Consider the following 57171-nt stretch of genomic DNA (forward strand, 5'->3'; position numbering starts at 1 on the left):
GATCACTCCAGGGGCGTTCTCGTCGTCGTGGGGACCCGCGTCAGTTGCGCGTGTCGGAGAGGAGCCGGCTCGACTCGTCGTGCCAGCTGTGGGCGATCTGCGAGAGCTTCTCCTCGTGCTTGCGGCCGTGGTGGGCGCAGAAGAGGAGTTCGCCGCTCGCGACGACCACTCGGATGTAGGCCTGTGCGCCGCAGGCGTCGCAGCGATCGAGCGCGGTCAGCTCGTGCGGGGTGTCGACTTCGTCGACCGCACCGGCGGTGTCGGTGGTCTGGTTCATGGCGCCTCCTCCGTAGATCACGAGCCGTTTCCGTCTCTCAATGAAAACACGACTCCGGCTGCGAACGTCCCGTACGACCGTGCATTTCGCTCAGCGCGAAGCGTCGGGTCCGGGAACGGGGGTGGCCGTCACTAGGCTTGTGCGACGTGAGCTCCGACTATTCCGCCCGCCATCTCTCCGTCCTCGAGGGCCTCGAAGCGGTCCGCAAGCGGCCGGGCATGTACATCGGTTCGACCGACTCGCGGGGCCTCATGCACTGCCTCTGGGAGATCATCGACAACTCCGTCGACGAGGCGCTGGCCGGCCACGGCACCGAGATCGACGTGGTACTGCACGCCGACCACAGCGTCGAGGTCCGCGACCGCGCCCGCGGGATCCCGGTCGACGTCGAGCCCAAGACGGGGCTCACCGGTGTCGAGGTCGTGTTCACGAAGCTCCACGCGGGCGGCAAGTTCGGGTCCGGCTCCTACTCCGCCTCGGGTGGCCTGCACGGCGTCGGCGCATCAGTGGTCAATGCGCTGTCGGAGCGCCTCGACGTCGAGGTCGACCGCGGCGGCGCGACGTGGGCCATGTCGTTCCACCGCGGCGAGCCGGGCATCTTCGACGACGACGGCACGCGATCGCCGTCGGCATCGTTCCGCCCGTTCGAGCAGTCGAGCGAACTGCGCAAGGTCGGGCGTGTCGCGAAGGCCGTGACCGGCACCCGGGTCCGGTACTGGGCCGACCCGCAGATCTTCACGCGCGGGGCGAGCTTCCAGCTCGAGGACCTCCTGAATCGCGCACGGCAGACCGCGTTCCTCGTTCCCGGCCTCGCGATCACCGTCTCCGACGAGCGCGGTGAGGCGCCCGAGACCCACCGCTTCCACTTCGAGGGGGGCATCTCGGAATTCGCCGAGCACCTCAGCGTCGACGGCCCGGTGACCGACATCTGGCGGCTGACGGGCGACGGGCGCTTCACCGAGACGGTGCCCGTGCTGAACGACCACGGTGCGATGATCCCGACCGACGTCGAGCGGCACTGCCACGTCGACATCGCGCTGCGCTGGGGCACGGGGTACGACACCGTGATGCGGAGCTTCGTCAACATCATCGCGACGCCGAAGGGCGGCACGCACCAGTCCGGCTTCGAACAGGGACTGCTGAAGTTCATCCGCCAGCAGGTCGAGCAGAACGCCCGACGACTGAAGGTCGGCAACGACAAGCTCGACAAGGACGACGTGCTCGCGGGCCTCACGGCGGTGCTCACGGTCCGACTGCCCGAGCCGCAGTTCGAGGGGCAGACGAAGGAGGTGCTCGGCACGCCCGCGGTGCGGTCGATCGTCGCATCGGTCGTGCAGAAGGCGCTCGGCGAGCGCTTCGCGTCGACCAAGCGCGACGACAAGGCGCAGAGCTCGATGCTGCTCGAGAAGGTGGTCTCGGAGATGAAGGCGCGCATCTCGGCGCGCACGCACAAGGAGACCCAGCGCCGCAAGAACGCGCTCGAGACCTCCTCGCTGCCGGCGAAGCTGGTCGACTGCCGGTCGACGGATGTCGCGCAGAGCGAGCTGTTCATCGTCGAGGGCGACTCGGCCCTCGGCACGGCCAAGCTCGCGCGCGACAGCGAGCACCAGGCGCTGCTGCCGATCCGCGGCAAGATCCTCAACGTGCAGAAGGCGTCGATCGCCGACATGCTCGGCAACGCGGAGTGCGCGTCGATCATCCAGGTCATCGGCGCCGGCTCCGGGAGGAGCTTCGACCTCTCGGCGGCCCGCTACGGCAAGGTCATCATCATGAGCGACGCCGACGTCGACGGCGCGCACATCCGCACGCTGCTGCTGACGCTCTTCTTCCGGTACATGCGGCCCATGATCGAGGACGGCCGCGTGTTCGCCGCCGTGCCGCCCCTGCACCGCGTCGTGGTGATGAATCCCGGTTCGAAGCCCAACGACGTGATCTACACCTACTCAGAGAAGGAGCTCGCGGGCGTGCTCGCGACGCTGCGGAAGCAGGGCAAGCGGTACCAGGACCCGATCCAGCGCTACAAGGGCCTCGGCGAGATGGATGCCGACCAGCTCGCGTCGACGACGATGGACCGCCGGCACCGCACGCTCCGCCGCGTCGGCGTGGCCGACGCCGAGAACGCGGGTCGCGTGTTCGAGCTGCTCATGGGCAACGAAGTCGCGCCGCGAAAGGAGTTCATCGTCGACAGCGCCGCGGCGCTCACGCGGGATCGCATCGACGCCTGAGCGCTGACGCCTCGGGCGAAGCACGCCCAGGACGCAAGACCGACGTCGACGGGCCCGTCGCACCGATGGTGCGGCGGGCCCGTCGTCGTGAAGGCCGTGCGGCGGAACGTCAGCGGATGGCCCGGCCGATCACCTGCACGACGGCGTCGAGCGTCTGGCCCGAGCCGTCGCGCTTCGCACCCCCCTCGGGGAGGACGCGCAGCGAGCCGTCGGTGCCCAGCGCACGCGCGGGACCGGGACCGACCCAGGCGACCGAGAGTGCGTCCTGGCCCTTGAGGAAGCGATGCGCGCGGACGCCGCCCGTCGCCCGCCCCTTCCCGGGGAACTCGGCGAAGTCCGAGACCTTCGCCGCACCTGGGTCGGCGCCGAGCAGCGTGTCGGCCGACGCGGCCACGGTCACGACGACGGTCGACTCGACGTCGGCGCGCGGGATCACCGTGAACGAGATCACGCGCGCCCCGGCGTCGAGCTTCACGCCGGCCATGCCGCCGGCCGGGCAGCCCTGCGGGCGGACGGTCGAGGCCGGGAAGTGCAGCAGCTGCGCGTCGCTCGTGACGAAGACGAGTTCGTCGTCGTCGCCGCCCTGCGAGGCGCCGACCACGCGGTCGCCCGGCTTCAGCGCGATCACCTCGAACTCGGGCCGGTTCGGGTAGTTGCCGGGCGCGACGCGCTTGACGACGCCCTGCTCGGTGCCGAGCACGATCGGCTGCTGCGGGTCGAGGGAGACGACGGCGAGCACCTGCTCGGCGCGGTCGGGGAGCGCGAGGTAGTCGGCGACCCGCACGCCGGCGCCGAGCTGCACCGAATTCGGAGGCAGCGCAGGCAGGTCCATCGGCGAGAACCGGATGAGGCGGCCCTTGGACGTGACCGCCCCGATCTCCGTCCGACTCGTTGTGGCGACCTCGGAACGCACCGCGTCGTGCTTGGAGCGGCGGCTCGGGGGAGTGAGCGTGACGGATGCCTCACCCTCGGGCGCGTCGACGCGGGCGATCCGCCCCGTCGAGCCGAGGATGACGCGGCACGGCACGTCGGCGTGCTCGAGGGTCGCGGGGTCGACCGCCTTGCGCGTCTTCGGCTGCACCCTGGCCTCGGTCAGCATCGTGCGGCGCGGGGTGCCGAACAGCTCGGCTGCGCGGTCCAGCTCCTCGGCGACCTGCGCGCGGATGCGCGCGTCGCTCGCGAGGAGCTCCTCGAGCGCGGCGATCTCCGCGAGCAACTGGTCGCGCTCCGCCTCGAGCTCGATCCGCGAGAACTTCGTGAGCCGACGCAGGCGGAGCTCGAGGATGTACTCGGCCTGCAGCCGGCTGAGGTCGAAGACGTCCTCCAGCCTGGACCTCGCGGCCTCGGCGTCGTCGCTCGAGCGGATGACCTGGATCACCTCGTCGATGTCCAGGATCGCGATGAGGAGGCCCTCGACCAGGTGGAGGCGTTCGCGGCGACGCGCGAGCCGGAACTCCGAGCGCCGGGTGATCACGCGGATCCGATGGGCGAGGTAGACGTCGAGCAGCTCGCGGAGGCCGAGGGTCTGCGGCTGTCCGTCGACGAGGGCGACGTTGTTGATGTTGAAGGAGTCCTCGAGCGGCGTCATCCGGTAGAGCTGCTCGAGTACCGCCTGGGGGTTGAAGCCGGTCTTCACGCCGATGACGAGGCGGAGCCCCTTGGTGCGGTCGGTGAGGTCGGCGACATCCGAGATGCCGGTGATCTTCTTGGCGTTGACGCCGTCCTTGATCTTCTCGATGACCTTCTCGGGGCCGACGAGGTAGGGCAGTTCGGTGACGACCAGGCCGGCCTTCCGCGGCGTGAGCTGCTCGACGGACACCTTCGCCCGCGTCTTGAACGACCCGCGGCCGGTCGCGTACGCGTCGCGTACCCCGGAGAGGCCGACGATGGTCCCGCCCGACGGGAAGTCGGGCCCCGGCACGAACTCCATGAGCTCGTCGAGCGTCGCCTCGGGGTTCAGCAGGAGGTGCCGGGCCGCGGCGACGACCTCGACGAGGTTGTGCGGCGCCATGTTCGTCGCCATGCCGACCGCGATGCCGCTCGCGCCGTTGACGAGCAGGTTGGGGATCGCCGCGGGCAGCACCTCCGGCTGCTGGTGCGAGTTGTCGTAGTTGGGGACGAAGTCGACGACGTCCTCGTCGAGGTGCTCGGTCATCGACACGGCGGCGGGCGCCATGCGCGCCTCGGTGTAGCGCGCGGCGGCGGGGCCGTCGTCGAGCGAGCCGAAGTTGCCGTGGCCGTCGACGAGGGGAACGCGGAGTGTGAACGCCTGCGCCAGGCGCACGAGCGCGTCGTAGATCGCGCTGTCGCCGTGCGGGTGGAGCTTGCCCATGACCTCGCCGACGACGCGCGCCGACTTGACGTGCCCCCGATCGGGGCGCAGCCCCATGTCGCTCATCATGTAGAGGATGCGGCGTTGCACGGGCTTCAGGCCGTCGCGCGCGTCGGGGAGCGCGCGCGAGTAGATGACGGAGTAGGCGTACTCGAGGAAGGACCCCTGCATCTCCTCTGCGACGTCGATCTCGTCGATCCGCTCGGCGATCGGTGATGAGGAGGGTTCGCTCTTGGCTGGGGTCATTCGTCGTCTCTGCGCAGGGCGCGCACGGGGCACGCGCGGGGAACGGGGCCGCGCCCGGCCTGTGCCAGACTGGGCGCGATGCCAGCAATGCTACCGGTGCCCGCCGACGGAGCCCCGCGGCTCACCGGGGTGCTGCCCGCCGCCCTCGCCTCGATCGGCGGGGGAGCCGGCCCGTTCGACCTCCCGGCCGTCGACTCGGCCGTGGTCGTCCTCGTCGACGGGCTCGGAGCCGGCAACCTGCGCGGTCGCTCGGGCCACGCCCGCTTCCTCGCGGGCGCGATGGCCAAGCGGGATGTGATCCGGACGGTGTTCCCCTCCACGACCGCGGCGGCGATCGCGAGCTTCGCCACCGGGCTCATGCCCGGTGCGCACGGGCTCATGGGCTACCGAGTCCCGGATCGCGCGAACGACCGCGTCGTGAACCAGCTGAGCGGCTGGGATGACCGGATGGTCCCGGAGGCCTGGCAGCCGCACGACACCGTCTTCGACCGAGCGGAAGAGCGGGGCGTGCGCGCGGTCGCGATCGGCGGCACCCGCTACGCGACGTCGGGCTTCACGCGCGCGGTGCTCCGCGGGGCGGAGTACCGCGCGGGCGCGAAGATCCCCGACCGGTTCGCCGAGGCGCTCAGCGTCCTCCGAGAGGGTCCGGCGCTCGTCTACGTCTACGTCTCGGAGCTCGACCAGATCGCGCACGCCCACGGATGGGAATCCGATCGCTGGCTCGCCGCGCTCGAGACCCTCGACGCCGAGGTCGCCGAGTTCGAACGACGGATGCCCCGAGGCACGGGCCTCCTCGTCACCGCAGACCACGGCGTGCTCGACGTGCCACCGCATCGGCACGTGTTCGTCGACGCGACGCCGGGACTCGTCGAGGGCGTCCGCCATGTCGCGGGCGAGCCGCGCTGCCTCGGCCTCGTCCTCGAGCCCGACCTCGACGAGTCCGCGCGCGCCGCGCTCCTGGATCGCTGGCGGGATGCCGAGGGCGATCGGGCCTGGGTCGTCTCGCGCGACGAGGCGATCGCAAGCGGGCTCTACGGCGACGTCGAACCGCGGAACCTCGGCCGCATCGCCGACGTCCTCGTCGCGGCGCGCTCGGGCGTCGCCTACTACGACCGGCGCGAGGCCGATCGTCGCGGCGAGGAGATGGTCGGCCAGCACGGCTCCCTGACCGACGAGGAGACGCGCATCCCGCTCATCCGGCTCGGTGCGTACCGTCGCGACTGACGCGACGCGCCCGACGGCGATGGCGGATGCCGCGGCGCGAGGCCGCGGCATCCGTCCTCGTCCTCGTCCTCGTCCTCGTCCTCGTCCTCGTCAGGAGGGGTACTGGCCTCGCTTGACCTGCGGCTTCGGCAGGCGGAGCGGGCGCAGCTGCAGTGCGCGCATCGCCGCGTACCAGCGGAAGCGCTCGACCTTCGCCGCACCGAACTTCGCCGCGAGCTTCCGCTGCAGCGTGAAGCCGAGGATGATCACGTCGACCACGGAGACCAGGAAGAATCCCCACAGGGCGAAGATGCCGATGGTCTGGACCTCGTAGCTCGGGACGAACGTGAGCACGATCACGGCGAACATGACCGGGATCAGGATCTCGCCGATGCTGAAGCGCGCGTCGACGTAGTCGCGCACGTACTTCTTCTGCGGGCCGCGGTCGCGGGCGGGGAGGTACCGCTCGTCGCCGGCGGCCATGCCGAGCCGCGCGCGCTCCCGCGACTCGGCGGCCTTGGCGCGCGCCTGCCGCGCGGCCTCCTTGCGGTCGTTCGGGACGAGCGGGCGCTTGTTGGCGGCCTCGCGCTCGGCACGCGTCGGAGTGGGTGCGCCCTTGCCGACCTTGGGCGTCGCGGGTGCGGCGTCGTCGGGTGCGGAGGCGGGCGTCTCGGTCTTGGGGTGCTTGGCCACGGGGGAGTCCTCGTCGAATCGGTTCCTCTTAAGATTAGCCGCATGAGCCAGACCCGACCCATCCCCTCCTCCGGCCCGCACCGCGACGACGACGTCGCTCCCGTGGTCGATCGCCTCCGTGCCGCGGTCGAGGCGGGCTTCCCGTCGACCGTCGCCGACCTCACGGACCTCGTCCGGATCCCGTCCGTGTCGTGGGAGGCCTTCGACCCCGAGCACGTCGCCCGGAGCGCGGAGGCGGTGGCGGAGCTCGTCCGGGGGCTCGGGGTGTTCGACGAGGTCGACATCAGGCAGGCGCCGATCGGCGACGGGGCAGAGCTGGGGCAGCCCGCAGTCGTCGCGCGTCGCGCCGCGCGGAACGGACGCCCCACGGTGCTGCTGTACGCCCACCACGACGTCCAGCCGCCCGGCCGCGACGAGGACTGGGACTCGACGCCGTTCGAGCCGACCCTCCGCGGCGACCGGCTCTACGGCCGCGGCGCGGCCGACGACAAGGCCGGCGTCATGGCCCACATCGCCGCGATCCGAGCCCTCGTCGACGTCGTCGGCACCGACCTCGATCTCGGCATCGCGCTCTTCATCGAGGGCGAGGAGGAGTTCGGGTCCCGGTCCTTCTCGGCGTTCCTGCGCGAGAACCGGGATCTGCTCGAGGCGGATGCGATCGTCGTGGCGGACTCGAACAACTGGGACGTCGACACCCCGGCGCTCACGGTCGCGCTCCGCGGCAACGTGACCTTCCGACTGACGGTCTCCACGCTCGCGCACGCGTCGCACTCGGGGATGTTCGGCGGTGCGGTGCCCGACGCGATGCTCGCCGCCATCCGGCTCCTCGCGACGCTGCACGATGAGGACGGCGCGGTCGCCGTCGCCGGACTCACGTCCGCCCACCTGGACACGCCGCCGTACGACGAGGCGCAGCTCCGCGCCGAGACCGGGCTGCTCGACGGCGTGACGCCGATCGGACGCGGCACGATCCTCTCCCGCATCTGGGCCCAGCCGTCGATCACCGTCACCGGCATCGACGCGCCGACGGTGGCGAACGCCTCGAACACGCTCATCCCGCGGGTGGCGGTCCGGGTGAGCGCGCGCATCGCGCCCGGACAGGACGCGGAGGCGGCGTTCGAGGCGCTTCGCACGCACCTGCTCGGGAACGCGCCGTTCGGCGCGCACGTCGAGCTCGACGACATCGACACCGGGCAGCCGTTCCTCGTGGACACCTCCGGCTGGGCCGTCGCGGAGGCGAAGGCCGCGATGGCCGAGGCGTGGGGCGTCGAGCCCGTCGACATCGGAGTGGGCGGGTCGATCCCGTTCATCGCGGAGCTCGTCGAGGAGTTCCCGCAGGCGCAGATCCTGGTGACCGGCGTGGAGGACCCCGACTCCCGTGCGCACAGCCCGAACGAGTCGCTGCACCTCGGCGTCTTCCGTCGCGCGGTGCTCACCGAGGCGGCACTTCTCGCCCGCCTCCAGGCGCGCGCGGGGGAGTAGCGGCCCCGCGCGATCGGCCGTTCAGGGAGAACGCGCATCCTGCACGGGTACAATCGGTGCCGACCGACCTTCTTCGAGGAGCGATATGAGCGACACGATCACCGACGCCGTCCACGGCGTGAAGCTGAGCGATCCGGCTGCCGACAAGGTGCGCAGCCTCCTGTCGCAGGAGGGGCGTGACGACCTGCGTCTTCGCGTCGCCGTCCAGCCCGGCGGATGCTCCGGCCTCATCTACCAGCTCTACTTCGACGAGCGACTGCTCGACGGCGATGCGGTCGTGGACTTCGAGGGCGTCGAGGTCGTGGTCGACAAGATGAGCGTCCCGTACCTCGACGGCTCGACGATCGACTTCGAGGACACGATCCAGAAGCAGGGCTTCACGATCGACAACCCGAACGCGCAGGGCAGCTGCGCCTGCGGCGACTCGTTCCACTGAGCCGCCTCGAATCACGCGATGAGGGAGACCGCCACGGCGGTCTCCCTCATCGCGTTTCCGGCCGTCGGGCGGGAGATTCGATGCACATCGGGCTGAACGCGCGCTGATGGTGCACGAGCGGGCCGTCGACTCGGAGTAGGCTAGGGCTGATCAATGCGCTTCGCTGAGAAGCGCCTTCGAATCTCCCGAAAGGTCACCGGTGCGCCACAATCGCCGTCTCCGATGGGCTGCTGTTCCGATCGCAGCGACGCTCAGCCTCGTCCTCGCCGGATGCACGCAGGCTCAGCTGAACGGATTCCTCCCCGGCTTCATCGAGGGCGAGGCGCCCGCGACGAACCACACCGAGCGGGTCTCGGGCCTGTGGGTGACGTCGTGGATCGTGCTGCTCGTGGTCGGTGTGGTGACGTGGGGCCTCACCATCTGGGCCGTGGTGGCCTACCGCCGCCGCAAGGGCCAGACCGGCCTTCCGGTGCAGCTGCGCTACAACATGCCGATCGAGGTGTTCTACACCGTCATCCCCCTGATCCTGGTGCTCGGCTTCTTCGCCTTCACGGCCCGCGACCAGCAGGCGATCGAGGCCCGCTTCGCCGAGGACGAGATCGACGTGAAGATCGAGGCGATCGCCAAGCAGTGGGCGTGGGACTTCAACTACGTCAACGAGGACGTCTACTCCGCCGGCATCCAGGCGCAGCTCGACGACGAGGGACCGGCCGGATCGGTCAAGCAGGACGAACTGCCGACGCTGGTGCTGCCGGTCGGTGCGAACGTCGAGATCGCACTCGAGTCCCGCGACGTGATCCACTCCTTCTGGGTCGTCGACTTCCTCTACAAGAAGGACATGTTCCCCGGCAAGACGAACTACATGTCGTTCGTCCCCGAGCGCGAGGGCACGTACGCCGGCAAGTGCGCCGAACTCTGCGGCGAGTACCACTCGCTCATGCTGTTCAACGTGGAAGTCGTCTCGCAGGGCGAGTACGACGACTACATCGAGGAACTGCGCGACTCGGGCAACGAGGGCCAGCTCTCCACCGAGTACGACCGCAACCAGAACCTGCCCGGCACGGGCGCGCCCGAACTGATTGAGGAGCACGAAGGCGAATGAGCACCACCACCGCACCGGCTCGGCCCGCGGGGTCGTCGCAGCCGTTCGGCGCCGCGAAGGTCGAGCGCAAGGGCAACGTCCTCGTCAAGTGGATCACCTCCACCGACCACAAGGTCATCGGGTACCTCTACCTGATCACCTCCTTCATCTACTTCTGCATCGGCGGCGTGATGGCCCTCATCATCCGCGCGCAGCTGTTCGAGCCTGGTCTCGAGGTCATCCAGACCCGTGAGCAGTACAACCAGCTGTTCACCATGCACGGCACGATCATGCTGCTGATGTTCGCGACGCCGCTCTTCGCGGGCTTCGCGAACGTCCTGATGCCGCTGCAGATCGGTGCACCCGACGTCGCGTTCCCACGACTGAACGCGTTCGCCTACTGGGCGTTCAACTTCGGGTCGCTGATGGCGGTCGCCGGCTTCTTCACCCCTCAGGGCGCCGCATCGTTCGGCTGGTTCGCCTACCAACCACTCGCATCGACGACGTTCTCACCGGGCATCGGCGGCAATCTCTGGATGCTGGGCCTCGGCCTCTCGGGCTTCGGCACGATCCTCGGTGCCGTGAACTTCATCACCACGATCATCACGATGCGCGCGCCGGGCATGACCATGTTCCGGATGCCGATCTTCACGTGGAACACCCTCGTGACCTCGATCCTCGTGCTGATGGCCTTCCCGGTCCTCGCCGCCGCGATCCTGGCCGCCGCCGCCGACCGCGTGTTCAACGCTCACATCTACGACCCCGAGAACGGAGGAGTGATCCTCTGGCAGCACCTCTTCTGGTTCTTCGGCCATCCCGAGGTGTACATCATCGCCCTGCCGTTCTTCGGCATCGTGTCCGAGATCTTCCCCGTGTTCAGCCGGAAGCCGATCTTCGGCTACAAGACGCTGATCTACGCGACGATCGCGATCGCGGCCCTCTCGGTCACGGTCTGGGCGCACCACATGTACGTCACGGGTTCCGTGCTGCTGCCGTGGTTCGCGCTCATGACGATGCTGATCGCCGTCCCGACCGGTGTGAAGATCTTCAACTGGATCGGCACGATGTGGCGCGGCTCGATCACGTTCGAGACCCCGCTGATCTGGTCGCTCGGCTTCCTGATCACGTTCGTCTTCGGCGGCCTCACCGGCGTCATCCTCGCCTCCCCGCCGCTCGACTTCCACGTGTCCGACACGTACTTCGTCGTCGCCCACTTCCACTACGTGGTCTTCGGAACCGTCGTCTTCGCGATGTTCGCCGGCTTCTACTTCTGGTGGCCGAAGTGGACCGGCAAGATGCTGAACGAGACGCTCGGCAAGTGGCACTTCTGGCTGCTGTTCATCGGCTTCCACACGACGTTCCTCATCCAGCACTGGCTGGGCGTCGTCGCCATGCCGCGCCGGTACTACTCGTACCTGCCGGAGGACAACATCACCTGGATGAACCAGCTGTCCACCATCGGCGCGTTCATCCTCGCGGTCTCGCTCATCCCGTTCTTCCTGAACGTGTACATCACGGCGCGTCGCGCACCCAAGGTCACCGTCAATGACCCGTGGGGCTACGGCGGATCGCTCGAGTGGGCCACGAGCTGCCCGCCGCCGCGGCACAACTTCACGTCGATCCCGCGTATCCGGTCGGAGCGCCCGGCGTTCGACCTGAACCACCCCGAGGCGGGCATCCCGGTCGGCATCGGTCCGGCGAAGGACGCACCGCACGCCCCCGTCATCGACGCAGAGACCAAGGAAGTCAAGTAGATGCGCGCCAATGTCGTCCTGTTCTGGGTCCTGACCGGCTTCTTCGCCCTCTCGGCCGCGGTCTACATCTTCTGGACGTGGATCGACGAGCGTGAGCCGGGGGTCGAGTGGGTCGGGCTCGTGGCCATCTCGCTCAGCGGTGTGCTCAGCGCGTTCATCGCGTTCTACCTGGGCCGCGTCCACAGGGAACAGGGCGGCGAGCTCCCCGAGGACCGACTCGACGCGAACATCGATGACGGCGACGCCGAACTCGGGTTCTTCAGCCCGTGGAGCTGGTGGCCGATCATGCTCGCGGGTTCGGCGGCGCTCGCCTTCCTCGGCCTCGCCGTCGGGTTCTGGATCTCGTTCCTCGCGATCGGTCCTGCCCTGGTCAGCCTCGTCGGCTGGGTCTACGAGTACTACCGCGGGAACTTCGCGCGCTGATCGCGTCCTCGTTCCTCGACGCCCCCGGTGCTTCAGCACCGGGGGCGTCGTCGTTCTTCACGCCCGGTGCGCGGTCGCGATGCGCCACGGACCTGCCCGAACGATGTCCTCCAGTGCGAAGCCCGCCAACCGCAACGTGTCGTACATCACCTCGGGGGAGTGCAGGTAGCCGCGGTACTCCTTTCCGCGCAGTCGCATCATGAGGTTCGCGGCACCGACGAGTGCGCGCCTCGGCCATGTCCGCGTCGGGTGGCTGAACACGACGGTCCGACGCGCATGCGACGCTGACGCGGCGAGCAGCGCAACGGCGTCCGGGTAGCAGCACACCACCCGGTGCAGCACGACGTGATCGACGGCCCCCACGCGTGCGCCCTCCACGGCGAGGTCGATGCCGATGAACCGGCGGGCGCGGGAGGACAGACCCGCCTCGTCCAGGAGTGCTCGCGCGACCGCCTCGTACGCGCCGGACATCTCGAGGTTCGTCGAGCTCGAGGCACCGTCACGGAGCAGTTCGAGCTGGATGGCGCCGATGCCGCCGCCGACCTCGAGCACTGTCGTTCCCTCGACGCCCTCGGACTCGAGACGTTCGACGATACGACGCTCGGGTCCGGTGAGGCCCTTCCGCCGGTAGCGTCGATCGAGCTGGCGCGCGAATCGGACGTCGAAGGCCTCGAAGTACCGAGACCGAGCTGGACTGCAGCACTCGTCCATGCGCCCAGTATGCACCCGCGCGACCGGGGCATCCTCCCTCGCGGGACTGCGGTCAGGATGCTGTGACGACGAAGGCGAGCACGTCGACGGACACGGTGACCTCCTGCATTCCGTCGGCGTCGACCGACGCGAGGGCCGCACCGTGGTGAGCTGACGGCCCCATTCCCGTGATGAGCGTGCGGAGGGCGGCATCCGCCTCGATCCGGTACTCGACGCTCCGGACCGACGCCGGCGCGAACCCTGCGGATTGGAGCTGGTCGGACACCGTCGTCGCCTTCTCCGCAGGGATGTCGATCAGTCCGCCCGACTCACGCAGCTCCGAGAGATGCGACGAGGTGGGGACGACGACGACGATCCGCCCACCTGGACGGAGGATCCTGGCGAACTCGGCCGGGTTGCGCGGTGCGAACACGTCGAGGATCACGTCCGCTGCGGCGTCTCGGATCGGCAGCGGGCGCCAGATGTCCAAGACGACCCCGGTCGCCGCCGGGACGGCCCGGAGCGCCATCCTGACGGCGTCGGGTGACCGGTCGGCGAGCAGTACCTCGGCGCCGGGGAGCGCGGCGTGGATGCGTTCGGAGTAGTAGCCCGTGCCGCAGCCGAGATCGGCGACGCGCAGGACACCGGGAGGAGCGGCCGAGGCGCCAGCACCGATCGCGGCGTCGACGAGCGCCTCGGCGATCGGAGCGTACGATCCGCCATCCAGCAGCCGGGCGCGAGCCGTCAACATCTCCCGGTCATCGCCTACCGTGCGCGGCGCCTTCGGCGGCAGCAGCGTCAGGTATCCGTGCTTCGCCCGGTCGAACCGGTGCCCCTTCGCGCAGCCGAAGACCCGGTCCGAGACCGCTTCGAGTTCGGAGGAGCAGTTCGGGCACCGAAGCCACGTCGAGTCGATCGACATGGTCCGGTGCCCGAACTCAGCTGCTGGGTTGATCAGTGGTGCTCGTGGTGAGCAGCCTCGAGCTCGCCCTTGGTGACCGGAGCGATCCGGTCCTCGAAGAACCAGCGCGACATGCCGGCACGCAGACGCTGGCCGACGGTGATCTTACCCCGAGCGTTCGGGCGGATCATCAGCGGCTCGTACGAGTCGTAGCTCACGAGCTTCCAACGGTCGTACTCGTCGAGGGGCTGGTGCACCTCGATGAACTCGCCGCCCGGCAGCTTCACGATGCGACCCGACTCGTAGCCGTGGAGGACGATCTCGCGGTCCTTCTTCTGCAGCGCGATGGACACGCGCTTCGCGACGAAGTACGCGACGATCGGGCCGAGGAAGAGCAGCGCCTGGAGGGAGTGGATCACGCCCTCCATCGTCAGCTTGAAGTGCGTGGCGATGATGTCCGAGCTCGCGGCCGCCCAGAGCACCGCGTAGAACGTCACGCCGGCGGCACCGATGGCGGTGCGGGTGGGGTTGTTGCGAGGACGGTCGACGATGTGGTGCTCGCGCTTGTCGCCCGTGACCCACGCCTCGATGAACGGGTAGATCAGCACCGTCGCGATGAACAGGCCGAGTCCGACCAGCGGGACGAGGATGTTGAACGACCAGGTGCGGTCGAAGAGCACGAACTCCCAGCCCGGCGGGATGAGCCGCAGCGCGCCGTCCGCGAAGCCGATGTACCAGTCGGGCTGGGTACCTGCGGAGACGGGCGACGGGTCGTACGGGCCGTAGTTCCAGATCGGGTTGATCGTGAACAGCGAGGCGATGAGCGCGAGCACGCCGAACACGAGGAAGAAGAACCCGCCGGCCTTCGCAGCGTAGATCGGGAGGATGGGCGGACCGACTGCGTTCTGCTGGGTGCGGCCGGGAGCGGCATACTGCGTGTGCTTGTGCACGACCACGAACATCAGGTGCAACGCGATCAGCGCCAGGAGGATCACCGGAAGCAGCAGGATGTGCAGGGAGTACAGACGGCCGACGATCGCGGTGCCCGGGAACTCGCCGCCGAAGAGCAGGAACGAGGTCCACGTCCCGATGAGCGGGATGCCCTTGATCATTCCGTCGATGATCCGGAGGCCGTTGCCGGAGAGCAGGTCGTCGGGGAGCGAGTAGCCGGTGAAGCCCTCGCCCATCGCGAGGATGAACATCACGAAGCCGATGACCCAGTTGAGCTCGCGCGGCTTGCGGAACGCACCCGTGAAGAAGATGCGCAGCATGTGCAGGCCGATGGCGGCCACGAACATCAGCGCGGCCCAGTGGTGCATCTGCCGGACGAACAGGCCGCCGCGGATGTCGAACGAGATGTCGAGCGTGGAGGCCATGGCCACCGACATCTCGACGCCCTTGAGCGGCACGTACGACCCGTCGTACTCGACCTCGGCCATCGAGGCCTGGAAGAAGAACGTCAGGAACGTGCCGGTGATCAGGATGACGAGGAAGCTGAAGAGCGCGACCTCGCCCAGGAGGAAGGACCAGTGGTCGGGGAAGGCCTTGCGGCCGAGTTCCTTGACGAACGTCGAGACGCTCGTCCGCTCATCGATGTAGTTCGAGGCGGCCGCCGTGAAGGTACGACGCTGCGGCTCACGTGTGGTTGCGGTGCTCAATGACGCTCCCAGAAGCTCGGGCCCACGGGTTCGGTGAAATCGCTCTGCGCGACGAGGTAGCCCTCATCGTCGACCATGATCGGCAGCTGCGGCAGCGGCCGCGCGGCCGGGCCGAAGATGACCTCGCAGTGGTTGGCCACGTCGAACTGCGACTGGTGGCACGGACAGAGCAGGTGGTGCGTGTGCTGCTCGTAGAGGGCCACGGGGCAGCCGACGTGCGTGCAGATCTTCGAGTAGGCGACGATGCCGTCGTACGACCACGACGCACGGTCCGGGAGCTCGTTGAGCTCGTCGGGGTTGAGGCGCATGAGCAGGACCGCGGCCTTGGCCTTCTCCTCGAGCTTGCCGTGGTGCAGTTCGCTGAGCCCCTCGGGGATCACGTGGAAGGCGCTGCCGATCGTGACGTCGGCGGCCTTGATCGGCACGCCCGAGGGGTCGAGCGTGAGCCGCGTGCCCGCCTTCCACATGGTGTGGCTGAGGAGTTCGACCGGGTTCTCGTCCTGCGGCGCGAGCCCGCGGAACAGGACGACCGCGGGAAGCGGGAAGACGAGGAGCGCACCGATGAGGCTGTTGCGGATGACCGCGCGGCGCGAGAAGCCCGACTCCCGGTCGGCGTCTTGGAAGACCTTGACCGCGCCTTCGCGGGCGACCTGGTTGCCGCCGATCTTGTGGCGCTCGTCGGCGATCTCCACGTCGGTCATGACCGCCTTCGCCCAGTGCACGGCACCGAAGCCGATCCCGAGGAGCGCGAGGGCCGCACCGAGGCCGATGAAGAGGTTGTTCAGACGCACGTCGCCGACGTCGTTGCCCTCCATCGGGAAGAGCATGTACGCCGCGATCGCCCAGATGCTGCCGAGGATCGACAGGTAGAAGAGCGTGTACACCGTGCGCTGTGCACGCTTCTCCTTCTTCGGGTCCTCATCGGTGACGCGCGGACGGTGCGGCGGGAAGCCGGGGTTCTCGAACGCGTCGGACTGGATGAGGGCGGTGCCCGTCTTGACGGCGGGGACGGTCTCGGCGTGCGACGAGTCGGCAGCGGCGAGTTCGGTGCCGCTGTGGTCGTCCTGTGCCATGGTTCTCCTTCTTCGCTTCTTCGGTGCGGGCCCTAGTTGGACTTCGCCGTGATCCACACGGTGATCGCGACGATGGCGCCGAGACCGAAGATCCAGATGAACAGACCCTCCGCGACCGGGCCGAGCGAGCCGAGCTCGAAGCCACCGGGCGAACGGTTGTCCTGCACGTACTGCAGGTAGGTGATGATGTCGCGCTTGTCTTCCGGCGAGATGTTCAGGTCGTTGAAGACCGGCATGTTCTGCGGGCCGGTGACCATGGCCTCGTAGATGTGCACGCCCGAGACATCCGTCAGCGGGGGAGCGAACTTGCCCTCGGTGAGCGCGCCACCGGCGCCGGCCACGTTGTGGCACATCGCGCAGTTGATGCGGAAGAGCTCCGCGCCGTTCGCCGCATCGCCGCCGCCGTTGACGAGGCTGTCGGCGGGGATGTCGGGGCCGGGGCCGAGCGAGCCGACGTAGTAGGCGAGCTGCTTGACCTGCTCGTCGGTGAACTGCACGGGCTTCTGCTCGGCCTGCGGGCCCTGCATCTGCATCGGCATGCGACCCGTGCCGACCTGGAAGTCGACCGCCGCTGCGCCGACGCCGATGAGGCTCGGGCCGTCGTTCGTGCCCTGTGCCTCGAGGCCGTGGCACGTGGCGCAGTTGGCCTGGAAGAGCTTCCCACCCTCCTCGATCGTCTCCTGCGACGTGGGGGAGGGCTCAGCCTGCGCGGTCGTGGTGCTGAAGGCGGCGTAGGCGCCTCCGGTGAACACGAGGCCGAGCGCGAGCAGCGCGGCGGTGGCGAGCGGATGCCGGCGACCGGTGCGTCGCTTCGAGCGGTTCATTGATCTCTTCCTGTTCGCGGGCATTGCGGGGTTGGCGCTCCTGGCTCTGGCTACTTGAGGACGTAGATGACGAGGAAGAGGCCGATCCAGACCACGTCGACGAAGTGCCAGTAGTACGACACGACGATCGCGCTGGTGGCCTCCTTGTGGCCGAAGTTCTTGACGGCGAACACTCGGCCGATCACGAGCAGGAAGGCGATCAGGCCGCCGGTGACGTGCAGCGCGTGGAAGCCGGTCGTGAGGTAGAAGGCCGAGCCATACGCGTTCGAGTCGAGCGCGATGCCCTCCGAGACGAGCTGGGCGTACTCGAGCGACTGACCCGCGACGAAGATGGCGCCCATGACGTAGGTGACGAAGAACCACTCGACCATGCCCCAGTCGCGCAGCTTCCAGCTGGTGCGGTAGGGCTGCATGCGCTCGGCGGCGAAGACGCCGAACTGGCAGGTGAACGAGGACGCCACGAGGATGAGCGTGTTGACGAGGGCGAACGGGACGTTCAATCGGCCCGCTTCGAAGTCCCACAGTTCCGGCGACGTCGAACGCAGCGTGAAGTAGATCGCGAACAGGCCCGCGAAGAACATGACCTCGCTGCCAAGCCACACGATGGTACCGACCGCGACGGTGTTCGGCCGCTTGATCGCAGGCGCACTCGTCTGAAACGTCATTGAGGTGCTCGTCACGTTCACCATTATGGCTGATCCTCGGACGTGTTTTCGGACGGGGCGGGTCCGGATGTCCGACATCTTCCCCTTCGAATCGCGGATTCCGCTGGTCGGACGCCGTGAAAACGCCCCGAATCCCGCGGATAGGATCGTCTGCATGCCCTCCATGCAGACCTGGCCCGACGTCCTGAACTCGCTCCTCGCGGGCGAGGACCTCAGTGTCTCGGATGCCGCGTGGTGCATGGAACAGGTCATGACGGGCACCGCGACCGACGCGCAGCTCGCCGCCTTCCTCATCGCGCTCCGCGTGAAGGGGGAGACGGTCGACGAGATCGTGGGCTTCCGCGATGCGATCCTCGAGCACGCGGTGGAGCTGCCCGTCGACGCGATGGCGCTCGACATCGTCGGCACGGGAGGCGATCGGTTCGGCACGGTCAACGTCTCGACGATGGCCTCCGTGGTGTGCGCGGCGGCTGGCGTGCCGATCGTCAAGCACGGCAACAAGGCAGCGAGCTCCGCATCCGGCTCGTCCGACGTCCTCGGCGCGCTCGGCATCGACCTCACGCTCCCGGCCCACCGGGTCGCGGAGGTGCTCGACGAGACGGGGATCACGTTCGCGTTCGCCGCGGCGTTCCACCCCGGCTTCAAGCACGCGGGCCCGGTCCGCGCCCAGCTCGGCGTGCCGACCGTCTTCAACTTCCTCGGCCCCCTCTGCAACCCGGCCCGCCCCGAGGCATCCGCGGTCGGTGTCGCGCACCTCGACCGGGTGCCTCTGATCGTCGGCGTCTTCCAGACGCGCGGGGCGACCGCGCTCGTGTTCCGCGGGGACGACGGCCTCGACGAGCTCACCACGACGGGCCACAGCCACATCTGGGAGGTGTCGCGCGGCACGGTGAAGGAGCACGACCTCGACCCGCGCGAACTCGGGATCCCGCGAGCGACGATCGACCAGCTCCAGGGCGGCGATGCCCAGCACAATGCCGGAATCGTGCACGAGGTGTTCGCCGGAGCGCGCGGGCCGATCCGCGACATCGTCGTGCTGAACGCCGCCGCCGGTCTCGTCGCATTCGAACTCGCAAACGACCCGAGCCAGTTCCAGCGGACGATCCTCGAGCGGTTCCACGAGAAGATGGCGGTCGCCGAGGGCGCGATCGACAGCGGCGCGGCCGCGCGCAAGCTCGAGGAGTGGGTCGCGGCCACCCGACGCTGACATGCCCGACGGGGCCCCGCCGAAGCGGGACCCCGTCGTGGATCGTCCGGCGTCAGTTCACGTCCTCGTCGACCCAGTCGAAGGTCTTCGTGACGGCCTTCTTCCAGAGCCGGAGCTGCCGGTCGCGCTCATCGGCCTCCATCTTCGGCTCCCAGCGACGGTCCTCCTGCCAGTTGGAGCGCAGGTCGTCGAGGCTCGACCAGAACCCGGTCGCGAGACCCGCGGCGTACGCCGCGCCGAGCGCGGTCGTCTCGGCGACGACCGGCCGGACGACGGGCACGCCGAGGATGTCGGCCTGGAACTGCATCAGCGTGTTGTTGGCGATCATGCCGCCGTCGACCTTGAGCTCCGTGAGCTCGACGCCGGAGTCGGCGTTGACGGCGTCGAGCACCTCGCGCGTCTGGAAGGCGGTGGCCTCGAGTGCCGCACGGGCGATGTGTCCCTTGTTCACGTAGCGGGTCAGGCCCACGAGCGCGCCGCGCGCATCCGGACGCCAGTACGGCGCGAAGAGCCCCGAGAACGCGGGCACGAAGTACGCACCGCCGTTGTCGTCGACGGACTTCGCGAGCTCCTCGACCTCGGGGGCCGAGGAGATGATGCCGAGGTTGTCGCGCAGCCACTGCACGAGCGACCCGGTCACCGCGATCGCACCCTCGAGGGCGTAGTGCGCGGGTTGGTCGCCGAGCTTGTAGCCGAGGGTGGTCAGCAGCCCGTTCTTCGAGTGGACGATCTCGGTGTCCGTGTTGAAGATGAGGAAGTTGCCCGTACCGTAGGTGTTCTTCGACTCGCCGGCGTCGAACGCCGCCTGGCCGAACGTCGCCGCCTGTTGGTCGCCGAGGATGCCGGCCACCGGAACCTCGCGCAGGAGGCTCGAGGATTCGACCGTGCCGTAGACCTCGGAGGAGGACTTGATCTCGGGCATCATCGAGCGCGGAACGCCGAAGGTCTCGAGGATGTCGTCGCGCCAGGACAGCGACTCGAGGTCCATGAACATCGTGCGGCTCGCGTTGGTGACATCCGTCGCGTGCACCCCGCCGTCGACGCCGCCCGTCAGGTTCCAGAGCACCCAGCAGTCCGTGGTGCCGAAGATGAGGTCGCCGGCCTCGGCCTTGGCGCGCGCGCCGTCGACGTTCTCGAGGATCCACACGATCTTGGTGCCCGAGAAGTAGGTCGCGAGCGGCAACCCGACGTCCTGCTTGAACCGCTCGACGCCGCCGTCGGCTGCGAGGCGGTCGACGATCGGCTGCGTGCGGGTGTCCTGCCACACGATCGCGTTGTAGACGGGCTCGCCCGTGTTCTTGTCCCAGACCACCGCGGTCTCGCGCTGGTTGGTGATGCCCACGGCGGCGATGTCGTGGCGGGTCAGGTCGGCCTTGCCGAGCGCCTGCCCGATCACCTCGCGGGTGTTCTTCCAGATCTCCATGGGGTCGTGTTCGACCCATCCGGCCTTGGGGAAGATCTGCTCGTGCTCGAGCTGCCCGCTCGAGACGATCGACCCCTTGTGGTCGAAGATGATCGCTCGAGTGCTGGTGGTTCCCTGGTCGATCGCCAGGATGTAGTCGGCCATGTCCGATGCGTCCTCTCTGTCGCAGTGGTGGAATGTGCCAGTCCGCCGGCGATGGTTCGCATCGCTGCGCGCGAACGGACGAGGGGCCGGTCGTTCCGACGACCGGCCCCTCGGTGATCAGCCCAGAAGGGGGAGCGCGACGATCGCGGTCCAACCCGCGAGCACGCCGCCGATGATGGGTCCCACGACCGGGACCCAGGAGTAGGACCAGTCGCTGCTGCCCTTGCCCTGGATGGGAAGGATGGCGTGGGCGATGCGCGGACCGAGGTCACGGGCCGGGTTGATCGCGTATCCGGTCGGGCCACCGAGGGAGGCGCCGATACCGATCACCAGGAGGGCGACGGGCAGCGCACCGAGCGCCGCGAGTCCCGAGGCGTCGCCGTTCCGGCCGAAGCCGATCACGACGAACACCAGGACGAACGTGCCGATGATCTCGGTCACGAGGTTCCACGCGTAGGAGCGGATGGCGGGACCGGTCGAGAACACGCCGAGCTTGTTCGCCGCCTGCGGCTCGTCGTCGAAGTGCTGCTTGTACGCCAGCCAGCAGACGATGGCGCCGAGGATGGCACCGATCAACTGCGCACCGATGTACGTGAGCACCGACAGGGCGTCCACCGGAACGGTGGTGCCGAGGGCCGCGTTGCCGAACTCGGTCGCGCCGTTGGCGACGAGCCCGAGGGTGACGGCGGGGTTGATGTGCGCGCCCGAGGCGTACGCGACGATGACGCCGGCGAAGACCGCGAAGCCCCAGCCGATGGTGACCATCAGGAACCCGCCGTTGTAGCCCTTCGTCTTGACGAGGGCGACGTTCGCCACGACTCCGCAACCGAGCAGCACGAGCATCGCCGTGCCGACGAGTTCGGAGAGGAACAGCACTCCGAGATTGTCCACGTTGACCTTCCATCCTTTCGCCGTGCCCGAGGGGCCGCGCCCCAGGGCGGATCAGCGCCCACCCTACTCGCGTGGTCGAGATGCGCGGAAGGGCGCGCGGGAATCGTCGGATAGCCCTTTCATCGCCGGGCCTCGCCGGAGTAGTTTTGCGGGGGAGTGCCGCGTCAACGTCGACAGGCGACGGGCCGGGCGGGTGCGGTCGAGGGGAAGGGACGTTTTCGTGAAGAAGATCATCAACGATCCCAAGCACGTGGTCGACGAGTCAGTCGCAGGCTTCGGCCTCGCGCACGCCGACCTCGTGAGGGTCGAGACGGATCCCATCCACGTCGTGCGCGCCGACGCGCCGGTGGCGGGCAAGGTCGGCCTCGTGTCCGGCGGTGGCAGCGGGCACGAGCCGTTGCACGCCGGCTTCGTCGGACCCGGCATGCTCGACGCCGCCGTGCCCGGTGCGGTGTTCACCTCGCCGACGCCCGACCCGATCCTGGCGGCCACCAAGGCCGTCGACGGCGGCAAGGGCGTCCTGCACATCGTGAAGAACTACACGGGCGACGTGCTCAACTTCGAGACCGCGGCCGATCTCGCGGCCGCCGACGGCATCGAGGTCCGAGCCGTCGTCACGAACGACGACGTCGCCGTCAAGGACTCGCTCTACACGGCCGGCCGTCGCGGTGTCGGCGGCACCGTGCTCGTCGAGAAGATCGCCGGCGCCGCCGCGGATCGCGGCGACGGCCTCGACCAGGTGGCGGAGATCGCCGAGCGCGTCAACGCGAACGCGCGCTCGATGGGCATGGCGCTGACGCCGTGCATCGTCCCGCACGCGGGGGAGCCCAGCTTCACACTGGCCGAGGACGAGGTCGAGATCGGCATCGGCATCCACGGCGAGCCGGGGCGCGAGCGGATCAAGCTCGAGCCTGCGGACGCGATCGTCGATCGGCTGATCACGCCGATCATCGAGGACCTTCCGTATGCGTCGGGCGACCGGGTGCTGCTGTTCGTCAACGGGATGGGCGGAACCCCGCAGATCGAGCTCTACATCGCCTACCGACGCGCCGCCGAGGTGCTCGCCGGGAAGGGCATCACGATCGAGCGCTCGCTCGTCGGCAACTACATCACGTCGCTCGAGATGCAGGGCTTCTCGATCACGCTCCTGAAGCTGGACGACGAGATGGTCGGGCTCTGGGACGCCCCCGTGCACACGGCGGCGCTCCGGTGGGGCCGATAGGGGCGGCCGCGGTGGGATTGGACATCACATGGGCGGTGGACTGGGTCAGGCGCGGGGCTGAGTCGCTCGCGGAGCACCGGGTCGAGTTGATCACGCTCGACCGGGAGATCGGCGACGGCGACCACGGAGAGAACATGGATCGCGGATTCCAGGCGGTCCTGCCGAAGCTCGACGACCTGCCCGCCGGATCGACGCCGGCCGACGTGCTGAAGCTCGTCGCGACGACCCTGATCTCGACCGTCGGCGGCGCAGCCGGACCGCTGTACGGCACCGCGTTCCTCAAGGGGTCCGGCGCCATCGCGGGGGAGTCGTCGATCGATGCTGCCGGCGTCGTGTCGCTGCTCGAGGCCTCTCGCGACGGCATCGTGTCGAGGGGGAAGGCCGAGGCGGGCGACAAGACGATGGTCGACGCGTGGACGCCGGCGGTCGACGCCGCGCGGATCGCGGCGGACGGCGGCGCGAGTGCCGCCGAGACGCTTCGGGCCGCGGCGGATGCCGCCGCGTCGGGGGCGGTCGCGACCGAGCCGCTGGTCGCCCGCAAGGGCCGCGCCAGTTACCTCGGCGAACGCTCGGCGGGCCATCGGGACCCCGGGGCGCAGTCGACGGCCTACCTCCTCGAGGCGGCGGCCGCGGCGGCGTCCAACGGGACCAGTGCCTGAGATGGCGGACGGGGAGCGCATCGGGATCGTCGTCGTCTCGCACTCCGAGCAGCTGGCCGCAGGAGTCGTGGAGCTCGCGCACCAGATGGCACCGAACGTCCGCATCGAGCCCGCCGGCGGGACCGACGACGGTCGGATCGGGACGAGCTTCGAGCGCGTGACCACCGCCATCGGTGCGGCGGATGGCGGCGCAGGCGTGGTCGTCCTGTGCGACCTCGGGTCCGCCATCCTCACGGCGGAAACCGCCATGGACTTCCTGGAGGACGAGCAGCGGGATCGGGTCCGCATCGCGGACGCGCCGCTCGTCGAAGGCGCGGTCGCGGCATCCGTCGCCGCGGAGTCGGGCGACCCGCTCGAGACGGTCGTCCGCGCCGCGGAATCGGCGGGCGGCGTCGTGGCCGATCACGGGGCCGCGAGCCCTCAGGAAGCCTCGCCGGCCGGCGGCTCGAGCGGCGGAATCAGCCGGAGGGTCACCCTCACCAACTCGGACGGTCTGCACGCGCGCCCCGCCGCCGAGCTCGTCAAGCTCGCGAGCACGTTCTCGCAGCGCGTCACCGTGAACGGCATCGACGCGAAGAGCCTGCTCGCGATCATGGCGCTCGGACTCGTGAAGGGCGACGAGGTCGAGATCGCGACGGACGACCCCGGGGGCGTCGGAGCGGTGGAGGCGCTCGCCGCGCTCGCGTCGAGCGGGTTCGGCGAGCACTGACGAGCCGACCTCGGATCCGGGCGACGTGACTCGCCCGGATCCGGGTGGGGCATCACCTCCGCGGCGCATTGGATAGTTCAACTATCCGATAGGGCCTCGCGCCGACGGTGGTGCCGGGAGTAGCATCAGCGCCATGGCACGCGAAGAGGCGGGCCACGGCGAAGGGAACGCATTCACCCGATTCTTCGACCGGGTGGATCGGGTCATGACCCCAGCGTTCGAATCGCCGCGGATGGCCCCGGAAGAGCCCGACGACCGCAGTCAGTCGGGGGAGAAGCCGTGTCCGCTCTGCGGACACCCGATGTTCGAGCATCGCATCGACGAGTCGACGTCGAACGTCCTGCTCGAATGCCCGACCGACGTCAGGCTGCCGGAGCCCGCGATGAGCGGGCCGCTCAACGAGTTCGGCATGCCGGCGAGTGACGAGCGCATGGAGAAGCTCAGGCGTCACGACCGCGCCTGATCGACGCCGCACCAGGGGAGTGATCGCCACGGCGATCACCGATGTCGCCGTCCGGTCACGATGAATGGGCCGGATCGTGAAGTCACTTCACGATAGGTCGATGTCTCCCTAATTCGGACATAATGCACATTATCGGCCTATCGGATGAATCAGGCGCGTGCGAGCGCAGGGCCCCGCGGGCGCGCGGTCGGACGCCGGCGAATGCGATTCGCGTTCAGCCGACCGCCCGAGTCACGAGCTCGACGATGCGCTGCTCCGCCGCCGGCGTCAGCTCGGTCAGCGCGTACGACGTCGGCCACAACTCGGCGTCGTCGAGCGCCGCGTTGTCGTTGAACCCGAAGGTGGCGTATCGGGTCTTGAACTTGAGCGCCGGCTGGAAGAAGCACAGCACCTTGCCGTCCTTCGCCCAGGCGGGCATGCCGTAGTACGTGCGCGGCGCGAGCTCCGGCGCATGCTCGGTGATGAGCTCGTGGAGCCGCTGGGCCATCGCTCGATCGGCACCCTCCAGTTCGGCGATCTTCTCGAGCAGGTCGGCGGTGCCGTCCTTCTTCTTGCCGCGGCGCACCTCCTTGGCGCGATCCTTCATCGCAGCGCGTTCCTCGTCGGTGAAGCCCTCCGGCTCCTCGTCGCGTGCGGCCGTTCGCTTCGCCTCAGCCATGATCGGTTCCCTTCGGTTCGGTCGATGCGGGTTCGGTCGATGAGGTCGCTCCGCCGGAGCGCACCGCGGTCGCGAGGTCGCGCGCATAGACCACTCCCCCGGCTTCGTACGCCGAATGCAGGCACATGTCGGTCTCCTCTCGACAGGAATACGGGTGGGGGTATCAGGCGCCCACGTACTCGGCGAGGTGCTCCCCCGTGAGCGTCGCACGCTGCGCGACGAGCTCGACGGGCGTCCCCTCGAACACGATGCGCCCACCGTCGTGGCCGGCGCCGGGCCCGAGGTCGATGATCCAATCGGCGTGGGCCATGACCGCCTGGTGGTGCTCGATCACGATCACGGTCTTGCCGGAATCGACGAGCCGGTCGAGCAGCCGCAGCAGGTTGTCGACGTCGGCGAGGTGCAGCCCCGTCGTCGGCTCGTCGAGCACGTACACGTCGCCCGACTCCCCCATCGCGATCGCGAGCTTGATACGCTGCCGCTCGCCGCCCGACAGCGTCGACAGCGGCTGGCCGAGGCTCAGGTAGCCGAGCCCGACGTCCTCGAGCCGCCCCAGGATCGCCGCCGCCGCGGGGATCCTCGCCTCGCCAGCGGAGAAGAACTCGCGGGCCCGCGAGATGGGCAGGTCGAGCACCTCGGTGATGTCGAGCCCACCGAGCGTGTACTGCAGCACGCCGGCTTGGAAGCGCTTCCCGCCGCAGTCCTCGCACGGCGTCTCGATGGTGTCCATGAACCCGAGCTCGGTGATGATGACCCCCGCGCCCTTGCACGTCGGGCACGCGCCCTCGGAGTTGGCGCTGAAGAACGCGGGCTTGACCCCGTTCGCCTTCGCGAACGCCTTGCGGATCGGTTCGAGGAGCCCGGTGTAGGTCGCCGGACTGCTCCGACGCGACCCCTTGATGGCGCCCTGGTCGATCGACACGATGCCGTCACGTGGTGCGACCGAACCGTGGATGAGCGAGCTCTTGCCCGAGCCGGCCACCCCCGTGACGACGGTCAGGACCCCGAGCGGGATGTCGACGTCGACGTCGGCGAGGTTGTTCTCGTCGGCGCCGCGCACCTCGATGGCGCCTGAGCCTCGCCGCACCTCGGGCTTGATCGAGGCCCGGTCGCCGAGGTGGCGGCCCGTGACCGTATCGCTCGACTTCAGCTCCTCGACCGAGCCCTCGAACCCGATCTCGCCGCCGTTCCGCCCCGCTCCGGGACCGAGGTCGACGACGTGGTCGGCGATGGCGATCGTCTCGGGCTTGTGCTCGACCACGAGCACCGTGTTGCCCTTGTCGCGCAGCTGCAGGAGGAGCGTGTTCATGCGCTGGATGTCGTGCGGGTGCAACCCGATCGTCGGCTCGTCGAAGACATACGTGACATCCGTCAGCGACGACCCGAGGTGCCGCAGCATCTTGATGCGCTGGGCCTCGCCACCGGACAGCGTGCCGGACGGCCGCTCGAGGCTCAGGTAGCCGAGCCCCAGCGTGACGAAGGCATCCAGGTTCGCGCCGAGCGCGTCGAGCAGCGGGCCGGCGTCGGGTCGGTCGAGGGCGCGGATCCACTCGGCCAGGTCGGTGACCTGCATGCGGCACGCATCGGCGATGCTGATGCCGTCGATCCTGGACGAGCGGGCCGCTTCGGTCAGTCGCGTGCCGTCGCACTCGGGACAGCGAGTGAAGGTCGCCACGCGTTCGACGAACGCCCGGATGTGGGGCTGGAGCGCGTCGAGGTCCTTCGAGAGCATCGACTTGGTGATCTTCGGGATCAGCCCCTCGTAAGTCATGTTGATGTTCTGGATCCGGACCTTCCTCTGCTCGCTGTAGAGCAACGCGTGCCGTTCCTTCTCGGTGAACTCGGAGATCGGCCTGTCGGGGTCGTAGAAGCCCGACTCGGCGAACCCGCGGACCATCCACCCGTCTGCGGTGTATCCGGGCACCATGATGGCGCCCTCGTTCAGCGATCGCGTTTCGTCGATGACCTGCGAGAGGTCGAGGTCGGACACCGAGCCGCGCCCCTCACACCTCGGGCACATGCCGCCGAGGTACACGACGTCGCGCACGATCGTCTTGTCGCCGGTCGCCGACGTCATGACCCCGCTGGCCTTCTGCGTGGGGATGTTGAAGGAGAAGGCCGTCGGTCCGCCGATGTGCGGTTCGCCCAAGCGGCTGAAGAGGATCCGCAGCATGGCGTTCGCGTCGGTGACGGTTCCCACGGTCGATCTGGGGTTCGCCCCGAGCCGCTCCTGGTCGACGATGATCGCGGTCGTGAGGCCCTCGAGCACGTCGACGTCGGGGCGGGGCACGGACGGCATGAACCCCTGCACGAAGGCGCTGTACGTCTCGTCGATGAGCCGACGCGACTCGGCGGCGATGGTGTCGAACACGAGCGAGCTCTTGCCCGATCCGGAGACGCCCGTGAACACGGTCAGGCGGCGCTTCGGCAGCTCGACCGAGACGTCCTTCAGGTTGTTCTCCCGGGCGCCCTGCACCCGGATGCGGTCGTGGGCGTCCGCGGCAGGCAGGGCGGATGCCGCGGGCGCGATGTTCGGGGTCGTGGTCATCGTTCCTCCATCGGGGTCGGTTCCGATCCAAGCACTGCCGCGCCATCGACGTCGGAACCCGTCGCGGGTGCGGCGTGCGCTTCAGCCGACCTGCTGGATCCGGATCATGTTGCCCGCCGGGTCGCGGAACGCGCAGTCGCGCAGCCCATACGGCTGGTCGACCGGCTCCTGCACGACCTCGGCGCCGGCCGTCTCGAGGGTCGCGAACGTCGCGTCGAGGTCGGTCGCCGCGAGGTTCACGCCGAAGTAGCTGCCCTTCGCGATGATCTCCACGAGCGCCTGGCGGTCGTCATCGGTCATGCCCGGGCCGACGCCCGGAGGGTGCAGCACGATCGCGGTGTCGGGCTGGTCGACGGGGCCGACGGTGATCCAGCGCATGCCCTCGTACCCGACGTCGTTGCGGACCTCGAACCCGAGCACGTCGCGGTAGAAGGCCAGCGAGGCCTCGGGGTCGAGGTGCGGGAGGAAGCTGGAGTGGATGGTGAGGCTCATGAAGGTCACGCTATCCGCGGCCGCCCACGACGGCTTCTCGATTCCTGACCGGTTTCGTCACCTGCTTCGCCACGCACGGCAGCATCCCGAGCGTCTCGCCCGCGTACCGCTCGCGGTACACGCTCGGCGGCACCCCGACGAGTTCGGTGAAACGCGTGCTGAACGTGCCGAGCGACGAGCACCCGACCTCGAAGCACACCTCGGTCACGGTGAGGTCGCCCCGGCGGAGCAGCGCCATGGCCCGCTCGATCCGACGTGTCATGAGGTAGGAGTACGGCGACTCGCCGAACGTCGCGCGGAACCGCCGGCTCAGGTGCCCCGACGACATGTTCGCCCCCCGCGCGAGCGCCTCCACGTCGAGCGGCTGCGCGTACTCGCGATCGATGCGGTCGCGCACCCGTCGCAGGACCACGAGGTCGCGGAGGGCATCCGGGTCGGCGAATCCGCTGCTCACGAGCGCGATGCTCCCACCTCGTGCCGGGGAAGTCCAGCGAACCGCCGACGAGGGGGCCTTCGTTCCCTCGCACGCCATGGCGCCGGTGCCAGAATGGCGCCATGGACACCGGCAGGGTCGCGTTCGTCCTCGGGGGCGGAGGGGTGCTCGGCGCCGTGCAGGTCGGCATGCTGCGCGCCGTGCTCGAGCGCGGCATCCGCCCCGACCTCGTGGTCGGCACCTCGATCGGCGCGATCAACGGGGCGATCATCGCCGCCGACGTCGATCGCAGCCTCGAGCGCCTCGAGGAGGCGTGGAGTTCGAGGGAGGCCCGCGCGATCACGAGCGGCGTCGGCCTCAGGCTCGGGCGTGCGCACGTGATGTCGACCGAGCCGTTGCGTCGCATGCTCGCGCACGGCCTCGCCGGGGCCGTCGACTTCGAGGACCTCGACGTCGAGTTCCGATGCTGTGCCGCGAGCGTCGAGCGCGCGGCCGAGCACTGGTTCGACACGGGCCCGCTCGTGCCGGCCGTGCTCGCATCCGCGGCACTGCCGGGCCTCTTCCCCGCGGTGCGGATCGGCGACGAGCACTTCGTCGACGGCGGGATCGTCAACTCGATCCCGATCGGACAGGCCGCCGATGCGGGCGCCACCGACATCTACGTGATGCAGGTCGGGCGGATCGAGCACGCGCTGACGGCGCCACGGAACCAGTTCGACAACGCCCGCGTCGCCTTCGAGATCTCACGTCGGCACCGCTTCGCCCGCGACAGCGCCGCACTCGCGGAGGGGACCCGCCTGCACGTGCTGCCGACCGGGACGTCGTCCGCGAAGGAGAACCGGATCACGCGCAACCTCTCCCCCACAGCCCTCCGCCGGCGCATGGCGACCGCGCACGGCGCGGCATCCGCCTACCTCGACCGTGAGGACGAACGCCTCCGCGGCGCCGCAGACCGGACGGACGACTGATGCGGCTGCCGCCGAGGTGGGTGCGCCGCGGCATCCTCGCGCCGCTCGTCGTCGTGCTCGCGCTCCTCGTCACGGCCCTGATGCCCGCGTGGCTGACGATCGCGTTGATCGTGTCGATCTTCGTGGAACCGCGGATCCGGACCCCGCGACTGCTCGTCATGGTCGCCGTCTACCTCCTGTGGGATGCCGCGGCGATCGTCGTGCTCTTCGTGTTGTGGATCGCCTCCGGGTTCGGATGGCGCATCCACGCGCCCGGCTTCCAGCACGCGCACTACCGCTTCGTCGCGCGCATGCTCGACTTCCTGTTCTGGAACGCGCACTGGGTGCTCCGCCTCGACATCGACGTCCGCGTCCCGGAGGGATTCCACGACGACGACGAACCCCGGGTCATCGCGAGCAGGCACGCCGGCCCGGGCGACTCCTTCATCCTGATCCACGCCGTGCTCAACTGGTTCGACCGGTCGCCGCGCATCGTGCTGAAGGACACCATGCAATGGGATCCGGCGGTCGACGTCGTCCTCAACCGCCTGCCGAACCGCTTCATCGCGCCGCCGCCCGTCGCAGGCCGCGCCGGGCGGGCCGCTCGGGGTGACCGAGGCAGGGGGCCCGGTGCGGGCGGACCACGCGCCGTTCCGGCCGTTCCCCTGACGGAGCGCATCAGCGAGCTCGCGAGCGACATGGGCGAGCGCGACGCGCTCGTCATCTTCCCGGAGGGCGGGAACTTCACCCCGGAACGCCGCGCACGGGCGATCGACCGGCTGCGGGCCGCCGGGCTCACCGCCGCGGCCGAGCGGGCCGCGCGGCTCATGAACGTCATGGCGCCACGGCCCGCCGGCCTGTTCGCCGCCCTCGACGCGGCACCCCACGCCGACGTCTTCCTGGTCGCGCACACCGGCCTGGACCGCATCCGCACGGTCGGCGACGTCTGGCGCGAACTGCCGACCGACAAGACGATCACCATGCAGGTCTGGAACGTCCCACGGGCCGACATCCCCGACGATCACGACGCGCGCACCGACTGGCTCATGGGCCAGTGGGAGCGGATCGACGGATGGATCGCGGCGCGGAACGCCTGAGACGGGCGCCAGCTTCCGCGACACGCCGACCGCAGGACCAACGGCTCCACCGCCGCGCCTCGCGCTGGGAATAGCCTGAACGCGAGCGCGCCGCTCCGGGTGCGCCGGAAGGAGTCGCAATGTCCTCCCCGCAGTCCAACAGCATGTTCGCGGCGTTCGCGTTCGATTCGGCCGAGCTCACGAAGTCGGCGGTGAACTCGATCCGCATCGCCCTCGGCGTGTCGGGGGTCATCGCGTTGATCATCGGCGTCTTCATCACGTTCTGGCCGAAGAACTCGGCCGTCGTGCTGACCGTGATGCTCGCGATCTACTTCCTGGTCGCCGGCCTCGCGTACATCGGCATCGGCATCTTCTCGAGGTCGATCTCGGGCGGCGCGAGGGCCCTCGACATCATCCTCGGAGTGCTGTTCCTCTTCGGCGCGGTCGTCATGTTCGCCAACCCGACCGACAGCGCCGTCGTCATCGGCATCTTCCTCGGCATCCTCGTCGGCGTCCTCTGGATCGTCGAGGGCGTGGTCGCGCTCGCCCAGTCCGGCAACTCGTCCTCGCGGGGATGGAGCATCTTCTTCGGCCTCCTGAGCATCGTCGCGGGCATCGTCCTGCTGTTCTCGCCGCTCTGGGGCGTGGTGATCCTGTTCGTCGTGACGGGCATCGCGCTCATCGTGCTCGGCATCGTGCAGATCGTGCGCGCGTTCACGTTCGGACGCGGCATGCAGCTGTCGTCGTGATCGGCTGAGGGCGGAGACGCCGCGAGGGCGGGACCGGTTCGACCGGTCCCGCCCTCGTCGTGCGCGTCAGCGGTTCGCGGACCCGCCGGTTCGCGGGCCCGCCGCGGATCAGCCCTCGGGCGCGAAGCCCGAGACGTCGCCGACGTAGCGCGTGTGCTCGGCGGGGATCGGGTCGACGGCGGCCGACGCGACCTCGGCGGCGAACTCGGCGACGTTGTAGAGCTTGCCCGCGTCCTCCTTGCGGGCGGCGATCGCACCGGGGTTCGCCCGCTCGAGCAGCGTGGCCGTGATGGTGCCCTCGATCATGTCGCCCGACACGACGACGAACTCGACGCCCTTCGCGTCGAACTCCGGCAGCTTCGCCCGGAGCGCGTCCTCGCCGGCGCGCTTCGAGAGGGCGACGGGCTCGTACTCCGGCATGGTCGGCGTGGTGCGGATGAAGTGCGCCTGGTGACTCGTCACGAACACGATGCGGGCGCCGTCGGCGAGGTGCGGGAGCGCGTTGTCGACCACGTTGACCTGGGCGTCGCGGTTCAGGCGCATCGCGTAGTCCTCGCCCATGCCGCTCTCCATGCCGCCGGAGGCGTTGAGCACGAGCAGGTCGACGGGACCGAGCTCGGCGACGGCCCGCTCGAACATGGCCCGCACCGAGGCGGCATCCGTCAGGTCGGCGCCGACGGCGATGGCACGACCTCCGGCCGCCGTGATCTCGTTCACGATCTTCTCCGCGCGGGGGGCCTTGCTGCGGTAGTTGACGACGACCGCCGCGCCGGCCTCGGCGAGGTAGCGGGCGGTGTCCGCGCCGATGCCGCGGGACGAGCCCGTGACGAGGGCGACGCGGCCGTCGAGCGATCCGGGGGCGAGCGGGTTGGTCACGTTGGGCTCCTCGAGTGGTGCGGATGTCGCGGGCGCGCGCCGCGCGCCGCACCGAGACTACCAACTCCCCCACCGCCGACCCATGCGCTGCTAGGTTGACAAGCGGGGGCCCGAAGGAGACCAAGTTGGATGTTCTGACCCAGTACGCGTGGATCGCCTGGCTCGTCCTGATCCTCGTGTTCGCCACCATCGAGGTGTTCACCCTCGAGATGACGTTCCTGATGCTCGCCCTCGGAAGCGTCGCGGGCCTGCTCTCGGGCCTCACCGGCATCCCATGGTGGGCGCAGTTCATCGTGGCGGCAGTCGTGGCGGTCGCACTCATCCTGACGCTGCGGCCATCGCTGCTGCGGATGCTCCGGCGGGGCGCCGATCCCGCGCGCAGCAACGTCGACGCATTGATCGGCGCCGCCGGCACCGTGGTCCGGACAGTCGGGCCGGCCGGCGGCCAGGTCCGGTTGCAGAACGGGGACGTCTGGACGGCACGGCTCTCGCCGGTGACCGAGCAGGCGGATGTCGCCGTGGGCGAGCATGTGCTCGTCACCGGCATCGACGGGGCGACGGCGGTCGTCGTCCCGATGGAGAGGAGCACCCAGGAGTGAACGACCTCGGCCCCATCATCGCCGTGATCGTCGTCGTCGCGATCGCGATCTTCGCGATCGTGGTGATCGCGAAGTCGATCCGGATCATCCCGCAGGCCTACGCCGGCGTCGTCGAACGGCTCGGTCGCTACCACAAGACCCTCACGCCGGGCCTGAACATCCTGATCCCGTTCATCGACCGCCTGCTCCCACTCGTCGACATGCGCGAGCAGGTCGTGTCGTTCCCGCCGCAGCCCGTGATCACCGAGGACAACCTCGTCGTCTCGATCGACACGGTCGTCTACTTCCAGGTGACCGATGCGCGAGCGGCGACCTACGAGATCAACAACTACCTCGGCGCGGTCGAGCAGCTGACGACGACGACGTTGAGGAACGTCGTCGGCGGGCTGAACCTCGAAGAGGCGCTCACGAGCCGCGACAACATCAACGGCCAGCTCCGCATCGTGCTCGACGAGGCCACCGGCAAGTGGGGCATCCGCGTCTCCCGCGTCGAGCTCAAGGCGATCGACCCGCCCCTCTCGATCCAGGACTCGATGGAGAAGCAGATGCGCGCCGAGCGCGACCGTCGCGCCGCCATCCTCACCGCCGAGGGCACGAAGCAGTCGGCGATCCTCGAGGCGGAGGGCTCCCGGCAGGCCGCCATCCTCAAGGCGGAGGGTGACGCGAAGGCCGCCGTGCTCCGCGCGCAGGGTGAGGCCGAGGCGATCCTCACGGTCTTCGACGCCATCCACAAGGGCGATCCCGACCCCAAGCTGCTCGGCTACCAGTACCTCCAGATGCTCCCGCAGCTCGCGGAGGGCGCCTCGAACAAGCTCTGGATCGTCCCGAGCGAGCTCACCGAGGCGCTGAAGGGCATCGGGCGCGCGTTCACGCCGAACGGCGCGGCCGACGGCGGCGACGGAGCGGGTTCCCGCCCCGGCTTCCCCGGCTGAGCCGAGTTGGCCGGCGGCTGGTTCGAACCGCCCGCACCGCGCGTGCTGGCGCACCGCGGGCTCGCGCTCGAGGCGCCAGAGAACACGCTCGCCGCGTTCGAGGCCGCCGTCCGCGCGGGCGCGCACTACCTGGAGACCGATATCCACCCGAGCGCCGACGGCGCGGCGGTGCTGGCCCACGACCCGACGCTGCGGCGCGTCGCCGGGCGCCCCGAGTCGGTGTCCGACCTCTCGCTCGAAGCGCTCCGCGGCGTCGACCTGGGGGGCGGTCACGGGTTCGGCACGCTCGACGAGCTGCTCCACGCGTTCCCGGACGCCAGGCTCAACATCGACGTGAAGACGGATGCCGCGGCCGCGCCCACCCTCGAGGCCGTCCGTCGTGCCGCGGCGGCCGATCGGGTCCTGCTCACCGCGTTCTCCGACGCGCGGCGGCGACGGCTCGCGGCCGCGATGCCCGACTCGGTCACGTCGGCCGGCCGGGCGTCCGTGCTGCGCGCCCTCGCGGCATCCCGCCGTCGCAGCTCGGCCGCGATGCGTCGCGGAGTCGCGGGAGCGCGGGCCCTGCAGGTCCCCGAACGCGTGGGTCGGCTCCGGCTCCTCTCCCCCGCGCTCGTCGAGACGGCGCACGCCGCGGGCCTCGAGGTGCACGTGTGGACGGTGAACGACGAGGCCGACATGCGACGTCTCCTCGCCCTCGGCGTCGACGGGCTGGTGACCGATCGCGCCGACCTGGCGCTCCGGGTCGTCGCTGGAATCTGAGAGTTCCCCGGCAAAACCTCAGGCTCCGGGAAGAAGATGCCCAGCTTGATCGTCTATACCTGATTGACGATCGAGAGGAGTACGCCATGGCGGACCGGAGCCTTCGAGGCATGCGTATCGGCGCCCAGAGCCTGCAGAGCGAGGACGGCGTGATCTTCGCCGACCGCGCGGACTACACGTACCGCTGCGAGACGTGCGGTCGCGACACCGTGATGACCTTCTCGACCGAGGCCGAGCTTCCGGAGGAGTGGGAGTGCCGTCATTGCGGCAACTCCGCCGTGCTCCTCGTCGACTCCAAGCCCGTCGAGATCGACCGCTCGGGCGAGAAGGTCGCCCGCACCCACTGGGACATGCTGCTCGAGCGCCGCACGCGCGCCGAGCTCGAGGAGATCCTCGAGGAGCGTCTGCAGTACCTGCGGGCCCGCCGCGGTCAGCAGAAGATCGGCGCCTAGGCGCCCGTCGCACCCTCGCGCCCGGCCCCGGACCTCGTCCGGTGCCGGGCGTTTCGCTGTGCGGCGATCCCGGCCCAGGCCAATCCCGCGAGTGACCCGATCGCGATGACGAGCGCCACGACGCCGCCGAGCACGACGGAGGGCGTGAGCCCCGTGCGCAGCTCGACATCGGTGACCATCGCGCCGGCCGCGTACGCCGGCAGCGCATCGACGGTCCGGCCGGCGGGATCGATCACCTGGCTCGTCCCGACCGTCGAGATGTTCACGACCGAGCGGCCGGTCTCGATCGCGCGCAGGCGCGCGATCGCGAGTTGCTGCTGGTTCTCGTCGGTGCCGCGGAAGTCCGCGTTGTTCGTCTGGAGCATGTAGAGCTCCGCGCCGTCGCGGGCGCCCTCCCAGATCAGGTCGTCGTAGATGACGTCGAAGCAGATCGCCAGCCCCGTGATCGTGTCGCCGACGTCGAACACCGGCGCTTCGGTCCCGGGCGAGTACCCGCGCTGGATGAGGCCCGTGAGCTCGGGGACCAGCGCGTCGTAGAACCACCGGTCGGGGATGTACTCGCCGAAGGGCACCGGGTTGCGCTTGGCGAACCGGTCGACTGCACCCTCTCCCGCCTCCCACAGCAGCGAGGTGTTGTAGAAGCGCTCGTCGCCCTCCTCGCCCTCCACGGTGACCGTGTTGAGGATCACGGGCGCGCCCAGGTCCTCGGACAGCCTGTCGAAGATGCGCGCCACGGACGGGCTGCGCGTCGGATCGATGTCCGACCCGCCCTCCGGCCAGAGGAGCACGTCGACGTCCTCGCCGAGCACGGGCTCGGTCGCCTCCAGCTGCGAACGGAGCACGTCGCCCTGCTCGCGCGCGTCGAAGTAGCCGGCAGGCCCGTCACCCTGCACGCTCGCCACGCGGAGCTCCCCGGACGGCGTCGTCGGGAACGCCGGGAGCGCGATCGCCACGACGAGGACGCTCACCACCGGGATCGCGGTGCGGAGGTCGCGCCATCCGCGCACCCGCACCCACTCGATGAGCCCGGCCGTCAGCGCGACCATCACGAACCCGAGGCCCGACGACCCGATCCACGCCACGACCGGGGCGAACGGACTCTCCGACTGGCTGAGCGCGGCCCGCCCCCAGGGGAATCCGCCATACGGGAAGGTCCCCGTGACGGTCTCGCGGAGGACCCAGAGGCCGGCCACGAGGGCCGGGAGCGCGATGAGGCGCAGCCACCGGGACCGGCCCGCCTGCGGAAGCCATCGATACGCCAGCGTGATGAGCATCGCACCGCCGGCGACGAAGAGCGCTTCGAGGATGGACAGCGCGAGCCACGGGATCGGCCCGAGGTAGAGCGACGTCCACGAGACGTGCGAGAGGTAGAACGCGAGGCCGAACGCGAGCCCCACGTGGAACGAGGAGAGCAGGGAACGCCCGACCAGCGGCACGAGCGCCATCGCGATGCCGACGAACGCGAGCGGCCAGACGGCCGCGCCCGGGAAGCCGAGGTCGTAGACGAACCCGCCGAGTGCGGAGACGATGAGGGCGGCCCACAACGGCAGGATCGGGCGCGGGCCGCGGCGCTCCGGGGAGGCCCCCGGTTCGGGCGCCCGGTCGGGCAGGACGTCCACGGCCTCGGCGGCCGCACGGCCCTGCGCCGTGGTGGCGGCGGGGTCCGGGCTCATGCCGCCGCCCCATACGCGACGACGCCGCGCCGAACGGCGTCGATCGCCGCGCGCGCCGTCGCACCGAGCTCGGCGTCCGCCACGATGGAGACCTGGTCGAGCAGGTCGACGACCTGCTTCGACAGCCGCACGAAGTCGCCGGCGGCGAGTTCGGTGTCGGCCAGCACCTGGGCGAGTCCCGCACCGCGCGCCCAGGCGTGCATCGCCGTCGCGAGCGCGGGCGAGGGCTGCTCGCTGCCGGGAAGCCGGTGGTCGCGTTCGACGTCGTCGAGCTCGCTCCACGCGTCGAGCGTCCGATCGAACGCCTCGCGGAATCCGCCCTTCGGCAGTCGGTACTGCACGCCGCGGTCGTCGCGACGCGGTTCGTACACGAGCGCGGCCGCCATCGCGGCCACCGACGGCACGTCGAGTCCGTCCCACAGTCCGCGCCGGAGCGCCTCCGCGACGAGCAGGTCGCGTTCGCCGTAGATGCGCTTGAGCGTGCGACCCGCCGCCGTGGAGGCCAGGCCGCCCGCGCCGTCGCGCTTGAGGTAGCCGAGCTCCTCGAGCACCTCGGCGACGCGGTCGAACCGCTTCGCAACCTGCCCGGTGCGGGAACGGATCTGCCGGGAGAGGTCGTCGTGGTCGCGCTTCAGTCGCCACCACCGCTCGGCCCACCGCGCGTGCTGCTCGCGCTCCGCGCACCCGTGGCACGGGTGCGCGCGAAGGCGCTTGCGTTCGGCTCCGAGCTCGCGCTGCATCCGCTCCCGCTGCGCGTGCGTCGGGTTGCCCTTCGATGTCTGCCGCTCGAGGTCGCCGATCCGTCGCCGGATGGCGGCGTACTCGGCGAAGTCGCCGAGGTGGCAGCGCATCGCCTCCTCGTATCCGGCCATCGACTCCTCCTGCTTCCGGAGGGTGCGGGCGAGGTCGACCACGGCGCGGTCGGCCTGGAACTGCGCGAAGGAGAGTTCGAGGATCTGGCGGGTGCGCTCGCGACCGAACTGGTCGACGAGGTTGACGGCCATGTTGTAGGTGGGCGTGAAGCTCGAGTTCAACGGGTAGCTGCGACGGGAGGCGAGCGAGGCCACCGCCTCGGGATCGAGGCCGTCGACCCACTGGATCACCGAGTGCCCCTCGATGTCGATGCCGCGCCGCCCGGCACGACCGGTGAGTTGCGTGTACTCCCCCGGCGTGATCGGCACGCGGGCCTCGCCGTTGAACTTCTCGAGCTTCTCGAGCACCACGGAGCGGGCGGGCATGTTCACGCCGAGGGCGAGCGTCTCGGTCGCGAACACGACCTTCAGCAGCTTCCGCTGGAAGAGGTCCTCGACGATCTCCTTGAACGTCGGGAGCATTCCGGCGTGGTGGGCGGCGACGCCGCGCTGCAACCCCTCGACCCACTCCCAGTAGCCGAGCACGGCGAGGTCCTCGTCGCGCAGCATCCGCGCGCGCTCCTCGACGAGCGCACGGATCTCCGCGCGCTCGTCGGCGTCGGTGAGGCGGATGCCGCTGCGCAGCACCTGGCGCACCGCCTGGTCGCACCCCGCGCGCGAGAAGATGAAGAAGATGGCCGGCAGCAGGTGCTTGCCGCTGAGGAGCTCCACGACCGCCGAGCGCTCCGCCCGTCCCCCGCCGGGCGCGGGCCGATGGTAGCGACCACGGTCGCTTCCCCGCCGACCGCGTTGCGAGCGGCCGCCGATCGACCGGCCGCCGGCGCGAGCGAGCCGCTGGAGCTCCGGGTTCACGCGGTGCGTCGCCGCCTGGCCCGACGAGTCGAAGAGGTCGATGAGCTTCGAGCCCACGAGCACGTGCTGTTCGAGCGGCACGGGCCGCTGCTCGGAGACGATGACGTCGGTGTCCCCGCGCACGGCCTGCAGCCAGTCGCCGAACTCCTCGGCGTTCGACACGGTCGCACTCAGGGAGACGAGCCGCACGTGCTCGGGGAGGTGGATGATGACCTCCTCCCAGACCGCGCCGCGGAATCGATCGGCGAGGTAGTGCACCTCGTCCATCACCACGAACGACAGCCGCTCGAGGAGCGGCGAATCGGCGTAGAGCATGTTCCGGAGGACCTCGGTGGTCATCACCACGATCCGGGCGCCGGCGTTGATGTTCGTGTCGCCCGTCAGCAGGCCCACGTCCTTCGCACCCCAGGCCTCGACGAACTCCTGGTACTTCTGGTTCGACAGCGCCTTGATGGGCGTCGTGTAGAAGACCTTCTCGTCCGCCCCGTGCATCGCGAGGTGCACCGCGAACTCGGCGACGGCCGTCTTGCCGGCACCGGTGGGCGCGGCCACGAGCACGCTCCGGCCCTCGTCGAGCGAGGCGCACGCGGCCCGCTGGAACGGGTCGAGGTCGAACGAGAGGTTCGCTGCGAACTCCTGCAGTCGGGGCTGCCGGCGCTGCTGCCGGGACAGTGCGTAGCGTTCCGCCGGCGAGAGGCTCATCACCCCTCCAGCCTAGACAGCCTCGCCGAACTCCAACTGATTGCGCTTGGCGACCCGGCGGTCGTGCAGGTACGCGAGCCCGTAGGCGGCGAAGTACAACCCGATCATCGGGATCGCCAGCATGAACATCGAGACGATGTCGGCCGACGGCGTCGCGAACGCCGTGAACAGCACGATGACGAGGATCGCGACGCGCCACGACTTGATGATCGACGCCGCGCTCAGGATGCCGGCGAAGTTCAGCAGCACGATGAACACGGGCACCACGAACGCGATGCCGATCGCGACGACGAGCTTCAGCACGAAGTCGATGTACTCCTTCGCCGTCAGCAGCGTCTCCGCACCCTCCGGCACGAACCCGGTCATGAGCTTCACGATGTTGGGAAGCACGAACCAGCCGGCGGCGCAGCCCGCGAAGAAGAGCGGGATCGCGGTCGCGAAGAACGCGAACGTGTACTTGCGCTCACGCGTGTTCAGGCCCGGCACGAGGAACGCGAAGACCTGGTACAGCCAGACCGGCGCCGAGATGACGATGCCCAGCGTGAACGCGATCTGCAGTCGCAGGTCGAACGCACTGGAGATCGTCGGGAAGATGATGCCCGTCGACGCGGCGTCGGTACCCTGCTGCGCCTCGACGACGAGGTTCACCGGTTCCTGGATCGCCTGCCACACGAAGGCGTCCGTCAGCCACCAGCCGACGGCCATGCCGACGACGATGGCGATCGCGGACCGGAAGAGTCGCTTGCGCAGTTCGACGAGGTGCGCGCCGAGCGACATCCGCTTCTCGCGGTTCTTCTCCCCGCGATCCTTCACCGCGGTCATACGGCTCAGGCGCTCGGGCCGGAGTCCGCGCGCTTCGGCTGCTCGACCGGGGCGGGCGTCGTCGACGCGGGCGTCGACGTGGTCGACGAGGCGGGTGCCTCGGTGCTCGCCGCAGCGCCGTCCTTGGCGTCGGCGTCGTCTCCGTCGGACCGGACCTCGCTCTTGAGGATCTTCATCGACTGGCCCAGGCTCCGCGCGAGCGCGGGAAGCTTCGGCGCACCGAACAGCAGCAGGATCACCAGGAGGATGATCAGCGCGTGCCAACCGGTGAAGGCGTTTCCAAACATAGGTGCTCGTCCATTCTGGCGGGATGGTGCGGCCAGTCTACCTGCTCGCGTGAGGGGGCGCCGTCACACCTGTGCTTCGATCGGGTCACGATCGGACGGGTCGTCCGGATACGCCGCGAGACCGGCCTCGGCCCATGCCGCCACGACCTCCCGGGCCTCGGCCGGCGCGACCACGGTGACCAGTCCCGGCAGCCCAGCCACCAGGCGCTTCAGCCCGTGCACGTGAGCGAGCCGCAGCGTGACGCGGAGCCGGTCGCCGACCTCGGTCGTCGTCGAATCGGCGAGGTAGTCGGCCAGCAGCGCCAGGCTCTCCGGCGCCACGTCGACGACGATCTCGAGATCGTCGGGCGAGGCCTGGAAGAGCGTCTCGGGGATGGCGCGGCCCGTGTGGTCCGCGATCGGCTCGTCGGTGACCTGCAGTCCGCTCATGCGGTCGATGCGGAAGTTGCGGACGTCGTCGCGCAGCTGGTCGTAGGCCTGCAGGTACCAGTCCGCCCCGAGCGACGCGATCCGGAGCGGGTCGACACGGCGTCGGCGATGCTCGCCGCGCGCGTTGAGGTAGTCGAATTCGAGGCGGTGCCCCGCGGCCACCGCGCGCCGCACCTCCGCGAGCGTGGCATCCGCCGCCTCCTCCGCGACGGCGAGCCGGCTCGGCTCGGCCGAGGCGCCGGCCCTGAGCTTCTCGGTGAGCGCCGCGAGCGAGGCGCTGTCGGCGTTCTCCGGCGACGCCGACAGGTACTGCAGCCCGGCGATGAGCGCCGCCGCCTCGCGCGCCGACAGCTTGGGCGCGTCATCGATCGCCACGTGGTGGACGATGACGATCACGTCGTCCTCCTCGAACGAGTCCCAGTCGATGTCGAACAGGTCGTTCGGCTGGTAGGTGCCGGTCGCTCCCGGCAGGCCCGAGGTCGCGATGAGCTTGACCGCATCGCGGATCTCCTGCTCGCCCACGCCGAAGTGGGCGGCCGCCTCCGAGACGTCGACCACGCGCTGCTCGAGCAGGTACGGCACGAGCGAGAGCAGGAACACCAGTCGATCGGGCGCGCGCAGGCCGGACGGCCGCCGCGAGGGGCGTGCGCTCATGCCGCGCCCCCGTCGCGATGGGCCGCCGTCACGGTCGCGAGCCGTCCGCGGACGGCCTCGCGCAGCGAATCGGGCGCGATCACGCGCACCTCCGGTCCGTACGATGCCAGCTCGTCCGCGAAGACGGCCTCGTCGGTGTAGTGCAGGCGGATGACGCCCGCGTCCTCGTCGGTGCGGACCGCCCGCTTGCCCAGGCGCACCTCCGCGTCGGACCCCGCGCTCACCGCCAGGTCGGCCGAGTTCGCGAGCCGCAGCGCCTGCAGGTCGGCGAGCACGCGGTCCTGCACGTCGGCGGGTGGGGCGTCGAACGGGGCGCCGGCCAGCGCCTTCACGTCACCGACGATCCGCGAGAGGAGGAACGTGCGCGGACCCGCCGCGTCGACGTCGCGCCCGTGCAGGTGCCACCTGCCCTCGTGGAGCACCACGGCGTAGGGCTCGACCGTGCGCAGGCGCGGGGCCTGCTCGCCCGGCTTGAGGTAGTGGAACCGCACGCGCTGCCGCTTGTCGAGCGCCTGGCGCAGCGGTTCGAACGCGGCATCCCGCACCCGCAGCCGCGGCGCGTAGCCGATCACCGGCTCGCGCGGTTCGATGCCGAGCGAGCGGAGCTTCGTGAGTGCGCGCTGCGAGTCGGCCGAGAGCGAGGCCTCGCGCCAGACCTCCGCCGCGAGGCCGAGCAGCGCGAGCTCGTCCGGCGTGAACCGCACGTCGACGGGCAGGTCGTACTCGCCCTTCGGGATGCGGTAGCGCAACGCCTGGTTGTCGCCGGGACGGTCCGGTGACTCGACCGTCTCGAGCGGGATGCCGAGGTCGCGGATGTCATCCTTGTCCCGCTCGAACTGCCGCTCGAGGTTGGCGTTGCCGCCGCGCGGATCGTACCGCTCGGCGTAGCCGCGCACGGTCGAGAGGATCTCGGACTTCAGGAGTCCGGCCTCGGTCGCGAGCAGGGCGAGGACGAGGCTGAACAGCCGGTCCTCGACCGGGATCCGAGACTCCCCCGCGGGCTTGGATGACGCCACGTCAGCGATCATACTGAAGCGCCCGTGGCGGCATGGCGGCCGCCCCGCCTCACACGACGCCGAGGATGTCGATCACGAAGAAGAGCGTCGATCCGGCCGGGATGCCGGCCTGCTCGGCGTCGCCGTAGCCGTCCTCCGGGGCGATCACGACTCCGACCTGCGAGCCCACCTGCTGGCCGACCAGCGCCTCGGCGAAGCCCGGGATCACCTGCGAGCCGGAGCCCGTGCTCACGATGAAGGACGCCGGCGCGCCGCTCTCCCAGCTCGAGTCGAACACGGAATTGTCGTCCCAGAGCACGCCCGTGTAATGCACGACGACCCGGTCGCCGTCCTCGACGGTCTCGCCGGAACCCTGCTTCAGGACCTCGACCTCGGTCGACTCGAACGGGTCGCTGTCCGGCACGGTGATGCCGGGGCGCCCGTCGGGCGCGGTGACGACGGCCGGGAAGCCGTCGCGCGTGATCCGGGGCGACCCGTCCGCCTTCGGCAGGAACGCCTGCTGCACGTCGAAGACCACGACGAGGCTGTCGTCGGGACCGATGCCGAGCCCGGCGTTGCCGGCGTCGCCGAAGCCGTCAGCCGGCGGGATGACGACCGCGACGCGCGAACCCTCCCGCGCGCAGCTCAGCCCGGTGCGCAGGCCGGTCAGCGTGTTCGCCCCGAGCACGACCGGGAGCGGATCCTGGCTGCCGAAGCCCTGCGGGGCCTGGATCTCATCGCCCGTCGTCCCGTTGTAGACCGCGAGCCCGACGAGCGCCTGCTGGCCGTCGACGAGGTAGTCGCCATCGCCCTCGATGAGCTCGGTGCACTGCGTGGCGTCGGGCACGAGCGGGGTCGGGAAGTCGACGCGGGGCGTGTCGCCGAAGTCGCCGCGGACCTCGACGAGGTCGGACGACGCGCCGGGCTCCGCCTGCGGCTCGGGCGCCGAGGCGCAGCCGGTGAGGGCGAGGGCGACGGCGGTCGCGGTGGCGGTGAGTGCGAGCGGGAGGCGCACGGATCCTCGTTTCGTCTCGGGTGGAACGGGCGCAGACAGCCTAGTCGGCGTCGGCGGGGTCGGTGGAGGGGTCGCCGCCGGTGTCGCCGCGAGAGCTGCGCGCCGCGGCATCCGCGGCCCTGGCCCGCTTGCGGAGCACCTTGTCGCTGACGTTGCGCTCGCCGAGCGCGCCGGGCGTCCACGCCTCGACGTCCTCGTCGCTGAACTCGGTCTTCGACGGCCGGCGCTTGAGCTCGGGGAGGATCGTGTCGGGGGCGAGCCGGCGCGCCGTGATCAGGAAGCCCGTGTGCGCGATCATGCGATGGTCGGGCCGGACCGCGAGGCCCTGCACGTGCCATCCGCGGACCATCGTCTCGTTCGCGACGGGCTCGGTGTACCAGCCCGTCGCGCGGATCGCCTCCGCCACGCGCGAGAGCTGCGTCACGGTCGCGATGTAGCAGAGCAGCACGCCGCCCGGCTTCAGGGCCGCCGACACGACGTCGATGCACTCCCAGGGGGCGAGCATGTCGAGCACGACGCGGTCGACGGATGCCGGCTCGGCCTGCTGCGGGAGCGCCTCGGCGAGGTCGCCGAGCGTGATCGACCAGTTCGCCGGGTCCTCGCCGTGGAAGGTCGCGACGTTGCCGCGGGCCACGTCGGCGAACTCCTCGCGCCGCTCGAACGACATCAGGCGCCCCGCCGGCCCGATCGCGCGGAGCAGCCAGAGCGAGAGCGCACCCGAACCCACCCCCGCCTCGACGACCGTCGCGCCGGGGAAGACGTCGGCCTGCGCGAGGATCTGCACCGCGTCCTTCGGGTACACGATCGCCGCGCCGCGCGGCATCGACATCACGAAGTCGCTGAGCAGCGGCCGGAGCGCGAGGTACTCGACGCCGACCGCGTTCGAGACGACCGAGCCGTCCGGCAGGCCGATGATCTCGTCGTGCCCGATCGCCCCCTTGTGCGAGTGGAAGACCTTGCCGGGCTCGAGGGTGATCGTGTGCATGCGGCCCTTCGGACCGGTGAGCTGCACGCGGTCGCCGACGCGGAACGGCCCGCTCGCCTCGCCGCGGCTCACGCGCTCGCCCACTTGTCCGTCGCGACCTCGACGAGGTCGTCGAGCGTGCGGCCGTCGAGCGTGTCCCACACGACGTCGGAGGGCGCGTCCTCGAGCGAGAGCATGTGCGGGACGCCGATCACCACCGCCCCGGCCGCGGTCGCCGACGCCAGACCCGTCGGCGAGTCCTCGATCGCGACGCAGTCCGCGATGTCGACGCCGAGCCGCCCGGCGGCCGCGAGGTAGGGCTCCGGGTGCGGCTTCGGTGCGGCGACCTCGTCGCCGGTGACGAGCTCGTCGAACGCCGCGAACGGGATGGCCCCCACGACGTCCTCGGCCATCGACCGGATCGACATCGTCACGAGGGCGGTCGGCACGCCGGCGTCGCGGAGCTGCTTCAGGAGCGACTGCGCCCCGGGCTGCCACGGGACGCCGTGCTGCGCGAGCTGCTCGCGCACGCGCTCGGTGAGCCGCTCGACGATCGCGTCGGCCGGCAGCTCGACGCCGGCGCGGCGGAACACCTCCGCGGCGTCCCAGAGGCCCATACCGACCATCTGCAACGCATCGTCGTGCGTCCAGGTCCGGCCGAACTCTTCGACGAGTTCGATCTCGGCCCGCATCCAGTACGGCTCGGTGTCGACGAGGGTGCCGTCCATGTCCCAGAGGACGGCGGCGGGAAGGCGCTTGGTCACAACGGGCGATTCTATCGGCACGGCCTATTGTTGAGATGGGTCCGGACGTTCCGGACCCGGAAAGCGGGGCGGACCGAGTGCAGCAGCCGACCGGGTTCGAGGGCGGACGACTCCTCGTCGTGGCATTCGAGGGATGGAACGACGCCGGTGAGGCGGCCACCGGAGCCGCCCGGCTCCTGGCGGAACGGCTCGGCCTCGTCGAGATCGCCGCCGTGGATCCCGAGCTCTACTTCGACTACCAGTTCACGCGCCCGACGATCGAGTCCGCACCCGACGGCACGCGTCGGCTGAGCTGGCCGGGCGCCGCGATCCTCGGCCCGAGCGGCGAACCCCGCCCCGACGACGACGAGGTCGTCACCGGGCCCGGCGCCGACCGGCTGCACGTCCTCCTCGGCGCGGAACCCGCGCGCACCTGGAAGGGCTTCGCCGCCGAGCTCATCGACGCCGCGCTCACCGCCGACATCGAGGGCATCGTGCTCCTCGGCGCGATGCTCGCCGACGCCCCGCACACGCGCCCCCTCTCGGTCTTCGCCTCGAGCGAGAACCCCGAGGTGCGCGCCGCGCTCGGCGTCGACCGGTCCACGTACGAGGGGCCCGTCGGCATCCTCAGCGTCATCGCCGACCAGGCCGAGCGCGTCGGCATCCCGACGGTGTCGCTCTGGGCGTCCGTGCCGCACTACGTGCACAACGCCCCGTCGCCGAAGGCCGTGCTCGCGCTGCTCGGCAAGGTCGAGGAGCTCACCGGCCTCAGCATCCCCCGCGGCTCGCTCGAGGACGAGGCGAAGGCGTGGGAGTCGAGCGTCGACGCGCTCGCCGCCGACGACGAGGAGATGGCCGGGTACATCACCCAGCTGGAGCAGGCCCGCGACGCGGTCGACGCGCCCGAGGCATCCGGCGAGGCCATCGCCCAGGAGTTCGAGCGCTACCTGCGCCGACGCGGGGACCAGCCCGGCGGCGGGCCGTGGCGTCCGCGCGAGGGCGGCTGACGAGGCGTCCGCTCGTGTCGCTCGCGCGCGCTGCGGAGGCGAGCGTGCTCTCGGTCGGTCGGTCGGTCGGTCGAGGCGACCGTCCGAGGATCAGAACGGCTCGAGGACGCCCGTACCGAGCAGCACGAAGACCGTCGTGCCGAGCGCGATCCGGTAGATCACGAACGGCAGGAAGCTGTGCCGTGAGATCCACCGCATGAAGAAGGCGATCACGAGGATCGCGACCACGAACGCGACGACGGTCGCGGCGGCGGTCTCGATCGGGCCGTACACGGCCGGCTCGCCCCAGCTCTTGAAGAGCTGGTAGAAGCCCGAGCCGAACACCGCGGGGATCGCGAGGAGGAACGCGTAGCGCGCCGCCGCCGCACGCTCGTAGCCCAGCAGGAGGCCCATCGTGATCGTGCCGCCAGAACGCGAGACGCCCGGGATGAGCGCGAGCGACTGCGCGAGGCCGAAGTAGATGCCGTGCGGGTAGGTGAGCTCGTCGAGCTTGCGTCGCTTCGCACCCGCCCAGTCGGCGAGGCCCAGCACGATGCCGAAGACGATGAGCATCGTCGCGACGACGTAGAGCGAGCGGAACACCGTCTCGATCTGGTCCTGGAACAGCAGCCCGAGCACGACGATCGGGATCGACCCGACGATGATGAGCCAGCCCATCCGCGCGTCCGGGTCGTCGCGCGGCACGCGGCCGAGGAGGGCGCCGAACCACTGGCGGATGATCCGGACGATGTCGCGCCAGAAGAAGACCACGACCGCGGCCTCCGTGCCGAGCTGCGTGATCGCGGTGAACGCGGCACCCGGGTCGGCCGCGTTGGGCAGGAACTCCCCCAGGATCCGCAGGTGCGCGCTCGAGGAGATCGGCAGGAACTCGGTGAGTCCCTGCACGAGGCCGAGGATCAGGGCTTCGAACAAGTGGGCATCGCCTTCCGCCCCTCGACGCGAAGGGCACGGGACCGTCGTGGTCGGGAACGGGTGGGCGCGATCAGTACGCCAGGAGCAGGTCCTTCAGGACCTGCCTACCGAAGACTAGTGCGTCGAGCGGCACGCGTTCGTCCACCCCGTGGAACATCGCAGGGAAGTCGAGGCCGTCGGGCAGCCGGAGCGGTGCGAAGCCGTAGCCCGCGACGCCGAGGCGCGACAGCGCCTTGTTGTCGGTGCCGCCGCTCAGCAGGTACGGGAAGACCGCCGCCTCGGGGTCGTGCTCGTGCAGGGCGTGCGTGACGGCGTCGACGAGCGGCCCCCGCGTGGGTGCCTCGAGGCCGACGTCCCGGTGCACGATCTGGATCTCGATGTCGGGGCCGATGAGCTCGGCGACCTCGGCGAGCACCGCGTCCTCCTCCCCCGGCAGGGTGCGGATGTCGACGAGCGCCTCGGCGCGGTCGGGGATGACGTTGTGCTTGTAGCCGGCCTGCAGCAGCGTGGGGTTCGACGTCGTCCGCAGCGTCGCCGTGATGAACCCGGACGCCGAGCCGGTCGCGAGCGCCAGCTCGTCGGGCGCGACCTGCTCCGGGTCGACGCCGAGTGCGCCGGCGATCGCCGCGAGCAGCTCCCGCGTCGTTCCCGTCAGCCTGATCGGCCACTCGCGTCGTCCGATCCGCGCGATCGCGTCGGCGAGCTTCGTGACCGCGTTGTCGCGGACGAGCCTGGAGCCGTGCGCGGCCGTGCCGTGCGCCACGAGCCGCACCCAGACGAGGGACTTCTCACCGGTCTGCAGGAGGTAGGCGCGCCTCCCGCCGACCGTGATCGAGTAACCGCCCACCTCGCTGATCGCCTCGGTTGCGCCTGCGAAGAGCTCGGGGTGCTCGTCGACGAGCCAGCTCGCGCCGTAGAGCCCGCCCGCCTCCTCGTCGGCGAAGAAGCCGAGGACCAGCTCGCGCTCGGGCAGGCGCCCCTCGGCCAGGATGTCGCCGACGGCCGTGAGGATCATGGCGTCCATGTCCTTCATGTCCACCGCGCCACGGCCCCACAGCATGCCGTCGCGGATCTCCCCGGCGAACGGGTCGACGCTCCAGTTCCGGGGATCGGCGGGCACGACGTCGAGGTGCCCGTGCAGGACGAGCGCTGGCTTGTCGGGGTTCGCACCCGGGACGCGCGCGACGACGTTCGCCCGGCGCGGCGCCGACTCGTACACGACCGGGTCGAGGCCCATGCGGCGCAGGTGCGCCTCGACGTACTCCGCGGCCTCGCGCTCGCCGTTGGACCGTCCCTCGCCGTGGTTCGTCGTGTCGAAGCGGATGAGGTCGCGCGCGATGATCGCGGTCTCGTCGAGCTCGGGCGGCAGCCCGGGCCGGGGCCCGGGCTCGGGGGTCGTCGGGAGCGTCTCGGCCATGCGCTCCACGCTATCGCGAGGGCCGGGCGGACGCCGCGACCGGGTGCGCTCCGGTCGGGGATCGCGACGCTCCTGGCGGCGATGGATGCCTCGGGAACTCGGCTTTCCGGGGCTGACCTGCGGCTCTGCTCGCGGGGCGGTCCGTCCGGCCGCCGCGTGGTCAAAGGGCCCCGGAAACCGTGCTAATGTCTTCTACGGCCGCTGAGCGATCGGAGGCCGAGGCAACGCGCGGGTGGCGGAATTGGCAGACGCGCTAGCTTGAGGTGCTAGTGCCCGGATAGGGCGTGGGGGTTCAAGTCCCCCCTCGCGCACGCGTTGTCGAGAAGGCCGGATCTTCGGATCCGGCCTTCTCGTGTTTAACGCGGACTGCCCCGTGCAGCATCCAAAATGCGTCTCGCACGACGCCGTGTGGTCCACAACTCGGAAACGAGTCGCGCGTCGATGCGGTGGGCCCGGCGTTTCGCCCCGGGAACGCCGCCCTCCGCCCGCGCGTTCCTGAAGTCGGGACTGGTCGCATCGCGCGCCAGTGGCCGACGCGACCCCCGCTCGGGGGCATGGACGGGTGGCATCCGCGACTTGCCTCATTCGAACATGTGTTCGAACATTGAGGGGTGACGATGACCGCTCCCCGACCCGCGCCCGACGGTGCGATCGCCCCCGAGCCGGCGCCCGCCGCACGGCTCGAGCGGGTCGAGGAGCTGCAGGCGCGCATCCGCGGCATGCAGGCGACACGGCTCGACACGCGAGCCGTGCCCACCCACCCGGCACTCGCGAGCGTGCTGCCGGGCGGCGCGCTCCGCGAGGGTGCGGTCGTCCAGGTCGAGGGCTCGATCACCCTGCTCATGGCCGCCCTCGCCGGGCCGTCGCGGAGCGGGCGCTGGGTCGCGGTCTCGGGCATCCCGGAGTTCGGCGTCGAGGCGGCGGCGCGGTTCGGCATCGACCTGGAGCGGCTCGTGCTCGTGCCCGCCCCCGGGCGGCAGTGGCTGACGGTCGCCGCGGCGCTCGCCGACGTGATCCCCGTGGTCGCCGTGCGACCCGCCGGGCGGCTCGCCCCGGCCGAGGCCTCGCGGTTCGCGGCCCGGCTGCGACAGCGCGGCGCGCTGCTGCTCGTCGACGGCGACTGGCCGGGCAGCGATGCCCGGCTCGAGCTGGAGCGGAGCGACTGGAGCGGCCTCGAGCGCGGGCACGGGCATCTCGCCGAGCGCGAGGTCGTCGTCCGGGTCACGGGGCGCGGCGAGGTCGGCCGAGGCGCTCGGCGGCGACTGCGGCTTCCGGCGGGCGACCTCGGGTTCGCCGCGATCGACGAGACGGGCGCGTCGTCCGCGCTCCGCGCCGTCGGGGCCGGGAGCGGCAGTGAGCCGGCCGACGCACCCGAGCGCGACGAGGTCGAGCCAGCGGTCGCAGCGGCGGTCGCGGCATCCGCTCACGGCACGGCGCACCGACCCGACTACGCGGCGAGGGCCTCGTGAGCACGGGCGTGCGCACCATCGTGCTGTGGTGCCCCGACTGGCCGGTGCTCGCCGCGTGCCGCGAGCACGGCATCGATCCCGCGCTGCCCGTCGCCCTCACCGAGAAGGGGCTCGTGCACTCGTGCTCGCCCGCGGCGCGGCGCGACGGGGTCACGCGCGGGCTGCGGCTGCGCGAGGCGCAGTACCGCTCGACCGCGCTCACGGTGCTGGAGTACGACGCGGCGCTCGACCACCGCGCGTTCGAGCCGATCGTGCGCGGCGTCGAGGCGATCGTCCCGGGCGTGCAGGTGCTGCGGCCCGGCACGTTGGCGATGCGGGCGCGCGGTCCGGTCAGGTACTACGGCGGTGAGGATGCCGCGGCGCGAGCGCTCCTCGAGGCCGCCGCGGCCCTCGGCGTCGCGGGCCCGCGCGTGGGCATCGCCGACGGGCCGTTCGCAGCCGAGCAGGCGGCGCGGGCCGCGGGCGCCGCACCGGTCGCGGGCGCTCCGCGCGCTGCGGGCGGCGCGCGGACACCCGGCGAGATGCTCGCCGTGCCGCCGGGCGAGTCGGCCGCCTTCCTCGCGCCGCTGCCGGTCTCGCTCGTGGCTGACGCGCGCACCACGACCCTGCTGCACCGGCTGGGCGTCCGCACGCTCGACGAGTTCGCGGCGCTGCCCGACGACGACGTGCGGCGGCGATTCGGCGCGGCCGGCGCGTTCGCCCACGATCGGGCCGCCGGGCGCGAACGGTCGCTCGTGGCGCCGCGGACTCCCCCGCCCGACTTCGAGGTGGAGCAGCACTTCGAGCCGCCGCTCGAGCGGGTCGACCAGCTCGCGTTCGCGTTCCGGGTGGGGGCCGAGGAGTTCATCGAGCGGATGCGCGCCGTGCGGCTCGTGTGCACCGGCATCCGCGTGGAACTCGACGACGAGCGCGGCGGCCACTCGAGCCGCAGCTGGCTGCACCCGCACTGGTTCACGCCGGCCGACGTGGTCGACCGGGTGCGCTGGCAGCTGCAGGGTGCGGGCACGGCCGATGCGGGACTCGAGTCCGCGATCGTGCGCCTGCGGATCGTGCCCGAACGCGTCGACTCGACCGGCAACCACGAGGAGGGCTTGTGGGGCGGCGGGCCCGACGAGCGCGTGCACCACGGGCTCACGCGCGTGCAGGGCATGCTCGGGCACGAGGGCGTGGTCACGGCGGCGATCGGCGGCGGACGCATGCTCGCCGACCGCCAAGTGCTCGTGCCCTGGGGTGATCGCGCGCCCGAGCGCACCGCGGCCGCCGCCCCGTGGCCGGGGAGCCTGCCCGCGCTCGCGCCCGCGAGCGTGTTCCGCGACCGGCAGGCCGTCTCGCTCGTCGACGGTGCCGGCGCCGCCGTCTCGGTCGATGCGCGCGGGGCCATCTCAGCGGCGCCGGAGACGTTCGCCGTCATGGGGGGCCGGGCGGCGCCCGTGCGCGCCTGGGCTGGCCCGTGGCCGGTCGTGGAGCGCTGGTGGGACGCGGAGCGCGCCCGCCGAGTGCACCGCTTCCAGGTGGTCGACCACGACGGCTGCGCGTGGCTGCTCGTCCGCGACGCCGAGGGCTGGTGGGCCGAGGCGAGGTACGACTGATGGGCTGGAACAACCCCGAGATCCCGTGGTCCGAGCTCGAGCGGCGGCTCTCCGACCGGCAACGTCCGGGCGGTGCGACGACGGGGCGCTCGACGGTGCTGGGCGACGGCGGCGACAGCCCGGCCTGGAGCCGGAAGCGGCATCCGTACCGCCCGCCGGAGGCCGGCGAGCCGACTGCCGAGCCGGCGGCCGGACCGGTCGTGCCGTACGCCGAGCTGCACGCGCACTCGACGTTCAGCTTCCTCGACGGGGCGTCGGGTCCCGAGAAGCTCGTCGAGGAGGCGCACCGGCTGGGGCTCACCGGCATCGCGATCACCGACCACGACGGCTTCTACGGCATCGTGCGCTTCGCCGAGGCCGCCGAGGCGTACCCGGAGCTCGAGACCGTGTACGGCGCCGAGCTCTCGTTCGGGCTCAGCGAGCCGCAGATGGGCGCCGCCGACCCCGAGGGCGACCACCTCCTCGTGCTCGCCGCGCGCGAGGAGGGGTACCACCGGCTCGCGTCGGCGATCACCGCCGGCCAGCTCGCGGGCGGCGAGAAGGGCCGTCCGGTCTACGACCTCGACGACCTGGCGGCGCGCGCCGACGGGCACTGGGTCGTCTCGACGGGGTGTCGCAAGGGCGCGGTGCGCCGGGCGCTCGCGGGCGAGGGCGGGGCGGATGCCGCATGGCGCGAGCTCGACCGGCTCGTCGCGCTGTTCGGCCGCGACCACGTCGTCGTCGAGCTCACCGACCACGGCGACCCGCTCGACCAGGTGCGCAACGATGCGCTCGCGGCCCTCGCCGCCCGCGCGCGCGTGCCCGTGCTCGCGACGAACGCGGTGCACTACGCCACGCCCGGCGAGCACCGGCTGGCGTCGGCGCTCGCGGCGGTGCGTGCCCGGCGCAGCCTGGACGAGCTCGACGGCTGGCTGCCCGCGACCGACGGGCTGCACCTGCGCTCGGGCGCCGAGATGCTCGCCCGCTTCGGCCGGTACGGCGGCGCCGTCGAGCACTCGGTGACGCTCGCGCGCGACCTGTCGTTCCGGCTGCGGAGCGCGCGTCCGCGCCTGCCGCGGCAGGAGGTGCCCGAGGGCCACACGCCCATGTCGTGGCTGCGCGAGCTCGCCTGGCGGGGGGCCGAGCGGCGCTACCCGGGCGTGCCCGACCACGTGCGCGAGCGCCTCGCGAAGGAGCTCGACGTGATCGAGCAGAAGGACTTCCCGGGGTACTTCCTCATCGTGCACGACCTCGTGCAGGAGGCGCGCCGCCGCGGCATCCTCTGCCAGGGCCGCGGGTCGGCGGCGAACTCGGCGGTCTGCTACGTGCTCGACATCACCGGGGTCGACTCGATCTACTACGAGCTGCCGTTCGAGCGGTTCCTGTCGTCGCTGCGCGACGAGGAGCCCGACATCGACGTCGACTTCGACTCCGACCGGCGCGAGGAGATCATCCAGTACGTCTACGGCAGGTACGGCCGGCACAACGCCGCGCAGGTCGCGAACGTGATCAGCTACCGGCCGAAGGGCGCGGTGCGCGACATGGCGAAGGCGCTCGGCTACTCGACCGGGCAGCAGGATGCGTGGTCGCGCCAGGTCGAGCGCTGGGGTTCGGTGGTCGAGACCGACGAGCACGACATCCCCGAGCCGGTCGTCGAGCTCGCCGAGCAGCTGCTGACCTTCCCCCGGCACCTCGGCATCCACTCGGGCGGCATGGTGCTCACCGACCGGCCCGTCGGCGAGGTGTGCCCCATCGAGCACGCCCGCATGGAGAACCGGACCGTCCTGCAGTGGGACAAGGACGACTGCGCCTGGATGGGCCTCGTGAAGTTCGACCTGCTCGGGCTCGGCATGCTGGCCGCGCTGCAGTACACGTTCGACCTCGTGCGCGAGCACACGGGCGAGGAGTGGGAGCTCGCGACGATCCCGAAGGAGGAGCCCGCGGTCTACGACATGCTGTGCCGGGCCGACTCCATCGGGGTGTTCCAGGTCGAGTCGCGCGCGCAGATGGGCACGCTCCCCCGGCTGCAGCCCCGCTGCTTCTACGACCTCGTCGTCGAGATCGCGCTCATCCGACCCGGCCCGGTGCAGGGCGGCGCGGTGCACCCGTACATCCGGCGCCGCACGGGAGAGGAGCAAGTCGCCTACCTGCATCCGAAGCTCGAACCGGTGCTCCGCCGCACGCTCGGGGTGCCGCTCTTCCAGGAGCAGCTCATGCAGATGGCCGTCGCGGTGGGTGACTGCGACGCGGCCGACGCCGACCTGCTGCGTCGGGCGATGGGCTCCAAGCGCGGCGTCGAGAAGATCGAGCGGCTGCGCGCGAAGCTCTACGCGGGCATGGAGCGCAACGGCATCGACCCGGAGACCGCCGACGCCATCTACGAGAAGATCGAGGCGTTCGCGAACTTCGGCTTCGCCGAGAGCCACGCCATCAGCTTCGGGCTGCTCGTCTACGCGAGCTCGTGGCTGAAGCTGCACTACCCGGCGGCATTCCTCGCCGCGCTGCTGCGCGCCCAGCCGATGGGCTTCTACTCGCCCCACACGCTCACCGCCGACGCGCGGCGGCACGGCGTCGAGCTGCTGCGGCCCGACCTCGCGCGCTCGGGCGTGCACGCGGGGCTCGAGGCGCTCGAGACCGCGACGGATGCTGCAGGGCCGGCGGCGAACGGCGCATCGGGCCCCGAAGAGACGGCGACGGATGCCGCGGCGGGGGCGCGCGGCATCCGTCGCCCCACCGGCAGCCCGGGCTGCGCCGATGCCGCCCAGCCGCCCGTCGGGCCCTTCGACCGCGAGGCGCCGGACCGCTCGGCCGAGCACCGACGCGACGGCGCGTTCGCGGTGCGCCTGGGGCTCGCCGACGTCACCTCGATCGGCGCGAAGGTCGCCGAGCGGATCATCGCCGAACGCGATGCGCACGGACCCTACCGCGACATGGCCGACCTGTCGCGCCGAGCCGACCTCGATGCGACCCAGCTCGAGGCGCTCGCGGCCGCCGGCGCGTTCGAGTGCTTCGACCTGCGACCGCGGCAGGCGCTCTGGCTCGCGGGCGAGGCGGCGCAGGACCGGGCGGACTACCTGCCCGGCGCGGTGGTGGTGGTGCAGCCGCCGCTGCTGCCGATGCTGAACGACGCCGAGCAGGTCGTCTACGACCTGTGGGCGACGGGCATCTCCCCCGACGACCACCCGATCCGGCACGTGCGGGACCGCCTGGACGCGCGCGGAGTGGTGCGCATCGACCGGCTGCGCGGGGCGGAGTCGGGGCGTCGCATCGAGGTCGGCGGGGTCGTCACGCACCGGCAGCGGCCGGCGACCGCGAGCGGCATCACGTTCATGAACCTCGAGGACGAATCGGGCACGCTCAACGTGATCGCGAGCGTGGGAGTGTGGTCGCGGTACCGCCGGATCGCCCGCGAGGCGCCGGCGATGGTGGTCCGCGGGATCCTGGAGCGCTCGCGCGAGGGCGTGGTCAACCTCGTCGCGGACCGGTTCGAGCCGCTGACCGTGTCGACCACCAACCGGTCCCGCGACTTCCGGTGAGCGGCGCACCACCCGCGCGCGCCGCGAGCCTCCCTACGACGCCCCCTCCGGCCGCGCGGTCCGCCCCGCATCCAGCCCCACGGCCGCGACGTTGCGGATGAGCAGGATGATCCACGTGAAGACGAGGATGCCGGCCACCAGCTCGACCGCGGTCAGCGTGTACAGGCCGACGGCGAAGTACACGGCGAGCAGGAGGATCACGGCCATGAACGCCCACCCCACGACGAGGAACGTCCGCGAGGTGCCGGGGACCCAGCGCCGGAGCGCGACGACGAGGACGAAGAACGTCACCGCCATGCCCGACGCCGCGGCAGTGTGGATCCAGAAATGCGTGTCGACCGGGAAGATCCCGACGCCCGCCAGCAAGACCCCGATGAGCACGAGGCAGACGAGGACGTTGCGACGGCCGTGCGGATGGGACGTCGAGACGGTCGACGTGGCCCACCGCGCGAGCGTGGTCACGATGAACCCGGCCACGATGAGCGTCAGGTTGAACGCCCGCGCGGAGAGGTCGTTCGTCATCCCGAGCGCGCTCAGGTGCTCCGCCCACCAGTAGGGATCGGACGCGGTCAGCATGCTCGCGAGCATCCCCTCGACGAGGAAGACCGCGAGGACGATGGCGAGCAGCAGGAGGTCGAGGTGCGTCGCCGACGAGAAGACCACGTACGCGGTGACCGCCCCGGCGGATCCCGCGATCACGAGCAGCGGGATGGCGAAGACCGGCGCATCGATGAACGCGCGCTCGAGGATCACCGCGAGCAGCGTCCACGTGAGGAGGGCGATCACGCCATGGGCGATGGCGAGCGCCACGACGTCGAGCACGTCCAGCACCCCCATCCGGTCGCCCTCGCGCGCAGTCATGCTGAACCGGCCGAGGACGAACACGACGAACGCGACGACGGCGCTCGCCACCGCCGCGTACTCCCCGATCGAGCCGGGGCCGGAGATCGGAGCATCGCCCAGGCGGAACACCGGGATCGCGATCAGTCCCACGGCGATGAACGACACCGCGCCCGCCACGAGCGCAAGCGACTCGAGCGAACGCTCGGAGTCCAGGATCCGCTCCCAGGTCGCCTGGCGGTCGGTCGACACGGTTCCCTCCCTTCTGCGGGGCCTCGCCACGAGCCGCCGGATCGAATGGGGCGCGGGCCGCCTGGTCCCCGAGCGCCACCGTACCGCGTCGGCCCGCCGGGCGGCGACGACCGGCCTGCTGCGGCGGCGCGCAGGCGGCGATACGCTGGCCACGACCCGGACGCGCGACGCGCACGCGACGCGAGGAGGTCGCCGCATGGACGGAACGACGCGGGAACCGCTCTTCACGCGGCCCTTCATCCTGCTCGCCGTCGCCGAGTTGGCGTACTTCACGGCGACCGGGCTCACGCTCTTCGCCCTCCCGCTCTACGTCACCGGGCCCGTCGGGGGCGACGAGGCCTCCGCGGGGCTCGCGGTGGGCGTCTTCGCGGTCTCCGCACTCGTGCTGCGACCGTTCGCGGGCCGTGCGTCCGACCGCTTCGGCCGCCGGCCGATGCTGGTGGGTGGAGCGCTGCTGGCGGCCGCATCCCTGCTCCTGCTCACGGTGACGCAGGACCTCGCCGTCATCATCGTCCTCCGGCTGCTCGCCGGAGTCGCCGAGGCGGCCTTCTTCGTGTCGGTGTTCGCCGCGCTCGCCGACCTCGCGCCCGCCTCGCGCATCGGCGAGGCGCTCTCGTACAACTCGCTCGGGCTCTACCTCGGCATCGCGTTCGGACCGCTCGTCGGCCAGGTGCTGCTGGATGCCGGGGGGTTCCGCGCCGTGTGGCTCGGGGGCGCCGGCCTCGCCGTGCTGTCGGTGGGGCTCGCATTCCTCGTGGGCGAGACGCGGACCGCAGCGCCCGAGATCGGCGGTCGACTGCGGATCGTCCACCGTCCGGCGATCCCGATCTCGATCGGCTTCCTCAGCTCGCTCGCCGCGGTCGGCGGCTTCATCGCATTCGCGACGCTCTGGGCCGAGCGCATCGACCTCGCCTCGCCGAGCATCGCCCTCTTCGCCTACGGCGCCGTCGTCGTCGTGTG

The 57171-nt window shown here is 70.7% G+C and carries 52 protein-coding genes and 1 tRNA gene (1 of these 53 running past the window's edge); 25 read left to right on the forward strand and 28 right to left on the reverse strand.

Annotated features, from left to right (window positions below; all coding sequences use genetic code 11):
- Positions 1-40: 40 nt before the first annotated feature.
- Complete coding sequence (locus ABME02_RS04275) at positions 41-277, reverse strand: DUF7455 domain-containing protein (RefSeq protein WP_353814043.1); 237 nt, start codon at positions 275-277, stop codon at positions 41-43.
- Positions 278-423: 146 nt separating this feature from the next.
- Between ABME02_RS04275 and ABME02_RS04280 the strand changes: the two genes are divergently transcribed.
- Positions 424-2502 (forward strand): DNA gyrase/topoisomerase IV subunit B, encoded by a 2079-nt coding sequence (locus ABME02_RS04280; RefSeq protein ID WP_353814044.1) that lies wholly within the window; start codon positions 424-426, stop codon positions 2500-2502.
- A gap of 109 nt (positions 2503-2611) precedes the next feature.
- On the opposite strand, the gene ABME02_RS04285 is transcribed toward ABME02_RS04280, so the two are convergent.
- A complete protein-coding gene (locus ABME02_RS04285) occupies positions 2612-5080 on the reverse strand; it encodes a DNA gyrase/topoisomerase IV subunit A (protein WP_353814045.1) in 2469 nt (822 codons plus the stop codon).
- Between the two features lie 78 nt (positions 5081-5158).
- Here ABME02_RS04285 and ABME02_RS04290 point away from each other — a divergent pair, with 78 nt between their 5' ends.
- Complete coding sequence (locus tag ABME02_RS04290) at positions 5159-6304, forward strand: alkaline phosphatase family protein (protein ID WP_353814046.1); 1146 nt, start codon at positions 5159-5161, stop codon at positions 6302-6304.
- A 90-nt stretch (positions 6305-6394) separates the two neighbouring features.
- On the opposite strand, the gene ABME02_RS04295 is transcribed toward ABME02_RS04290, so the two are convergent.
- A complete protein-coding gene (locus ABME02_RS04295) occupies positions 6395-6976 on the reverse strand; it encodes a DUF3043 domain-containing protein (RefSeq protein ID WP_353814047.1) in 582 nt (193 codons plus the stop codon).
- Between the two features lie 42 nt (positions 6977-7018).
- Between ABME02_RS04295 and ABME02_RS04300 the strand changes: the two genes are divergently transcribed.
- From ABME02_RS04300 to ABME02_RS04320, 5 genes are all read left to right on the forward strand, one after another.
- Entirely contained in the window at positions 7019-8458 is a 1440-nt protein-coding gene (locus ABME02_RS04300; protein WP_353814048.1) for a dipeptidase, read from the forward strand.
- Positions 8459-8543: 85 nt separating this feature from the next.
- A complete protein-coding gene (erpA, locus tag ABME02_RS04305; protein ID WP_129233257.1) occupies positions 8544-8894 on the forward strand; it encodes an iron-sulfur cluster insertion protein ErpA in 351 nt (116 codons plus the stop codon).
- 199 nt (positions 8895-9093) lie between these two features.
- On the forward strand, positions 9094-9996 hold the full coding sequence (gene ctaC / locus ABME02_RS04310; protein ID WP_353814049.1) for an aa3-type cytochrome oxidase subunit II: 903 nt from the start codon (positions 9094-9096) through the stop codon (positions 9994-9996).
- Positions 9993-11729, forward strand: a complete 1737-nt coding sequence (gene ctaD, locus ABME02_RS04315) for an aa3-type cytochrome oxidase subunit I (RefSeq protein ID WP_353814050.1) — start codon at positions 9993-9995, stop codon at positions 11727-11729. The genes ctaC and ctaD overlap by 4 nt, the downstream gene beginning before the upstream one ends.
- Positions 11730-12152, forward strand: a complete 423-nt coding sequence (locus tag ABME02_RS04320; protein ID WP_353814051.1) for a cytochrome c oxidase subunit 4 — start codon at positions 11730-11732, stop codon at positions 12150-12152.
- 57 nt (positions 12153-12209) lie between these two features.
- Here ABME02_RS04320 and ABME02_RS04325 read toward each other — a convergent pair whose 3' ends face one another.
- From ABME02_RS04325 to ctaE, 6 genes are read right to left on the reverse strand one after another with little or no spacing between them, the layout of a single operon-like run.
- Positions 12210-12863 (reverse strand): class I SAM-dependent methyltransferase, encoded by a 654-nt coding sequence (locus ABME02_RS04325; RefSeq protein ID WP_353814052.1) that lies wholly within the window; start codon positions 12861-12863, stop codon positions 12210-12212.
- 52 nt (positions 12864-12915) lie between these two features.
- Positions 12916-13764 (reverse strand): putative RNA methyltransferase, encoded by an 849-nt coding sequence (locus tag ABME02_RS04330; protein WP_353814053.1) that lies wholly within the window; start codon positions 13762-13764, stop codon positions 12916-12918.
- Between the two features lie 32 nt (positions 13765-13796).
- On the reverse strand, positions 13797-15401 hold the full coding sequence (gene qcrB, locus ABME02_RS04335; RefSeq protein WP_353814054.1) for a cytochrome bc1 complex cytochrome b subunit: 1605 nt from the start codon (positions 15399-15401) through the stop codon (positions 13797-13799).
- The gene (qcrA, locus tag ABME02_RS04340; RefSeq protein WP_353814055.1) at positions 15398-16474 is read right to left on the reverse strand and encodes a cytochrome bc1 complex Rieske iron-sulfur subunit; all 1077 of its coding nucleotides are present in this window, start codon (positions 16472-16474) and stop codon (positions 15398-15400) included. Before qcrA ends, qcrB begins: the two co-directional genes overlap by 4 nt.
- Before the next feature lie 32 nt (positions 16475-16506).
- Positions 16507-17298 (reverse strand): cytochrome bc1 complex diheme cytochrome c subunit, encoded by a 792-nt coding sequence (qcrC, locus tag ABME02_RS04345; protein WP_353814056.1) that lies wholly within the window; start codon positions 17296-17298, stop codon positions 16507-16509.
- Positions 17299-17348: 50 nt separating this feature from the next.
- Entirely contained in the window at positions 17349-17987 is a 639-nt protein-coding gene (gene ctaE / locus ABME02_RS04350) for an aa3-type cytochrome oxidase subunit III (protein ID WP_353814057.1), read from the reverse strand.
- Between the two features lie 130 nt (positions 17988-18117).
- Here ctaE and trpD point away from each other — a divergent pair, with 130 nt between their 5' ends.
- Positions 18118-19170: an anthranilate phosphoribosyltransferase gene (trpD, locus tag ABME02_RS04355; RefSeq protein WP_353814058.1), complete on the forward strand. Its 1053-nt coding sequence runs from the start codon at positions 18118-18120 to the stop codon at positions 19168-19170.
- 52 nt (positions 19171-19222) lie between these two features.
- Here trpD and glpK read toward each other — a convergent pair whose 3' ends face one another.
- Entirely contained in the window at positions 19223-20737 is a 1515-nt protein-coding gene (gene glpK / locus ABME02_RS04360) for a glycerol kinase GlpK (protein WP_353814059.1), read from the reverse strand.
- Positions 20738-20854: 117 nt separating this feature from the next.
- A complete protein-coding gene (locus ABME02_RS04365) occupies positions 20855-21628 on the reverse strand; it encodes an MIP/aquaporin family protein (RefSeq protein WP_353814060.1) in 774 nt (257 codons plus the stop codon).
- A 220-nt stretch (positions 21629-21848) separates the two neighbouring features.
- Between ABME02_RS04365 and dhaK the strand changes: the two genes are divergently transcribed.
- From dhaK to ABME02_RS04385, 4 genes are all read left to right on the forward strand, one after another.
- Entirely contained in the window at positions 21849-22850 is a 1002-nt protein-coding gene (gene dhaK / locus ABME02_RS04370; protein WP_353814061.1) for a dihydroxyacetone kinase subunit DhaK, read from the forward strand.
- Positions 22851-22861: 11 nt separating this feature from the next.
- Entirely contained in the window at positions 22862-23509 is a 648-nt protein-coding gene (gene dhaL, locus ABME02_RS04375; protein ID WP_353814062.1) for a dihydroxyacetone kinase subunit DhaL, read from the forward strand.
- A gap of 1 nt (position 23510) precedes the next feature.
- Positions 23511-24218: a dihydroxyacetone kinase phosphoryl donor subunit DhaM gene (gene dhaM / locus ABME02_RS04380; RefSeq protein WP_353814397.1), complete on the forward strand. Its 708-nt coding sequence runs from the start codon at positions 23511-23513 to the stop codon at positions 24216-24218.
- Between the two features lie 133 nt (positions 24219-24351).
- Positions 24352-24681 carry a hypothetical protein gene (locus tag ABME02_RS04385; RefSeq protein ID WP_353814063.1) on the forward strand — a complete coding sequence of 110 codons (330 nt, stop codon included), beginning with the start codon at positions 24352-24354 and terminating at the stop codon, positions 24679-24681.
- A gap of 214 nt (positions 24682-24895) precedes the next feature.
- Here ABME02_RS04385 and ABME02_RS04390 read toward each other — a convergent pair whose 3' ends face one another.
- The 4 genes from ABME02_RS04390 to ABME02_RS04405 all read right to left on the reverse strand — a co-directional run bounded on the left by ABME02_RS04390 (position 24896) and on the right by ABME02_RS04405 (position 28833).
- Positions 24896-25339 (reverse strand): iron chaperone, encoded by a 444-nt coding sequence (locus tag ABME02_RS04390; protein ID WP_353814064.1) that lies wholly within the window; start codon positions 25337-25339, stop codon positions 24896-24898.
- A 163-nt stretch (positions 25340-25502) separates the two neighbouring features.
- Complete coding sequence (locus tag ABME02_RS04395; protein ID WP_353814065.1) at positions 25503-27887, reverse strand: ATP-binding cassette domain-containing protein; 2385 nt, start codon at positions 27885-27887, stop codon at positions 25503-25505.
- Positions 27888-27968: 81 nt separating this feature from the next.
- Entirely contained in the window at positions 27969-28379 is a 411-nt protein-coding gene (locus ABME02_RS04400; RefSeq protein WP_353814066.1) for a VOC family protein, read from the reverse strand.
- 10 nt (positions 28380-28389) lie between these two features.
- On the reverse strand, positions 28390-28833 hold the full coding sequence (locus ABME02_RS04405) for a helix-turn-helix transcriptional regulator (protein WP_353814067.1): 444 nt from the start codon (positions 28831-28833) through the stop codon (positions 28390-28392).
- 101 nt (positions 28834-28934) lie between these two features.
- Here ABME02_RS04405 and ABME02_RS04410 point away from each other — a divergent pair, with 101 nt between their 5' ends.
- The 3 genes from ABME02_RS04410 to ABME02_RS04420 all read left to right on the forward strand — a co-directional run bounded on the left by ABME02_RS04410 (position 28935) and on the right by ABME02_RS04420 (position 31584).
- Positions 28935-29780, forward strand: coding sequence for a patatin-like phospholipase family protein (locus ABME02_RS04410; RefSeq protein WP_353814068.1), 846 nt, complete (start codon positions 28935-28937; stop codon positions 29778-29780).
- Entirely contained in the window at positions 29780-30856 is a 1077-nt protein-coding gene (locus ABME02_RS04415) for a lysophospholipid acyltransferase family protein (protein ID WP_353814069.1), read from the forward strand. Before ABME02_RS04410 ends, ABME02_RS04415 begins: the two co-directional genes overlap by 1 nt.
- A 119-nt stretch (positions 30857-30975) precedes the next feature.
- The gene (locus ABME02_RS04420; RefSeq protein ID WP_353814070.1) at positions 30976-31584 is read left to right on the forward strand and encodes an HdeD family acid-resistance protein; all 609 of its coding nucleotides are present in this window, start codon (positions 30976-30978) and stop codon (positions 31582-31584) included.
- A gap of 108 nt (positions 31585-31692) precedes the next feature.
- On the opposite strand, the gene ABME02_RS04425 is transcribed toward ABME02_RS04420, so the two are convergent.
- Positions 31693-32460 (reverse strand): SDR family oxidoreductase, encoded by a 768-nt coding sequence (locus ABME02_RS04425; RefSeq protein ID WP_353814071.1) that lies wholly within the window; start codon positions 32458-32460, stop codon positions 31693-31695.
- A 125-nt stretch (positions 32461-32585) separates the two neighbouring features.
- Between ABME02_RS04425 and ABME02_RS04430 the strand changes: the two genes are divergently transcribed.
- The 4 genes from ABME02_RS04430 to ABME02_RS04445 all read left to right on the forward strand — a co-directional run bounded on the left by ABME02_RS04430 (position 32586) and on the right by ABME02_RS04445 (position 35202).
- Complete coding sequence (locus ABME02_RS04430; RefSeq protein WP_353814072.1) at positions 32586-33059, forward strand: NfeD family protein; 474 nt, start codon at positions 32586-32588, stop codon at positions 33057-33059.
- Entirely contained in the window at positions 33056-33991 is a 936-nt protein-coding gene (locus ABME02_RS04435; RefSeq protein WP_353814073.1) for an SPFH domain-containing protein, read from the forward strand. Before ABME02_RS04430 ends, ABME02_RS04435 begins: the two co-directional genes overlap by 4 nt.
- 6 nt (positions 33992-33997) lie before the next feature.
- Positions 33998-34750 carry a glycerophosphodiester phosphodiesterase family protein gene (locus ABME02_RS04440; RefSeq protein ID WP_353814074.1) on the forward strand — a complete coding sequence of 251 codons (753 nt, stop codon included), beginning with the start codon at positions 33998-34000 and terminating at the stop codon, positions 34748-34750.
- 86 nt (positions 34751-34836) lie between these two features.
- Complete coding sequence (locus ABME02_RS04445; protein ID WP_129234554.1) at positions 34837-35202, forward strand: RNA polymerase-binding protein RbpA; 366 nt, start codon at positions 34837-34839, stop codon at positions 35200-35202.
- Here ABME02_RS04445 and lnt read toward each other — a convergent pair.
- The 9 genes from lnt to ABME02_RS04490 form a co-directional block, all read right to left on the reverse strand.
- A complete protein-coding gene (gene lnt, locus ABME02_RS04450; protein ID WP_353814075.1) occupies positions 35199-36875 on the reverse strand; it encodes an apolipoprotein N-acyltransferase in 1677 nt (558 codons plus the stop codon). The genes ABME02_RS04445 and lnt overlap by 4 nt on opposite strands.
- Positions 36872-39301 carry a DEAD/DEAH box helicase gene (locus tag ABME02_RS04455; protein ID WP_353814076.1) on the reverse strand — a complete coding sequence of 810 codons (2430 nt, stop codon included), beginning with the start codon at positions 39299-39301 and terminating at the stop codon, positions 36872-36874. The genes lnt and ABME02_RS04455 overlap by 4 nt, the downstream gene beginning before the upstream one ends.
- 12 nt (positions 39302-39313) lie before the next feature.
- Positions 39314-40078: a twin-arginine translocase subunit TatC gene (tatC, locus tag ABME02_RS04460; protein ID WP_353814398.1), complete on the reverse strand. Its 765-nt coding sequence runs from the start codon at positions 40076-40078 to the stop codon at positions 39314-39316.
- A gap of 50 nt (positions 40079-40128) precedes the next feature.
- Complete coding sequence (gene tatA / locus ABME02_RS04465; protein ID WP_353814077.1) at positions 40129-40410, reverse strand: twin-arginine translocase TatA/TatE family subunit; 282 nt, start codon at positions 40408-40410, stop codon at positions 40129-40131.
- A gap of 63 nt (positions 40411-40473) precedes the next feature.
- Positions 40474-41493, reverse strand: a complete 1020-nt coding sequence (locus ABME02_RS04470; protein ID WP_353814078.1) for a helix-turn-helix transcriptional regulator — start codon at positions 41491-41493, stop codon at positions 40474-40476.
- Positions 41490-42509 (reverse strand): helix-turn-helix transcriptional regulator, encoded by a 1020-nt coding sequence (locus ABME02_RS04475; RefSeq protein ID WP_353814079.1) that lies wholly within the window; start codon positions 42507-42509, stop codon positions 41490-41492. Before ABME02_RS04475 ends, ABME02_RS04470 begins: the two co-directional genes overlap by 4 nt.
- A gap of 49 nt (positions 42510-42558) precedes the next feature.
- Positions 42559-43503: an FKBP-type peptidyl-prolyl cis-trans isomerase gene (locus tag ABME02_RS04480; protein ID WP_353814080.1), complete on the reverse strand. Its 945-nt coding sequence runs from the start codon at positions 43501-43503 to the stop codon at positions 42559-42561.
- A 40-nt stretch (positions 43504-43543) separates the two neighbouring features.
- Positions 43544-44560, reverse strand: a complete 1017-nt coding sequence (locus tag ABME02_RS04485) for a tRNA (adenine-N1)-methyltransferase (protein WP_353814081.1) — start codon at positions 44558-44560, stop codon at positions 43544-43546.
- On the reverse strand, positions 44557-45231 hold the full coding sequence (locus tag ABME02_RS04490) for an HAD family hydrolase (RefSeq protein WP_353814082.1): 675 nt from the start codon (positions 45229-45231) through the stop codon (positions 44557-44559). Before ABME02_RS04490 ends, ABME02_RS04485 begins: the two co-directional genes overlap by 4 nt.
- Positions 45232-45308: 77 nt before the next feature.
- On the opposite strand from ABME02_RS04490, the gene ABME02_RS04495 reads away from it, so the two are divergent.
- On the forward strand, positions 45309-46217 hold the full coding sequence (locus ABME02_RS04495) for a PAC2 family protein (protein WP_353814083.1): 909 nt from the start codon (positions 45309-45311) through the stop codon (positions 46215-46217).
- A 90-nt stretch (positions 46218-46307) separates the two neighbouring features.
- Here ABME02_RS04495 and ABME02_RS04500 read toward each other — a convergent pair whose 3' ends face one another.
- Both ABME02_RS04500 and ABME02_RS04505 read right to left on the reverse strand, forming a co-directional pair.
- A complete protein-coding gene (locus tag ABME02_RS04500; protein ID WP_353814084.1) occupies positions 46308-47129 on the reverse strand; it encodes an undecaprenyl-diphosphate phosphatase in 822 nt (273 codons plus the stop codon).
- A 70-nt stretch (positions 47130-47199) separates the two neighbouring features.
- Positions 47200-48546 (reverse strand): M20/M25/M40 family metallo-hydrolase, encoded by a 1347-nt coding sequence (locus tag ABME02_RS04505; RefSeq protein ID WP_353814085.1) that lies wholly within the window; start codon positions 48544-48546, stop codon positions 47200-47202.
- Between the two features lie 226 nt (positions 48547-48772).
- Here ABME02_RS04505 and ABME02_RS04510 point away from each other — a divergent pair.
- From ABME02_RS04510 to ABME02_RS04525, 4 genes are all read left to right on the forward strand, one after another.
- A tRNA-Leu gene (locus tag ABME02_RS04510) sits at positions 48773-48857 on the forward strand.
- Between the two features lie 306 nt (positions 48858-49163).
- On the forward strand, positions 49164-50015 hold the full coding sequence (gene imuA' / locus ABME02_RS04515; RefSeq protein ID WP_353814086.1) for a DnaE2-dependent mutagenesis accessory factor ImuA': 852 nt from the start codon (positions 49164-49166) through the stop codon (positions 50013-50015).
- Positions 50012-51604, forward strand: coding sequence for a DNA polymerase Y family protein (locus tag ABME02_RS04520; RefSeq protein ID WP_353814087.1), 1593 nt, complete (start codon positions 50012-50014; stop codon positions 51602-51604). The genes imuA' and ABME02_RS04520 overlap by 4 nt, the downstream gene beginning before the upstream one ends.
- Entirely contained in the window at positions 51604-55119 is a 3516-nt protein-coding gene (locus ABME02_RS04525) for an error-prone DNA polymerase (protein WP_353814088.1), read from the forward strand. The genes ABME02_RS04520 and ABME02_RS04525 overlap by 1 nt, the downstream gene beginning before the upstream one ends.
- Positions 55120-55152: 33 nt before the next feature.
- Here ABME02_RS04525 and ABME02_RS04530 read toward each other — a convergent pair whose 3' ends face one another.
- Entirely contained in the window at positions 55153-56211 is a 1059-nt protein-coding gene (locus ABME02_RS04530; protein WP_353814089.1) for a DUF998 domain-containing protein, read from the reverse strand.
- A 196-nt stretch (positions 56212-56407) separates the two neighbouring features.
- Here ABME02_RS04530 and ABME02_RS04535 point away from each other — a divergent pair, with 196 nt between their 5' ends.
- Positions 56408-57171: the 5' portion of an MFS transporter gene (locus tag ABME02_RS04535; protein ID WP_353814090.1), read on the forward strand. The gene runs 397 nt beyond the window's last position; only the first 764 of its 1161 coding nucleotides appear in the window; it begins with the start codon at positions 56408-56410; the stop codon falls past the right edge of the window.

Source organism: Agromyces zhanjiangensis, assembly GCF_040496055.1.
GTDB classification, from domain to species: domain Bacteria; phylum Actinomycetota; class Actinomycetes; order Actinomycetales; family Microbacteriaceae; genus Agromyces; species Agromyces zhanjiangensis.

Coding starts and splice junctions, on each gene's coding strand:
- ABME02_RS04275 (WP_353814043.1), bottom strand. CDS start 277: ATGAACCAGACCACCGACACCGCCGGTGCGGTCGACGAAGTCGACACC.
- ABME02_RS04285 (WP_353814045.1), bottom strand. CDS start 5,080: ATGACCCCAGCCAAGAGCGAACCCTCCTCATCACCGATCGCCGAGCGG.
- ABME02_RS04290 (WP_353814046.1), top strand. CDS start 5,159: ATGCCAGCAATGCTACCGGTGCCCGCCGACGGAGCCCCGCGGCTCACC.
- ABME02_RS04300 (WP_353814048.1), top strand. CDS start 7,019: ATGAGCCAGACCCGACCCATCCCCTCCTCCGGCCCGCACCGCGACGAC.
- erpA (WP_129233257.1), top strand. CDS start 8,544: ATGAGCGACACGATCACCGACGCCGTCCACGGCGTGAAGCTGAGCGAT.
- ctaD (WP_353814050.1), top strand. CDS start 9,993: ATGAGCACCACCACCGCACCGGCTCGGCCCGCGGGGTCGTCGCAGCCG.
- ABME02_RS04320 (WP_353814051.1), top strand. CDS start 11,730: ATGCGCGCCAATGTCGTCCTGTTCTGGGTCCTGACCGGCTTCTTCGCC.
- ABME02_RS04325 (WP_353814052.1), bottom strand. CDS start 12,863: ATGGACGAGTGCTGCAGTCCAGCTCGGTCTCGGTACTTCGAGGCCTTC.
- ABME02_RS04330 (WP_353814053.1), bottom strand. CDS start 13,764: ATGTCGATCGACTCGACGTGGCTTCGGTGCCCGAACTGCTCCTCCGAA.
- qcrA (WP_353814055.1), bottom strand. CDS start 16,474: ATGGCACAGGACGACCACAGCGGCACCGAACTCGCCGCTGCCGACTCG.
- qcrC (WP_353814056.1), bottom strand. CDS start 17,298: ATGAACCGCTCGAAGCGACGCACCGGTCGCCGGCATCCGCTCGCCACC.
- ctaE (WP_353814057.1), bottom strand. CDS start 17,987: ATGGTGAACGTGACGAGCACCTCAATGACGTTTCAGACGAGTGCGCCT.
- trpD (WP_353814058.1), top strand. CDS start 18,118: ATGCCCTCCATGCAGACCTGGCCCGACGTCCTGAACTCGCTCCTCGCG.
- glpK (WP_353814059.1), bottom strand. CDS start 20,737: ATGGCCGACTACATCCTGGCGATCGACCAGGGAACCACCAGCACTCGA.
- dhaM (WP_353814397.1), top strand. CDS start 23,511: ATGGCGGACGGGGAGCGCATCGGGATCGTCGTCGTCTCGCACTCCGAG.
- ABME02_RS04385 (WP_353814063.1), top strand. CDS start 24,352: ATGGCACGCGAAGAGGCGGGCCACGGCGAAGGGAACGCATTCACCCGA.
- ABME02_RS04390 (WP_353814064.1), bottom strand. CDS start 25,339: ATGGCTGAGGCGAAGCGAACGGCCGCACGCGACGAGGAGCCGGAGGGC.
- ABME02_RS04395 (WP_353814065.1), bottom strand. CDS start 27,887: ATGACCACGACCCCGAACATCGCGCCCGCGGCATCCGCCCTGCCTGCC.
- ABME02_RS04400 (WP_353814066.1), bottom strand. CDS start 28,379: ATGAGCCTCACCATCCACTCCAGCTTCCTCCCGCACCTCGACCCCGAG.
- ABME02_RS04410 (WP_353814068.1), top strand. CDS start 28,935: ATGGACACCGGCAGGGTCGCGTTCGTCCTCGGGGGCGGAGGGGTGCTC.
- ABME02_RS04415 (WP_353814069.1), top strand. CDS start 29,780: ATGCGGCTGCCGCCGAGGTGGGTGCGCCGCGGCATCCTCGCGCCGCTC.
- ABME02_RS04420 (WP_353814070.1), top strand. CDS start 30,976: ATGTCCTCCCCGCAGTCCAACAGCATGTTCGCGGCGTTCGCGTTCGAT.
- ABME02_RS04445 (WP_129234554.1), top strand. CDS start 34,837: ATGGCGGACCGGAGCCTTCGAGGCATGCGTATCGGCGCCCAGAGCCTG.
- lnt (WP_353814075.1), bottom strand. CDS start 36,875: ATGAGCCCGGACCCCGCCGCCACCACGGCGCAGGGCCGTGCGGCCGCC.
- ABME02_RS04455 (WP_353814076.1), bottom strand. CDS start 39,301: ATGAGCCTCTCGCCGGCGGAACGCTACGCACTGTCCCGGCAGCAGCGC.
- tatC (WP_353814398.1), bottom strand. CDS start 40,078: ATGTCGCTCGGCGCGCACCTCGTCGAACTGCGCAAGCGACTCTTCCGG.
- tatA (WP_353814077.1), bottom strand. CDS start 40,410: ATGTTTGGAAACGCCTTCACCGGTTGGCACGCGCTGATCATCCTCCTG.
- ABME02_RS04470 (WP_353814078.1), bottom strand. CDS start 41,493: ATGAGCGCACGCCCCTCGCGGCGGCCGTCCGGCCTGCGCGCGCCCGAT.
- ABME02_RS04505 (WP_353814085.1), bottom strand. CDS start 48,546: ATGGCCGAGACGCTCCCGACGACCCCCGAGCCCGGGCCCCGGCCCGGG.
- imuA' (WP_353814086.1), top strand. CDS start 49,164: ATGACCGCTCCCCGACCCGCGCCCGACGGTGCGATCGCCCCCGAGCCG.
- ABME02_RS04525 (WP_353814088.1), top strand. CDS start 51,604: ATGGGCTGGAACAACCCCGAGATCCCGTGGTCCGAGCTCGAGCGGCGG.